Genomic DNA, 57671 nt, shown 5'->3' on the forward strand with positions numbered 1-57671 from the left:
GGCACGGCTACGGCAGCGGCGCTGATCGGATCCGTCGATCGGGCCGGCTATTCAGCAGAAGTCATCGAAGATGAGCAGACCCGCCGTGAGCGTCAGCAGGTTAGCGCGCAGCGGGCGATGCGGCGCTTTAGCTGGCAGTCGGCGCTGGCGCTGCTGCTGGGTGTGCCCATGATGATCTGGGGCATGCTCGGTAACAACATGATGCTGAGCGAAGCGAACCAGACACTCTGGCGCTCGCTTGGCCTGATTACGCTTCTGGTAATGGTGATCGCCGGCGGGCACTTCTATCGCAGCGCATGGCGCAGCCTGCGCCATGCCACGGCCACCATGGACACATTAGTGGCGCTGGGTACCGGCGCCGCCTGGCTCTACTCCATGAGCGTCGCGCTTTGGCCGGACTTTTTCCCGATGCAGGCGCGCCACCTCTACTTCGAAGCCAGCGTGATGATCATTGGTCTGATTAACCTTGGCCATGCGCTGGAGCAGCGCGCACGCCAGCGTGCTTCTAAAGCGCTGGAGCGGCTGCTGGATTTAACCCCGGCGCAGGCGCGCGTCATAACGCCGCAGGGCGAGACGCTGCTGCCGCTTAGCGAGGTACAGTCCGGCATGACGCTGAAGCTGGTCACCGGCGATCGCGTGCCGGTCGATGGCGAAGTCGTCAGCGGCGAGGCGTGGCTGGATGAAGCGATGCTGACCGGCGAGGCGGTGGCGCAGACCAAACAACCCGGCGACAACGTATTTGCCGGCACGCTGGTGCAGGACGGCACGCTGCACTTCGTCGCCCGCGCTACCGGTAGCCACACCACGCTGGCGCGGATTATCAACCTGGTGCGTCAGGCACAGAGCAGTAAACCGGATATCGGCCGGCTGGCCGATCGCATCTCCGCGGTATTTGTGCCGGTGGTGGTCGCGATCGCTGCCCTCAGTGGACTGGTGTGGTATCTGATCGGCCCGCAGCCGCAGCTGGCATATACGCTGGTAATTGTGACGACGGTGCTGATTATCGCCTGCCCGTGCGCGCTGGGGTTAGCAACGCCCATGTCGGTGATTGCTGGCGTCGGCCGCGCCGCCGAACTGGGCGTACTGGTGCGTGATGCCGATGCGCTGCAGCGCGCCAGCGAAGTCGACACCATTGTGTTCGATAAGACCGGCACTCTTACACAGGGCACGCCGCAGGTGAGCGATGTCTTGCTGTATAGCACATGGCACCGTGAGCAGGTATTGCGCGCGGCGGCCGAACTGGAGCAGGGCTCCAGCCACCCGCTGGCGCAGGCGATCCTTGCGGCAGCACCGGCGGTGAGCGGCACTACGGTTGAGCAATTTCGTACAATACGCGGCAAAGGCGTTAGCGCTAAAGTTGCCGGCAGCACGCTGCTGCTGGGCAACCAGGCGTTGCTGGATGAGCACGACATCGATTATGCCGTAGCGCGGGCAGATATCGATCGTCTGGCTGCACAGGGTGTTACGCCGGTCCTGCTGGCGGATGCGCATCAGCTGCTGGCGGTGCTCGCCCTGCGCGATACGCTGCGTCCGGAGAGCAAAGCCGCGCTACAGCGCCTGCATCAGCAGGGTTACCGACTGATTATGCTGACAGGCGACCATCAGGCCACCGCGCAGGCGATCGCTGCTGAAGCGGGCATTGATGAGGTGATTGCTGGCGTCCTGCCCGACGGCAAAGCGCAGGCCATTACGCAACTGCAGCAGCAGGGGCGCAACGTAGTCATGGTGGGCGACGGCATTAATGATGCACCCGCGCTGGCGCAGGCGGATGTCGGTATCGCCATGGGCGGCGGCAGCGACGTCGCGATCGAAACCGCAGGAATGACGCTGATGCGCAATGACCTGCACTGCGTCGTTGATGCGCTGGCGGTGGCGAAGGCCACGCTGCGCAACATGCGGCAGAATTTACTCGGTGCCTTTGTGTATAACAGCCTTGGCATTCCGATTGCGGCCGGCGTGCTGTACCCCTTTACCGGGCTGTTGCTGAGCCCGATTGTGGCGGGTGCCGCGATGGCGCTCTCATCCATTACCGTTGTGAGTAATGCTAACCGCCTGCTGCGCTTTAAACCGGCGCAGCGGCAATAGCAACCTCTGCCCTGTTTTTCAGCGGGTGAAATCGCTAGCATGGCTTTTTCACTTCAAAAGGAGCGGGCATGAGACGCAGTTTCTGGCACCGCCTGCAGCAGCGGGTAGCAACCCTTTTCCCGGCCAGCTACAGCTGGCCCGCCATGGATATCCGGCTTGGCGATCGCCGGCTGCATCTGGCCGGCAGCATTCATATGGGTACGCGTGATATGCAGCCGCTGCCTGCCGGTTTGCTGCGCCAGCTGCACAAAGCCGATGCGCTGGTGGTTGAAGCTGATATCACACAGGGCGGCTCTCCGTTTACCGGCGTTGAGGAGCATCCTCCGCTGGCAACGCGGCTGGCACCAGAGGTGCTGCAGCAGCTGACCGCGCTGTGCGATGAGCTGTCGCTGAGTCTGAGCCTGTTTGATCGTCTGCCGTTCTGGCAAATTGCGCTGATGTTACAGGCGCAGCAGGCACAACGTTTAGGGCTGCGTCCGCAATACGGCATTGATTATCAGCTGTTACAGGCGGCAAAAGCGGCAAATAAGCAAATTATTGAACTGGAGGGGCCGGATACGCAGATCGCGCTCCTCAAGTCGCTACCGCAGGATGGGCTGGCGCTACTGCTGGATACGCTGGCGCACTGGCATACCAATGCGCGCCTGCTGCAAACGATGATCAGCTGGTGGCTGGATGCCCCGCCCGCGCGGCAGCCCGTCGCCCTGCCCACCACATTCAGTAGCGAGCTGAATGACACGCTGATGCGTAATCGCAACCAGCACTGGCGTGAGCTGCTGCATGCGTTGCCGCACGGACGCTATGTGGTTGCAGTGGGGGCGCTGCATCTGTATGGCGAGGATAATTTACCGGGATTACTGAAGTCGTCGTGAAAGCATGGCGACGTTACCGCAGGAGATGGATTGCTCAGTGCTCGCAGCCAGGTGCGCATAAAGACGCCACTCTTCTGCCTGTGCTGTAGGGCCGCCATTCATGGCGACCGCCCGAAACATCATGACCCGCAAAAAAAGAGGGCCAGTATCGCTACTGGCCCGTCAAAGAGGAATTTGTTTATGATTTTGGTTATCGCCAGGGTTGCTGGCGCCGGCCAATTCTCGCGCAAAGTACAGAATTTCGCCAGTACTATTCACCTTATCTGGCATAAGAATTTTCTTAGCAAGGACAGAAAATGACACCCGCCGTAAAACTGCTGGAAAAACAAAAGGTCGCTTTTACCCTGCATCCGTACGATCACGACAGCCAGGAGACCCACTTTGGTGATGAAGCGGTACGCAAGCTTAATCTTGACGCCCGTCAGGTGTTTAAAACCCTGCTGGTATCGCTTAATGGCGATGCAAAAGCGCTGGCCGTGGCAGTAACGCCGGTCTCTACCCAGCTGGATTTGAAAAAAGTGGCGAAGGCGCTGGGCGCGAAAAAAGCCGATATGGCCGATCCACAGCTGGCACAGCGCGTTACCGGCTATCTGATTGGCGGCATCAGCCCGCTGGGGCAGAAAAAACGGCTACCGACGGTGATCGATCAGCAGGCGGCTGAGTTTGCGACCATCTTTATCTCCGGCGGCAAGCGCGGGCTGGATATTGAACTGGCAGCGCAGGATCTGTCACGGCTGCTGGATGCACCACTGGCCGATGTCGCACGACGCGACTAATCCGGCTGCTGTGCGCATAGCTGATCGATCATCCAGCGTCCGGCCGGGCCCGGCGGATTGCGCCGTGACCAGATAACATCCACCGCAATGTGTTGCGGCCAGCCCGGCACCGGCAACTCCTTCAGCACCTGATGTCCAAACTGCTCCACCAGCCAGCGCGGTAACACACTCCAGCCAAAGCCCTGCTCCGCCATCTCTAACAGCAGCAGATAAGTGGGTGCCGACCAGACGCGCCCGGCGGGCAGCGGCTCGCGGGTTTGTACCCAGGTATTGAGGCGCAGCTGACGCAGCTCACCCAGCTGCGCCTCCGTCACCTGATGTTCCTGCGCCAGCGCATGATCCTGATGCAAAAAGATCGCCATCTGCGCCTCCACCTGCAACCGCGCCACGGCCAGATCCGGCGGCAGTGCCGGCTGGGCCCGCACGACCCCAAGATGAACCCGGCCGGCCTGCAGCAGATCCAGCACGTCTTCATCCTCGGCGATCATGCATTCAAATTCGATATCAGGGTAGCGCGCATCAAAGCGCGTCAGCAGATGTTCATGGTGATCGGCCTGCCAGAAGTCCGATATGGCCAGGCTCAGGCGGGGCTCCACACCTTGTGACAGGCGCACTGCCAGCTCATCCAGCCGCTGGCTGGCAGCCAGAATCTGCTGCACCTGCGCCAGCGCACGCTGCCCCTGCGCAGTCAGCACCGGCTGGCGCCCGCGCCGGTCAAAGAGCAAAAAACCGAGATCATCCTCCAGATTCGCGACTGCACTGCTGATTGTGGACTGGCTCTTTGCCAGCGCGCGTGCCGCCGCAGAGAAGGAGCCGCTCGCTACGGTTTGCACAAACGCCTCAAGGGATTCCGGGGAGTACTTCATGCTAATCCATCGCTTTTATCGATAGGTAATCATTTTATCTTAGCATTGTACAGTGAGAAAATGCGCAGCATGAGTGTCGAGGAGGTTGATATGCGTACCCGTTCGCTTAAAGAACGTTTTTGTCATGCTGCAGGATTTGAGTTCCTTGCGATTATCACGGTTGCGCCACTGGCTGCCTGGGTGATGGAGAAGCCGCTGTTTCACATGGGCGCACTGGCCATTATGCTTTCGACCGTCGCCATGCTGTGGAACATGATCTACAACAGCGGTTTTGATCGTATCTGGCCGCCGCAGGTGAAACGGACTTTTGCACTGCGCGCGCTGCATGCGCTGGGCTTTGAGGGCGGATTTATTTTAATCGGTCTGCCGATTGCGGCCTGGATGCTGAATATCTCGCTGCTGGATGCGTTCCTGCTGGAGGTGGCTTTCTTCCTGTTCTTCCTGCCTTATACCATGGCGTATAACTGGGCGTGGGATAAGCTGCGCCAGCGCTGGGTAAAACCGCGCGCCTGCGAAGCCTGAGGAATCAGGCGGCCCGGCCGGGCCGCCTGTCGTTCATTGGTGCGCCGCACGCGGCCAGATCCACGCCAGGATCATCTGCGGATAGCTGCGCTTCTTCTGTTTCTCCTGCGCTTTATCACGCTCCTGCACCTGCGCCTCCGTCAGGTGCACAATCCCCTGCGGCACGTAATCGGCGGTTTTCAGCGGTGAGTGCTGGCGGACATAGTCCCGCAGCACATCGGCATCGCGTAAACCGCTGTTGCTGAAACCCGCATGGGTATCGATGCGCGGATAGCCGTCACCGCCGCTGGCGTTAAAGCTGTTCGTCGCCATGCGGTAGGTTTTCTCTTTCTGCAGCGGCTCACCGTTAATCTTTACGTCACTGACATGCTTGCCATCGGCGACCAGGCTAATGTGGCTAAACTGCGCAAATCCACCGGCGTCCGGTTTGATGTTGGCGACCGTGGCCAGATAGTCCAGCACCTCACTGCCGCGCAGCGTCACCGACACAACCTGATTGCCAAACGGCTGCACCTGTAGCAGATCGCGCCAGCGGATACTTCCCTGCGCCAGCGAGGTACGAATCCCGCCGCCGCTGATCACCGCGAAATCGGCGTGGGTTGCCGCCATCTGCGCGCGCAAAATCAGCTGCGCCAGGTTGGTCTGCTTAAAGCGCACCTGATTGCGCTCGCCCGCAAACACGCCATCGCTGCTGCCAACGTTAACGTCGAGCTGTTTACCGGCGCGCAGCTGGTAGGGCGTCAGCAATTTCATCATCGCAGTATTAGGGGGAATCAGCGCCTGATACGGCAACCAGGTTTCGCTGCCGTCGAGGTTCTTGATTTTGTGCTTGAGATTAACCGGGATCAACTGGTACTTCTCCAGCGTCAGTTCACCGTTGCGGAAGATGAAATCGCCGCGTCCGACAAATTTACCCCACTCTTTGGCCTGCATAATCCACACGCCGTTTTGGCGATCGGGCTGGCACGGCTGGCCGGGCTGATAGTTCTGTTCGCTGACATTCTCTTTTGCCATGCACACCGCATCATGCGAATGGCCGCCGATAATTACGTTTAGGGTGCCCGGCGGCAAGCTGCGCGCCAGCTCCACATCGCCCGGCGCATTGCTACCGTGCTGGCCATCGTCATAGTGGCCCATATGCGTTAACGCGATAATCACATCCGGCTTTTCGCTGGCACGCAGTTCCGCCACCGCTTTCTCTGTCTCTTTAACCGGATCGCGAATCTCAATCTGCTCAACGTTCTGTGGATTGGCGATACGCAGCGTATCTGTGGTGGTCAGGCCGATCACGGCAATCTTCAGCCCCATGCGATTAAACACCGCCCAGGGTTTGAACAGGCGCTGATCGCTGCCCTTCTGATAAATATTGGCCGAGAGAAAGGGAAACTTCGCCCACTTCTGCTGCTTCTGTAGCACGCTGAGCGGCTTATCGAATTCGTGATTGCCTAGCGCCATGGCGTCGTAGCCCACCAGATTCATGCCGCGGATATCGGGTTCGGCATCCAGCAGATCCGACTCGGGCACGCCGGTATTCACGTCGCCGGCAGAGAGGATCAGCGCACCGCCGCCTTTGGCCTGCGCATCATAACGCTGCTGGTCCATCAGGGTTTTCTGCGCCGCCAGACCATATTCGCCCTGCTCATTCGTCCAGAAGTGACCGTGATGATCGTTGGTGTGCAGAAGCGTGAAGCGGTAGCTGCGATCGGTTTGCCATGCGTGAGCCAGTATGGGCAGCAACAGCGTAATCAGCGCCAGCCAGCGCCCTTTGCGCGGTGTTAACAACAAAACACTCTCCTTATTTGATGTTTTTTCCACGGTCTGTGAACGTAACCTGCTTTAACGCCCTTCTGTGTCGCACAGTTCGCGCTTTAACTCAAGACCAAAGACTTATAGAGTCCGTTATGAAGTAACAATCTGATAACGAAACAGCCCCCTCTCTTTCAGGACGCTTATGGCAAGTGAACAGACATTAACCCCGGCACGCCCTGCCGGGCGCACCGCTTTTGGGATCCTTGGCGCCATCAGTCTGGCGCATCTGCTGAACGATATGCTGCAGTCGCTGCTGCTGGCAATCTATCCTCTGCTGCAGAAGGATTTCACGCTTAGCTTTGTGCAGATTGGGCTGATTACGCTGACGTTCCAGGTCACGGCCTCACTGCTACAGCCGCTGGTGGGTTACTACACCGATAAATACCCTAAACCCTGGTCGTTACCGGTGGGGATGGGGTTTACCCTGTGCGGATTGGTTTTGCTCACCTTCGCCAGCAGCTATCCGCAAATCCTGCTGGCAGCCGCGCTGGTTGGCAGCGGCTCATCAGTATTCCATCCTGAATCCTCCCGCGTGGCACGCATGGCGTCCGGCGGACGGCACGGCCTGGCGCAGTCACTGTTTCAGGTAGGCGGTAATTTTGGCAGTGCGCTGGGGCCGTTACTGGCGGCAGTGATCGTTGCCCCTTACGGTAAAGGTCACCTCGGTTGGTTTGTGCTGGCTGCGCTGCTGGGGATTATCGTGCTGCTACAGGTGAGCCGCTGGTACAGCCATCAGCAGCGTGCGGCGAAAGCCAAAGCCACCTGCGCGCCCGTCAATCCGTTGCCACGCAAAAAAGTGGTGCTGGCAATCAGCATCCTGCTACTGCTGATCTTCTCGAAATATTTTTATCTCACCAGCCTGAGCAGCTACTACACCTTCTATTTAATGCAAAAATTTGGGCTTTCGGTACAGGCATCGCAATTTCATCTGTTTGCCTTTCTCGGTGCCGTCGCTGCGGGCACCATCATCGGCGGACCCATAGGCGATAAAATCGGCCGCAAGTATGTTATCTGGGCCTCCATTCTCGGTGTGGCGCCCTTCACCCTTATGCTGCCACACGCCACATTAATGTGGACCAGCGTGCTGAGTATCATTATTGGCCTGATTCTGGCCTCAGCGTTTTCGGCCATTCTGGTGTATGCGCAGGAGCTGCTGCCGGGACGTATCGGCATGGTTTCCGGACTGTTTTTCGGTTTCGCATTTGGTATGGGCGGTTTGGGCGCAGCGATATTGGGGGTAGTTGCCGATCACACCAGCATCGCATGGGTGTACCAAATCTGCGCCTGGCTGCCGCTGATTGGTCTGTTGACCGCTTTCCTGCCTGATCAGCATCACCGGTAACCCGCTTTCGGGGGGCAACAATTTCTCTTCGCCCCCCTCCGCTCTGCATAAATCCTGCCGATACCGTGAGATAACTGCCGAAAATGACGCTTCGGCTGCGTTTTGGTCTCATTTTTTCAATTTTTTCGCTTTTCACCGCTCAAATGTTTAAACGTGGTGAGCAAATGTGCATTACACTTGGTTGTTACAAGCGGATACATTTGCACACAAGGAGACAGGCATGCATCACACAACACCGTTGATCACCACCATTGTCGGGGGTCTGGTCCTCGCATTTCTCCTTGGTATGCTGGCGAATCGCCTGCGCATTTCACCGCTGGTCGGTTATTTACTGGCTGGCGTGCTGGCTGGACCTTTTACCCCAGGCTTCGTCGCGGATACCAATCTGGCCCCGGAACTGGCTGAACTCGGCGTAATTCTGCTGATGTTCGGTGTAGGATTACACTTCTCGCTCAAGGATTTGATGGCGGTAAAGTCGATCGCCATTCCCGGTGCCGTGGCACAAATTGCTGTGGCAACGCTGCTGGGAATGGGCCTGTCGTGGGCCATGGGCTGGTCGTGGATGACCGGTCTGGTCTTTGGGCTGTGCCTCTCCACGGCCAGTACCGTGGTACTGCTGCGGGCGCTGGAAGAGCGGCAGCTGATTGATAGCCAGCGCGGACAGATCGCTATCGGCTGGCTGATTGTCGAAGACCTGGTGATGGTGCTGACGCTGGTGCTGCTGCCTGCGATTGCCGGCATGCTGGAACAGGGTAACGCCAGCCCCACCCTGCTGGTGTGGGATCTGCTCCTGACCATCGGTAAAGTCGCCGCCTTTATGGTGCTGATGATGGTGGTCGGCCGTCGCGTGGTGCCGTGGATTCTGGCAAAAAGCGCGGCGACCGGCTCACGTGAGCTGTTTACCCTTTCGGTACTGGCGCTGGCGCTGGGCATTGCGTTTGGTGCCGTAGAGTTCTTTGACGTCTCATTTGCCCTTGGGGCTTTCTTTGCCGGCATGGTGCTGAACGAATCGGAACTCAGCCACCGTGCGGCGCACGATACGCTGCCGCTGCGCGATGCGTTTGCCGTACTGTTTTTCGTCTCGGTCGGCATGCTGTTTGATCCGATGATTCTGGTAGAGCAACCGCTGGCCGTGCTGGGCGCGCTGGCCATCATTGTGCTGGGCAAATCGATCGCCGCCTGGCTGCTGGTGAGCCTGCTCGGCCATTCACGCCGTACCGCGCTGACCATTTCGGTCAGTCTGGCGCAGATTGGTGAGTTTGCCTTCATCCTTGCCGGTCTCGGCATCTCGCTCGGCATGCTGAGTGACGAGGGACGTAATCTGGTGCTGGCCGCAGCGATCCTGTCGATTATGCTTAACCCGATTCTGTTTACCCTGCTGGAGCGCTATCTCGACAAAACCGAGACGATGGAGGAGCAGACGCTGGAAGAGGCTATCGAAGAGGAGAAGCAGATTCCGGTGGATATCTGCAATCATGCGGTCATTGTCGGTTATGGTCGCGTCGGAAGTCTGCTGGGCCAGCAGCTGCTGGAGGCGGATGTGCCGCTGGTGGTGGTGGAGAATTCGCGTCCGCGCGTTGAGGCTCTGCGTGAGCAGGGTATTAAAGCGGTGCTGGGTAATGCGGCGCGTATTGATACCATGGATCTGGCCCGGCTTGACTGCGCGCGCTGGCTGCTGCTGACCATTCCGAATGGCTATGAGGCCGGTGAAATCGTAACGGCCGCGCGTGCGAAACGCCCGGATATTGAGATTATCGCCCGCGCGCACTATGACGATGAAGTGACCTATATCATGGAGCGCGGTGCCAATCGCGTGGTGATGGGGGAGCGTGAGATCGCGAACAGCATGCTGAATGTTTTGCAGGAGGAGATCGCGCAGAACCCGATTGTACGCGAGTGTCCGATTTAGTTGCCGATATCCGGGAAACCAGGTCGCAATGAATGGCGACCCTATAGGGTGCAGGTTAATCTGCACCTTGCCACGTTACCGATCCCAGTACGACTCTTCCAGCTGTCTTCCCTCTCCGGCAGGCCGCGCGTCAGACGCGGTGAGTGCTGGTTCAGCACCTGATAACTCACGCGGTTAGCGTATTTACACACCTGCGCCAGAGACGAATAGGTGAGATATTCCCGCGCGTGCTTGCTGGAGTTCGGTACCTTCTGCCGGTGGAAATTGTTGGCCGTGATATCGTGCAGCAGCGCCGCCAGCGCACCATCGCCTGCGCCGTTAGTGTTCATGATCTTCTCCGGGCCGCCCATGTATGGCGCGATGTGCGAGAAGATGCGCAGCGGCTGCTGGCAATCCTGATGGCGCATCGCCCGGCTGAACTCGTACTGGTTGAACTCTGCAATGGCACCCGGCAGCAGCGGATGGTTGGTTTTACGCTTATTCTCATCTTCGGTAAAACCGGCCATATAGAGGCCGGTCGGGCCCGCCGTGCACAACACCAGGTCGACCCAGTCCAGCGCCATATTCGAGGCCAGCAGCGGGTCCGGCTCACCGGTCAGCGCAAAGGCCTCCTCTTCATTCATCGCCACGATCGAGACGTGATCGCGCAGGAAGTCGCGCCAGAATTGCGGGTTATCCTGAATCACATATTTGGTACCCAGCGTCAGTACCACCGGCACATTGTGTTTTTTCGCGTAATTGATGGCGCGCAGTGTGGCATCCGGCATCGGCTCACCCGGCTGACAGCGCACCAGATAGGAGGTGAGCACCAGCGCCGAAGCCCCGGCGATCACCGCTTCCGGAATATTGTCCGCGTGCAGCTGGTTCATCAGCCCGGGCTGATGGCAAACGTGCGCTCGCCCTGCTCGCCAATCAGAGTAAAGCAGCGGCCAATCGCCCCGTCCACGCCCTGCAGATAGTTCAGATCCATCCGGCTGGAGGTATTACACAGGTAGCGATAAGCGTAACCGCCGATCTGGATGTTGTTGCACATCACGCCAAGCAGCACCGAGCGGTCATCCGCCAGTACCGAGTAGTTGTGCAAGGTGTTTCCGATGGTGCCGCCGGCAAACTGATGACTGATCAGCTGTTCCTGCATCAGCTCACTGTAGAGCGCTTCAGCGGTGGCATCGTCAATGACCAGGGAGTGGCCGGCGCTCAGGCCGTAACGTTGCAGGAAATCATCATCAACTTTGGCTTCGATATCCACCAGCGTCTGGTCGATACCCACCACCCAGCTGCCCTCCTCCTGCTCTTGCTGAGTGGCCTGGAGCAGCGGGTCGCGCGCGTTAACGGGGAAATAGTGTTTAGATTTGCGTTTGCCGGGAAATTTCATGAAAGTGCCGTCAGGGAAAAACAGGCAGAGAATGATATCACACTCTCTGCCATCCCCTTAGCGGCGCGCGTTAACCAGCTGAACCATCATGTCGATGTGCTCATCGTCCGCGTTAAGCGCCGGAATGTATTCAAATTTTTCGCCGCCGGCGTGTAAGAAGATCTCGCAGTTCTCTCCGCTGATCTCCTCCAGCGTTTCAAGACAATCCGCGGCGAAGCCCGGGCTCATCACCTGCACATGTTTGATGCCTTTTGCCGGCAGGCTCTTCATCGTTTCATCGGTGTAAGGCATGAGCCACGGCTCGCGACCAAAACGTGACTGGAAGGTCATCATGATCTTGTGCGGGGCAATGCCCAGCGCGGCAGCCAATGCATCGGTGGTGTCTTTACAGCGCAGCGGATAGTCATCGCCCTCATTGGCGAAGCGCTGTGGGATGCCGTGGAAAGAGAGCACCAGCAGGTCCGGTTCACCGTGCTGCGCAAATGAGCGCTCTACAGAGGCTTTCAGCGCGGCGATATAGGCCGGATGTTCCGCGTAATCGCGAATAAAGGCCACTTCCGGCAGCGAACGCAGCGGTTTAAAGCTGGCGGCCAGGCCATCCCACACGGCAGCGACGGTAGAGCAGGAGAACTGCGGATAGAGCGGCAGCACAATCAGTTTGGTCACGCCCTGTGCCAGCAAACGCTGTACGGCGCCGTCAAGGCTCGGCTGGCCGTAGCTCATGCCGAGTTCCACCGGCATATCCAGCCGCTGTGCCAGCGCTGCACGCTGGCGTTTGCTGAAGACCATCAGCGGCGAGCCCTCTTCCATCCACACAGATGCATAGAGCTTCGAGACGCGCGGCGAACGGAATGGCACGATAATGAAATTGAGAATCGGCCACCATAGCCAGCGTGGCGTATCAACAACGCGTGGATCGCCAAGGAACTGTTTAAGATAGCGCTTTACGGCGGCGGTGGTTGGTGCTTCTGGTGTACCTAAATTAACCAGTAAAACCCCAGGCTTTTCTTGCCTCATTGTATTTCCTTGCTGTCGAAACGAATGGGTCAAAATCTGCAGGAATTGTAGCGGAAAACGTCGGAGGGGAAAGCAATTGCTGCAAAAGGGCCGGACAACCGGCCCTTCACCACTTAACCGAGGATAGTGGCCAGTTCTGCACTCACTTCAGCAACCTGGCGGGTGCCGTCGATCTTGTGATACTGCGTGTTACCGGCTTCAGCCTCTTTGCTGTAGTAAGCAATCAGCGGCGCGGTCAGCTGATGGTACTCCACCAGGCGCTTACGCACGGTCTCTTCCTGATCGTCTTTACGCGTGGTCAGCGCTTCGCCGGTCACGTCATCCTGACCTTCCACTTTCGGTGGATTGTATTTGATGTGGTAAACACGGCCAGACGGCGCGTGTACGCGACGACCTACAATGCGATCGACGATCAGCTCGTCTGGTACAGCGAACTCCAGAACGTAGTCCACCTTGATGCCCGCGTCTTTCATGGCGTCAGCCTGCGGGATAGTGCGTGGGAAGCCATCGAGCAGGAAACCGTTTTTGCAGTCTTCCTGCGCGATACGCTCTTTAACCAGCGCAATCACCAGCTCGTCAGTCACCAGTTTACCGGCATCCATGATGGCTTTCGCCTGCTGGCCCAACTCGCTACCTGCTTTTACTGCTGCACGCAACATGTCGCCCGTGGAGATCTGCGGAATACCGTACTTCTCCATGATGAATTGAGCCTGAGTGCCCTTACCTGCGCCCGGTGCCCCGAGCAGAATAATACGCATTGCGTAATTCCCCTTGCGAATCGCATTGATCAATCTGAGAAGGCCAAGAACATACCATTATGACCCGCGCACCACAAGGCAACGGGCGCGCTTCCACGAAAGGCCTACTTTGACCTGCTTTGGCCGTTCGCGCCAGCAACCGGCGCGTTTTTAAGAATCATGGCGGGTAAAAAGGCACGCCATCAGGCGTTTTTTTAGCGTGGCGGTCATATTCTGCGTTTTGCTGCCGTTACCGCGTACGCTGGCGGTGAGCAACAGCGCGCGTCCGTCGGACAGCAGCCGAATATCCGCTGGCAGCGTGGGCAGCACAACCCCGGACGGCAGCGGGATCAGGGCAAAGGGCAAGCCCGGCTGCTGAATCGATTGCAGCGCTACCGGTGTCTCCAGCGTAAGGGTATCAACGCTGGCGATGTTAAAGGGCTTCCAGTCGCCGTTTGCCATGCTATCCAGCGCGCGTTGCGGTGCATCGCCCAGGGTTAAACCCTGCTCAAACAGACGCAGTTCGCTGCGCACCAGCGTGCTGAAATCATAGGTCCGCAAGGCGATAAGTACGATACCGTCGCTCAATGCCGCATGACGATCAAGGTGCGCCACGAACAAACGCGCCTCGCTGATTAATCGTTTATGCAAGCCGGTGGCAAAGGAGGCAGACGCATCGGTCACGCCCTGGCTCTGGCACTCGCTCAACGGTCGCACCCGCCCCTGCGACTCCTCAACGTGCGTAATCAGCGCGATATTACCGGCCATCATCGGCACTGCGGGCAGAACGCTGAGTTCACTGACCGGATAGTGCGAAGCGTAGCGCGTCTGATTGCGTGCCTGCTCCTGGCGCAGGAACAGCTGTGAGAGCAGTACCCGGGCAATATGCAGCGACGGAGCAAAGAAGAGATCGTAATTTTCCAGCCGGTAGTGACGGGAGAGCAAGACGCGCAGTCGATCGCGCGCCGCGGCTCCGGCAGTAGCGTGTTGTGCAGCCATCGCGTGACATTTCTCTGTGTTATTGTGCGGCGTGTCGTCATGGCTGGGCGGTAGTCGCTGGCAGATAAGCGCGGCTAAAACACAGTGAGGCCTGTCAGTCAACCCGCCAGAATCAGGGGGAAAGGTTAGGCCAATGCGTCTGGACATTAAAATGATATAAATTGACAATCCCTGTTAGGTTTTTACACAGGGGATGAGTATGACCACGCTTCCGTCGTTACGTGCCTTGCACTATTTTCATCAGGCGGCACTGCACAGCAGTTTTAGCGTGGCGGCTGAGCGCCTGCATGTGACCCATAGCGCCATCAGCCATCAGGTACGTCAGCTGGAGAGCTGGATGGGGAAACCGCTGTTTGTCCGCACCAACGGACGTGTCAGATTGACCTCACACGGCGAGCGTTTGCTGGTGAGCTGTCAGAAGGCGTTCAGTGAACTCTCTACAACCTGTGAGAGCATCCGCACCGGTATGCGCCACCACCTTAGCGTCTCCTGCGCGCCAAGCTTTCTCTCTCAATGGCTGATCCCGCGTATCAGCAGTTTTTATCAGCGCTATCCCGACATTGAAGTGCAGTTTCAGCCCCAGGGTGAGATCAATCAGCTGCGCAGCGAACACACGGATGTGCTGATCCTGAGCTATGAACAGCCACCGGATGACGATATTGATGCCACGCTGATCAGCGATGATTATATCGGTCCGCTGTGCGCGCCGCAGTACGCCGCCCGTTTTCACAGTGAGCAGGATCTGGCCGCGCTGCCACTGCTGCATGCCGATACGCGCCTGCATGCCTGGGCCGAATGGGCCAAAACCAGCGGCGCACGCGGCAATTACTTTACAGGCAAGCATTTTGATAATCTGACGCTGGGCATTCAGGCGGCAAGAAACGGGCTAGGCGTGATTATGGCGCCGCGTTTGCTGGTGCGGCAGGAGTTGCACGACGGCACGCTGATTGCGCCGCTGGGATTTGTGCGTGTCAATCGCGCCACGTGGATGATGACCAAGGGCTCACGGCAGCATGATGCGGAGATTACCCTGTTCCGTGATTGGGTGCGGGATGAGGCGCAGTGCTGAGCGCGAGGCATAAAAAAGGCCGGCATAAATGCCGCCCCTGCGAATAAATCTTAATCACTGCACCCGTTCCCTGTGAGGCCGGCATTTATGCCGACCTCACAGCCAGATACTGACCTCTGCATCAGAAGAGGTTACGCCGTCAGCAGCTGATTCATGCGACGGATAAACTGGTTAGGATCGTCCAGCGTGCCGCGCTCGGCCAGCAGCGCCTGATCCAGCAGCAGCTCTACCCACTCCGCAAAACGTGCTTCATCCTGAGTATCGGCCACGCGCTTAACCAGCGTATGCTCCGGGTTAATTTCAAAGATGTACTTCACGTCCGGCACATCCTGACCCGCCGCGGCAAACAGTTTCGCCATCTGCGTGGTCATTTCATTGGCATCGGTGGTGACAATAGCAGGCGTATCGGTCAGGCGATGCGTCAGACGCACCTCTTTTACGCGCTCGCCCAGCAGCGTTTTCACGCGCTCAACAAACGGCTCCAGCGCTTTTTCCGCCTCTTTCTGCTCTTCGGTCTCTTCATCCGCCAGTTTGCTCAGCGACTCATCGGCTTTGCTCACGGACTGGAAGGTTTTACCGTCGAACTCGGTCAGGTAGCTCATCATCCACTCGTCGATACGATCGGACAGCAGCAGCACCTCAATGCCTTTTTTGCGGAACAGTTCCAGATGCGGGCTGCTCTTCGCCGCGGCGTAGCTGTCGGCAGTGATGTAGTAGATCTTCTCCTGCCCTTCCACCATGCGGCTCAGGTAATCGTCAAGCGAGATGGTCTGCTCCGCCCCTTCACTCTGCGTGGTGGCGAAGCGCAGCAGTTTAGCAATCGCCTGCTGGTTGGCGTGATCCTCCGCCGGCCCCTCTTTCAGCACCAGCCCGAACTCTTTCCAGAACTGCTGATACTTCTCTGCATCATCTTTAGCCAGTTTCTCCAGCATCTGCAGGCTGCGCTTAGTCAGCGCCGCGCGCAGGCTCTGGGTGACGCGGCTATCCTGCAGGATCTCACGCGAGACGTTCAGCGGCAGATCGTTGGAATCTATCAGGCCGCGCACAAAGCGCAGGTAGTTCGGCATGAACTGCTCGGCGTCATCCATAATGAACACGCGCTGTACGTAGAGTTTCAGGCCGTGCTTGCTGTCGCGGTTCCACATATCGAACGGCGCGCGCTGCGGGATATAGAGCAGGCTGGTGTACTCCTGCTTGCCTTCCACGCGGTTGTGGCTCCAGATGGCCGGATCGCTGAAGTCGTGTGCGATATGTTTGTAGAACTCGTTGTACTCGTCGTCGCTGATCTCTGACTTATTGCGCGTCCACAGCGCCTGGGCTTTGTTGATCTTCTCCCAGGTTGTGGTGTCACTCTCTTCGTCTTTGGTTTCAATCTCAACAGGCAGCGCGATGTGGTCGGAGTATTTGCTGATCACATTACGCACGCGCCATGCATCAAGGAAATCGTCCTCGCCTTCACGGAAGTGCAGCGTGATCTCGGTGCCACGATCGGCTTTTTCGATATCGGCCAGGGTATATTCGCCCTCACCGGCGGACTCCCAAAATACGCCCTCTTCCGCTTTCGCCCCGGCGGCACGCGTGCGGACGGTAACTTTATCGGCAACGATAAACGCCGAGTAGAAACCGACACCGAACTGGCCGATCAGCTGGCTATCTTTTGCCTGGTCAGAGCCCATTGATTCGAGGAAAGCTTTGGTACCGGATTTCGCGATGGTGCCCAGGTTCTCAATCACCTCATCACGACGCATACCAATGCCGTTGTCGCTCAGCGTTAGCGTGCGATTCTCCTTGTTGACCGAGATACGCACGCGCAGATCGCCGTCGCCTTCGTACAGATCCGGCGTTGACAGCGCGCGGAAGCGCAATTTGTCCGCCGCATCAGAAGCGTTCGAGATCAGTTCACGCAGGAAAATCTCTTTGTTTGAGTAGAGGGAATGGATCATCAGGTGCAGAAGTTGTTTTACCTCTGACTGGAAGCCACGCGTCTCTTGTCCTTTCATGGTCATTGCTACCTCAACAGAATGGGGTTGATCAAACGTTGAGACAGAGATGGGGATGGGGAAGAGAATTTCAAGCCGGTATCGCTTAACGATACCGGCAAGTGATTAAAATTTAATCTTATGACGCCCGGCCAGCGAGTGCGACAGCGTAGTGCCATCGACCATCTCCAGCTCGCCGCCCACCGGCACGCCATGGGCGATGCGGCTGGCGTCAACGCCATATTGCCCGCACAGCTCGGCGATGTAATTAGCGGTGGCTTCACCCTCTACCGTGGGATTAGTCGCCAGAATCACCTCCTGCAGCGTCTCCTTCTCCAGGCGCTGCTCCAGGCGATCCAGACCAATATCCTGCGGGCCGATGCCATCCAGCGGCGACAAATGGCCCATCAGCACAAAGTAACGTCCGCCAAACTGGCCGGTCTGCTCAATGGCGTGGATATCCGCCGGGCTCTCCACCACGCAGATCTGGCCGTTTTGCTGACGGCGCGGATTGGCGCAAATGGTGCAGATCTCCTGCTCGGTAAAGGTGCGGCAATCGGCACAGTGGCCGATCTCTGACATGGCGCGGGTTAACGCCTGCGCCAGACGCATGCCACCGCTGCGATCGCGCTGCAATAGCTGAAACGCCATGCGCTGCGCCGACTTCGGGCCAACGCCCGGCAGACAGCGCAGTGATTCCATTAAAGATTCAAGCAGTGGACTGGTTTGCATCAGAACGGCATCTTAAAGCCAGGTGGCAGCTGCATACCGGAAGAGACAGAGGCCATCTTCTCTTTCTGCGTCTCATCAATACGGCGTGCCGCATCGTTGAACGCTGCCGCGATCAGATCTTCCAGCATATCTTTATCATCTTCCAGCAGGCTGGGATCGACTTCAACACGACGGCAATTGTGCGCGCCGTTGATGGTGACTTTGACCAGACCAGCACCTGATTCACCGGTGACTTCCAGTGCGGCGATCTCTTCCTGAACCTTGGCCATTTTGTCCTGCATCTGCTGGGCCTGCTTCATCAGGTTGCCCAATCCGCCTTTACCAAACATAGTTTTCTCTCTCTGCTGGGGCTGCGCGCAACCTCTGCGCGACAGCGTGATCATACGGGTCGAATACTCTCTTCATCCAGGTCCGCATCGAAGAAACGACGCAGCATCTGGATATGCGTATCGCTTGCGATTGACTGGCGCGCCTGCGCCAGCTTCTCTTCATAAATGGCCTGACGCCACTCCAGCGGCGTTAACACCGCGGGATTATCATCTTCTACTATAGCCAATTCAATCGACTGGCCGGCTGCCTGGCTCAGCGCCTCCTGAATCGCCTGACGCGCGGAAGCAGAGTTAAGATGGCGCTGGCTGCTGCGCAGATGCAGCGTAACCCCCTGCTCATTCACCTCTTTCCACGCGTTCAGCGCCACCTGCTGCACCAGTTTGGGCAGCGTCAGGCTGGCAATCTCTGCCGCCCAGGCGTCGCGCTGCAGCGCCTCTTCTGCCAGCCTGAGGGATAGCTCAGGGGTTTTCTCATGCTCCAGCGCAGAACGCAAGGCTTTTGGCGTTGCGACCGGCTCCGGCGTTATCGCCTCCTGCTGCTGCGCTTTCCAGCGATAAGCTTCCGGTTTAGCCGGGGTTTTTACTGCCGGTTCAGAGGCGCGCTGCTGCACCCGCTCCGTGACGCTTGCCAGACGCTCCAGCGCCGGATTTGCCGGCCGCGCGGAACGCGCTGCCGGCTCACTCTTTTTTGCCTTGCCGGCTCCCTGACGCAGCAACTGCGTTCGCGCCTGTAATAGCTGACTGGTGGCATCCGGCAGCGTCTCCGGCGCCGATTGCATATCCGGATAATCATCGGATGGCGGCGGCTCATCGCTGACGGGCGGCGCCATCTGCGGCTGCGCGGCTGGTGCCGGCGGCGCTTTTGCGGCTGGGTGCGGCTTTTGCTGCCGGCGCGGCAGGCGCAACCTGCGGTGCTGCCTGCGGCATCAGCGACGGGCGTGCAACCGGTTCAGCAATCGTTGCCTGTGGGTGAAACGCCAGCGCACGCAGCAGCGTCATCTCAATACCAAGACGGCGATCCGGCGCCAGCGGTAGATCTTTGCGTCCCATCAGCAGCGTTTGATAGTAGAGCTGGACATCGGCTGGCGGCAGCACGCGGGCTAAATCGCGCAGGCGCTGCGCCTGGCTGGCATCATCTTCCCCCAGTGAGCCGGGCAGCAGCTGCACCATGGCTATGCGGTGCAGTAAACGCAGCATCTCTACCAGCAGCGCTTCCCACTCCACACCGCGTGAGGCAGCCTGATTCAGCAGCGCCATCACCTGTTCGCCGTTACCCTCTGCCAGCGCTTCAATCAGCGCCAGCGGCTGTTCGTCATCCAGCGTGCCGAGCATCTGCGCCACGGTTTCACGCGTGACGCTGCCCTGGCCCATGGCAATCGCCTGATCGGTCAGGCTAAGCGCATCGCGCATACTGCCATCGGCGGCGCGCGCCAGCAGATGCAGCGCCCGCGGTTCAGCGGCGATCGCCTCCTGCTGCAGCACGTGCGCCAGCTGCTGCTGAATCTGTTCAACATCGAGTGCTTTAAGGTGGAACTGCAGGCAGCGCGACAAAATAGTGACCGGCAGCTTCTGCGGATCGGTGGTCGCCAGCAGGAACTTCACGTGTGAAGGCGGCTCTTCGAGCGTTTTCAGCAGCGCATTAAAACTGTGGCGCGACAGCATATGCACTTCATCGATCAGATAGACCTTGAAGCGCCCGCGCGCCGGTGCGTACTGCACGTTATCCAGCAGATCGCGCGTATCTTCCACTTTCGTGCGTGAAGCCGCATCGATCTCAATCAGATCAACGAAACGACCCTGCTCGATTTCACGACAGTTATCACACTGACCGCATGGCGTTGCCGTAATCCCGGTTTCACAGTTGAGGCCCTTTGCCAGCAAACGCGCAATCGAGGTCTTACCCACGCCGCGTGTGCCGGAGAAGAGATAAGCATGATGGATGCGTCCCAGTGATAACCCGTTAGCCAGCGCGGTCAGCACATGTTCCTGACCGACTACGTCAGCGAAGGCCTGGGGACGCCATTTTCGCGCAAGTACCTGATAGCTCATGTGGATTCGATCACTGGAGTTTATTGAGTTGGCACAGCGGCACGGCTAATGAACCGGGTTCCGCCATAAGGCAAAAGGGGAAAAATGCAGCTTCGCAAACCCTGTGTATTTGGGCAGTAGTTTAACAGCCACAACCCGATATGCCTATACCCGTCATCATTCCGCCGTAGGGCTTACGCTGGTGGGAGAGGGAGAACGTGATGAGGGTTGCGCCCCACATAAGCGCGGAGCGCACAAGCCTTAATGGCCGGGGAAGTTCACCAGGCTGTAGCAGTCGATGCCCAGCGCGCTAAGGCGCTTTTCGCCGCTCAGATCGAACAGATTGATCACGAACGCCGCATCTTTTACCTCGCCGCCAGCGCGGCGGATCAGCTTAACGGTGGCTTCGATGGTGCCGCCGGTTGCCAGCAGATCGTCCACCACCAGCACCACGTCGCCCGGAGCGATCGCATCTTTGTGCAGCTCCAGCGCATCCGAACCGTACTCCAGCTCATAGCTTTCGCTGAAGGTTTCACGCGGCAGCTTACCAGGCTTGCGCACAGGCACAAACCCCACGCCGAGGCCCAGCGCAACCGGCGCACCAAACAGGAAACCACGCGCTTCCGTTCCCACGACTTTCGTGATGCCTTTGTTACGATAACGCTCCACCAGGATGGCGATTGACGCGGCATAGGCCTGCGGATCTTCCATCAGGCTGGTAACGTCCCGGAACAGGATGCCCGGCTTTGGATAGTCAGGGATGCTTTTGATGCTGTTTTTGATCAGTTCAAGCTGCTGCGCAGTTGCGGTCATAAAGGTTACGCCTGGAAAAATATCTAATACGCGCGGCTTCAGACAGCGCCAATTCCCGGAGACCGGGTTAAGCAAAGTCGTTTCTCAATGGGAAGCCACGCACGAAGATGCCCAAATCTAAGCAAACAGCCGGCTAAATGCAACCCTGACGCTACGGTTCGCGCACGTTGGTACTCTCTGCCACCACCGGAATGCGCCACATAAACAGCAGCAGCAGACATAACATCACGCCCAGCAGGATGCGCACCCACAGCAGGTGCACCAGCCAGGCCGAAAGGGCAAAGGTGATGACAATCAGCAACATGGCACGCCCTTTCGCCCCTGGCGGCATAGCGCGATGCTGCTGCCAGTGGCGAAGGTAACGGCCAAAAGGTGAGCGCCACAGCAGCCAGTGATGAAAACGCGGTGACGAGCGGGCAAAACACCAGGCAGCCAGTAACATGAATGGCGTGGTCGGTAATAATGGTAATACAATGCCCAGCGTGCCCAGCACAATCGCCAGCCAGCCCAGGCTTAACAGTAAAATGCGCTGCATGCCGGATGCCTGAAAAGAGTTATAACAGCGCTACGTTAACACAGACGGAACTTTTGTCATGCCCCAACCGCCCGCCCAACAGCGTCTAAGCACAATGATTGACCAGCTGCGCCAGCAGATTGCGCAGCAGCCAGACGGTGCCTGCCGGCAGCCACGCTTTGATAGCCAGCTGTTTCGCTGTAAAGGCACGCGACTGGCCGACTATCTGCTTGAGCTGGAGCACAATGCGGCGCAGCTTGCCGCGACAGCGGATGTGATGCGCCGTCAGTGGCTGGGGGAGAAGATTCTCGATCAGATCGCCGCGCTCCAGCGCGAGTGCCAGAGCCAGCAGCTGCGTGTGGCGCGCGAACGCCCCCGCAGCGATCCGCGCCAGCGTAAGCGTGACGAATATCAGGCTATGAAACACGCCTGCTGGCGATGCTGCAACAGCGCGAGCAGCATCTGGCGCGCGTTGAAACGCTGAGCGTTCAGCAGCAGCTGATTCGTGAGGTGGAGATCTTACAGGAGCGTCTGGCGCGTTGTCGCGCCGCGATGCAAAAACTGGAGCTGCAATCCACCCGCGCCTGAATCGCGCGCATGCTCCTCTATACTGATTGCAGCATGAAACAGGAGGTCATCATGACACTCGTCATCTGGATAGTGATTGGCCTGGCCGCCGGCTGGCTGAAGCGCGTGCTGTTTCCCGGCCGGCGGCGGATTTATCCCTACGCTGGTGCTGGCAGTGATTGGCGCGCTGATCGGCGGCTATATTACCGCCTATTTTACCTCTGGCGATCTCAGTACGCTGCATCCGGCCGGATTTATCATGGCATTGGCTGGTGCGCTGGTTATGTTACTGGTTGCCGCCAAATTACGCATTTAGGAGAGAAGATGTCGCTGGAAACCGCACCCGATGAGATCAAACTGGCGGTCGATTTGATTCAGCTGCTGGAAGAGAACCATGTACCTGCCGCTACCGTGCTGGCGGCGCTGGCAATAGTCCAGCGCGATTATCAGCAGAAGCAGGCTGTCGAGCAGCAGGCTTAGCGTCCGGCAGCCAGCGTGGGGCTCAGCCGCAGCATATCGATAAAGGCGTCCACCAGCTGCGGCGCCTCCTCGGCCAGATCAAAACTGTCGGGATTGAACAGCCAGCTCTCCATCATGCCGTTAATATAGCCGCGCATTAGCAGGGCCGCCTGCCGGGTGTTCAGGCCGGCGGGCAGCTGGCCAGCCTCAATACAGAGACGCAGCACCTCTTCGATACGATCATAACAGGTCTGCAAGAGTCCCTGCTGTATGGCCATTAAGGTAGTCATTTCGCCAACGAACTCACATTTATGGAAGATAATCTCCATTAATGCGCGTCTTTGCGGGTCCTTTGCTGTGGCGTCAAGGATATAGATCAGCATCGAACGCATTACAGAAAGTGGATCGCCAGGGTATTTTGTCTGATACTCAAGTTCCACATCGTCAAGCCCAGCGTCACAACGTAGCCAGATCTCCTGTAACAGATCGGCTTTATTTTTAAAGTGCCAGTAGATAGCACCGCGTGTGACGCCGGCGGCTGTGGCGATATCCGCCAGTGTGGTTGCGGCCACACCGTGTACAGAAAAGTGAGCTAATGCGGCATCAAGAATTTGATGCCGTGTTTCAAGTGCTTGCGCTTTGGTTTTTCGTGCCATAGAGGGCTTATTTTACAAACTGGCAAGTTTACATACATTTGTGAATGTATGTACCATAGCACGACCCGTGTTTTAACGCAGCAATGGGTTTATCGGTTTGTGATCCATTGATCATTTGATATCGGACACTAGAGGTTTATTTATGAATAAAAACAGAGGATTAGCGCCTCTGGCGGCCGCCGTGATGCTTTCAGGCAGCTTTTTGTTAACAGGATGTGATGATAATAAATCCCAGCAATCCGCCCAGCAGCAACCCCCGGAAGTGGGCGTAGTCACGTTAAAAAATGAGCCGCTGAAAATCACAACTGAACTGCCAGGCCGCACATCGGCTTTCCGCGTGGCAGAAGTGCGTCCGCAGGTGTCGGGTATCATTCTGAAGCGTAATTTTGTTGAAGGCACGGATGTTAAGGCTGGCGTCTCGCTGTATCAGATCGATCCGGCCACCTACCAGGCCGCTTACGATAGCGCAAAAGGCGATTTAGCCCAGGCGCAGGCTAACGCACGCGTAGCCCAGCTGACCCTGAAACGCTATAAGCCGCTGCTGGGTACCAAGTACATCAGCCAGCAGGATTATGATAACGCAGCAGCGACAGCGGCCCAGACTGCCGCAGCGGTGCAGGCTTCACAGGCCAACGTAGAGACGGCCCGTATCAACCTGGCGTATACCAAAGTGACCTCGCCTATCAGCGGCCGGATCGGTAAATCATCCGTGACCGAAGGGGCCCTGGTCTCAAGCGGTCAGACCACCGCTCTGGCAACCGTGCAGCAGCTCGACCCGATGTACGTTGACGTGACCCAATCCAGCGATGATTTCCTGCGTTTACGTGGGGAGCTGGAGTCCGGTCAGCTGAAGCAGAACGACGGCAAAGCGAACGTTACCCTGCTGATGCAAGACGGCAGCGCCTATAAGCAGCCCGGCACGCTGGAGTTCTCTGATGTGACCGTGGATGAAACCACCGGCTCCATCACCCTGCGCGCCATCTTCCCGAACCCGGACCATCGTCTGTTACCTGGCATGTTTGTGCGCGCGCGTCTGGATGAAGGCACCAACCCGAACGCCCTGCTGGTTCCTCAGCAAGGTGTGACCCGTACGCCAACCGGTGAAGCCAGCGCCATGGTTGTCGGCGCAGACAACAAAGTTGAAGTGCGTAAGATCACCGCAAATCAGGCATTTGGCGACAAATGGCTGGTGACCGAAGGTCTTAAAGAGGGCGATCGCGTGATTACCGTAGGTACTCAGCGTGCGAAACCGGGTGCGCAGGTGACGCCACAAGAAGTCAAAGACGATGCCAATGCACTACCAGATTCACAGTCTGCTAAATCATCGTCATAAACAGGAGCCGTTGATACATGGCTAAGTTCTTTATCGATCGCCCCATTTTCGCCTGGGTGCTCGCCATCATTATTATGCTGGCGGGTGCGCTATCGATTATCAACCTGCCGATTGAGCAATATCCCAACGTTGCGCCACCGGCGGTTGAAATTCAGGCCTCTTATCCGGGCGCAGATGCGAAAACGCTGCAGGATTCGGTAACCCAGGTTATCGAGCAAAACATGAACGGCATCGACGGGCTGATGTATATGTCCTCGAGCAGTGACTCGTCCGGTACGCTGACGCTGACGCTGACTTTCCAGTCCGGTACGGATGCGGATATCGCGCAGGTTCAGGTGCAGAACAAACTGCAGCTGGCCATGCCGCTGCTGCCGCAGGAAGTACAGCAACAGGGGATTCAGGTTAAGAAATCCTCCAGCAGCTTCCTGATGGTAGCCGGTTTCGTTAGCGAAGATGGCAGCATGACGCAGAATGACATCTCTGACTATGTTGCCTCTAACATCAAAGACCCTATCAGCCGTACGCCGGGTGTTGGTGATACGCAGGTATTTGGTGCGCAGTATGCGATGCGCATCTGGCTTGATCCGCACAAACTCAACAACTACCAGCTGACGCCGGTGGATGTGATCAGTGCGCTGCAAACCCAGAACACCCAGGTGGCTGCCGGTCAGCTGGGCGGTACGCCACCGGCGCCGGGTCAGCAGCTCAACGCCTCCATCATTGCGCAAACCCGTCTGACCTCCACCGACGAGTTCGGCAATATCATGCTGAAGGTGAATCAGGATGGTTCGCAGGTGCGCCTGCGTGACGTTGCGAAGATCGAGCTCGGGGGTGAAAACTACGAGATCATCGCGCGTTACAACGGGAAACCCGCCTCCGGTATCGGTGTTAAACTGGCGACCGGCGCTAACGCCCTGGACACGGCTGACGCGGTGAAAGCGGAGCTGGCGAAGCTGGAACCGTTCTTCCCGTCAGGCATGAAAACCGTCTACCCGTACGACACCACGCCGTTCGTTAAGATCTCAATCTTCGAAGTGGTTAAAACGCTGTTTGAAGCCATTGTGCTGGTGTTCCTGGTGATGTATCTGTTCCTGCAGAACTTCCGCGCCACGCTGATTCCAACCATTGCGGTGCCGGTCGTCCTGCTGGGGACCTTTGCCATTATCAGCGCCTTTGGCTACTCGATAAACACGCTGACGATGTTCGGTATGGTGCTTGCCATCGGCCTGCTGGTGGATGACGCCATCGTGGTGGTCGAGAACGTTGAGCGCGTGATGGCGGAAGAGGGTCTGCCGCCAAAAGAGGCGACCCGCCGTTCAATGGAGCAGATTCAGGGTGCGCTGGTGGGGATCGCGCTGGTTCTGTCAGCGGTATTTATCCCGATGGCCTTCTTCGGCGGTTCAACCGGTGTTATCTATCGCCAGTTCTCCATCACCATCGTTTCAGCGATGGCGCTGTCGGTGCTGGTGGCGTTGATTCTGACGCCGGCGCTGTGCGCCACAATGCTGAAGCCGATCAAGAAGGGCGACCACGGCAAAACCACTGGTTTCTTTGGCTGGTTTAACCGCTTGTTTGATAAGAGCACCAACCACTACGTCGATAGCGTAGGCCATATCATCCGTAGTACCGGTCGCTATCTGGTTATCTATCTGGTGATCGTTGTCGGTATGGCTTACCTGTTCCTGAAACTGCCCTCCTCCTTCCTGCCGGAAGAGGATCAGGGTCTGTTACTGGCACAGGCGCAGCTGCCTGCCGGCGCGACTCAGGAACGTACCCAGAAAGTGCTGGATCAGGTGACCGATTACTTCCTGACCAAAGAGAAAGACAGCGTTAACTCGGTGTTTACCGTTAACGGCTTCGGCTTCGCCGGTCGTGGTCAGAACACCGGTATCGCCTTCGTCAGCCTCAAGCCATGGGATGAGCGTAGCGATGCCAGCCTGAAAGTGCCGGCCATTGCCGGACGTGCGATGCAGGCGCTGGGTCAGATTAAAGATGCGATGGTGTTCCCGTTCAACCTGCCAGCGATTATCGAACTGGGTAACGCAACCGGCTTTGACTTCCAGCTGATTGACCAGGGTAACCTCGGCCATGAGAAGCTGACTGCCGCGCGTAACCAGCTGTTTGGCATGATCGCCCAGCATCCGGATACGCTGGTTGGCGTGCGTCCAAATGGTCTGGAAGATACGCCGCAGTACAAGCTGATCATCGATCAGGAGAAAGCGCAGGCGCTGGGTGTGTCGCTGTCTGACATTAACACCACGCTGGGTGCTGCCTGGGGCGGCTCTTACGTCAATGACTTCATTGACCGTGGCCGCGTCAAGAAAGTGTACGTGATGGGTAAAGCCGATTCGCGCATGCTGCCGGATGACATCAGCAAGTGGTACGTGCGCAACAGCGCAGGCACCATGGTGCCGTTCTCCAGCTTCTCCTCGGCGAAGTGGCAGTACGGTTCACCGCGCCTGGAGCGCTATAACGGTCTCCCATCAATGGAGATCCTGGGTCAGGCTGCACCGGGCAAGAGCTCGGGTGATGCCATGAACCTGATGGAAGAGCTGGCGGGCAAACTGCCGGCAGGTATTGGTTACGACTGGACCGGCATGTCCTATCAGGAACGTCTCTCCGGTAACCAGGCACCTGCGCTCTATGCGATCTCACTGATTGTGGTGTTCCTGTGTCTGGCGGCACTGTATGAGAGCTGGTCAATTCCGTTCTCGGTCATGCTGGTGGTACCGCTGGGCGTAATTGGTGCGCTGATCTTTACCACGCTGCGTGGCCTGAGTAACGACGTCTACTTCGTGGTAGGGCTGTTGACCACCATCGGCCTCTCGGCGAAGAACGCCATCCTGATTGTTGAATTCGCCAAGGATTTGATGGAGAAGGAGGGCAAAGGCCTGGTGGAGTCAACGCTGGAAGCCTCACGTATGCGTCTGCGTCCGATTCTGATGACGTCACTGGCGTTTATCCTCGGCGTACTGCCGCTGGCAATCAGCAGCGGTGCCGGTTCCGGCGCACAGAACGCCGTTGGTACAGGCGTGATGGGCGGCATGGTGACCGCGACAGCGCTGGCGATCTTCTTCGTGCCGGTGTTCTTCGTGGTGGTGCGCCGCCGTTTCAGCAAAAATAAATCGGAGCTGGAACAAGGGCATCCGACAGAGCAGAACCACTAAGTTTTACGCTCTCTTATCAAGGCCGCTAATGCGGCCTTTTTTTTGCCTTCCGCCCGGTGATACCCACGTAACGATCGCGGTTGCAATCAAATCCTGCCAGGTTCATACTATTGTTATATTATAACATTACATGAGAGAGCAGTTATGAAAGCAAATATCCATCCGCACTATCGTCCAGTGGTATTCCATGACACCACCGCCGACGAATACTTCAAAGTCGGTTCCACCATTAAGACCGATCGCACCATCCAGTTTGAAGGGGAAGAGCTGCCGTACGTGACGCTTGATGTCTCATCAAAATCGCACGTTTACTACACCGGTAAGCAGAAAGAGTTTGCCAAAGAGGGCAGCGCCGCACGCTTCAACAAGCGTTTCGGCAGCTTCCTGACGCGCAGCAAGTAAGCGGGGAGCAGCAGCATGCAGGTGGTCAGTTCATTGCGGTCTGCCAAGACCCGTCACAAAGATTGCAAAGTCGTGCGTCGTAAAGGCCGGATTTATGTGATTTGCAAAACGAATCCGCGCTTTAAGGCGGTGCAGGGAAGAAAGAAAAAACGTTAGGAAAGTGTCGTGATAATTGGCCGGGATGCTCCCCGGCTTTTTTATTACTTCATGGTCGCCAGCATGGCATCCACATTGTGCTTAAATGCCGCAACGTAGGTCGCTGCCGGCCCGTTCGCCGCAGATAAAGCTTCCGGATAGAGTTCACCACCCGGCTGAGCGCCGGTTTCACTGGCTATCTGTTTCACCAGGCGCGGGTCGGTCTGGTTCTCAACAAAATAGGTTTTGATATGCTCAGCTTTCAGCTGCTTAATGATTGCTGCCACATCGCTGGCGCTGGCTTCCGCTTCCGTTGAGAAGCAACCGGAGCAAGGAAGGTGACGCCATAGCGCTGACCAAAGTAGCCAAACGCATCGTGACTGGTAAGCACTTTACGCTTGCTAAGCGGCACTGCTTCGAACGATCTCTTTGCCCAGCCGTCCAGCTGTTGCAGTTGCTGAATATAGCGCTCGCCGCTTTTACGAATCTCCGCTTCATCCTGAGGATCGGCTTTGATCAATGCGTTCATCACGTTGGTGGCGTAGATCACGCCATTTTGCATGCTGTTCCACGCATGCGGATCGGTCACGGTTTTCCCCTCCTCCTCCATCTTACGGGTGTTCACGCCGTTTGAGGCCACCACCACGTTGCCTGTGTAGCCAGATGCGCTAATCAGGCGATCCATCCAGCCCTCCATGCCCAGTCCACTGACAAACACCACGTCCGCTTTTGCCAGCGCCTGACTATCCTGCGGCGTGGGTTCAAAGGTGTGCGGATCGCCATCCGGCCCAACCAGTGATTTCACCTTAACGTGATCGCCGCCCACCTGCTTAACGATATCCGCCAGTACGGTGAAGCTCGCCACGGCATCCACGGTTTTCGCCAGCGTCAGCGGGCTGATGAACATGGCTGCGATGGCCAGGCTCAACGGTAACTTCTTCATACGTATCCCCTTATTATTGCATTATCGACGGCGCAGCAGGCCGCCACATGGTCCTGTCAACACGGACAGTAAAAACAGCACGGCTGCACTCAGTACCACAGCCGGTCCGGCGGGCAGCGAGTAGTGCCATGAAAGAATCAGACCGATGAGCGCCGCAACAATAGCCAGCAGCATGGCGATGCCGAGCATGCTGGCAAGGTGGCGGCTCCAGAAACGTGCACTGGTAGCCGGCAGCATCATCAGGCCGACGGACATTAACGTGCCCAGCACCTGGAAGCCCGCCACCAGATTGAGCACCACTAAGGTAAGAAAGATGCCGTGCACCAGCGGCGCGCTCCACTTGCCCTGGGCCCGCAGGAAGTCGGGATCAAATGCATCAATCACCAGCGGCCGGAAGATCACGGCCAGCGTCAGCAGCGTAAACGCGGCGATGCTTCCCACCAGCAGAATGGCGCTGTTATCCACCGCCAGCAGTGAGCCAAACAGCACATGCAGTAGATCAACGCTGGATCCGCGCAGCGACACCAGCGTAACGCCCAGCGCCAGCGAACCCAGATAGAAGCCAGAGAAGCTGGCGTCCTCCTTTAATGGCGTATATCGGCTAACCGCCCCTGAGAGCAGCGCCACCGCCAGCCCGGCGATCAGTCCGCCGATACCCATCGCAACCAGCGATAATCCTGAGACCAGATAGCCGATGGCGGCACCCGGCAGTACCGCATGCGATAACGCATCGCCGACCAGGCTCATGCGGCGCAGCGAGAGAAACACCCCGAGCGGCGTGGCGCTGACGGCTAACGCGACGCAGGCCACTAAGGCGCGGCGCATAAAACCGAATTCGATGAAGGGTTGAATAAGGGTCATGAGGCCACCCTGCGCAGCAGCGGCGTCTGCACCGTACTGCTCTCATCCAGCGACAGCACATCCGTAAAGTAACGCGCGACCAGCGGGCGATCGTGCAGCACCACCAGCAGCGTGGTGCCCTTCTGCTGCTGCTGCTGCAGAATCGACATCAGTAACGTAACGGTGGGCGTATCAATGCCATTGAACGGCTCATCCAGCAGCCAGACTCTGCTCTGCTGCAGCAGCAGTCGCGCAAAGAGCACGCGCTGCAGCTGGCCGCCGGAGAGCATGGCGGGCTGCGCGTCGGCAAACTCACGCATCTGCACGGCATCCAGCGCAGCATCAATCTCCTGACGCAAGGCGCGGGTGATACCGCCAAACCAGCCACAGCGTGGCCAGCAGCCCATGGCCACCAGCTCATAAGCGGTCAATGGAAAACGTGTTTCCAGCTCGCTGCGCTGCGGCAACCAGCCAAGTGCATTGCGTGAAATGTGGAGTTCGCAGCTGCCGCTAACGGGAGGAATCAATCCGGCGATGGTTTTTAATAAGGTCGATTTTCCGGTGCCGTTGGCGCCGACCAGCGCTGTCATACTGCCGGCGGCCAGCGCACCGGTGACCTGCGGCGTCACCGCCCTGCCCTGATAACCGCCCTGCAGTTGGTTAAAACGCATCATTTCTGTATCCCCCACCAGAGCGCCAGCGCCAGCAGTGCGCACAGCAGCAGCGCAACCGTCAGGCGTCCGCCAAGGGACAAAAGTAATCCACTGTGATTCATTACCCGCAAACCAAAATGTTATAACATAACATTTATCCTAACCGATCGCGGTCCCATGCCGCGCGGGCAAAGTGTTTCAAAAAAAATCAGGCAGCCAGAAAGATTGGGTTAACGTATTGTCTTTATGTGCCTGAAAGTTGTGCCCCATCGCAGTAATCGCCCGTTCTGTTTACGGGCACCTTGCTTTGTGGTGCTGAAAACACAATGATAGATACACTCTTCCTTATACGAGGATGCCAGATGCAGTCTATTATTCATTGTGATATCGCTGTGGATGAGGATGATTGCGGCAAGCTACAGAGAATAATACAGGGGAATATTCTCAAAATAGCTGAAGCTCTCGCCGGTGATTTACAGTGGTATTCGCAAAACGCGAAATTAGTTCCGGACAGTTTTAAGATTATTTCCATTCAACGGTTCAATCACGATCGATTTAAAATGCTTTACGATTTCACGTGGGATTTATTTAATCCCTGCCTGGATTTAAATGAAACCTTTACGCGACGTGAAGCCGTTACATTCCACATTACGCCCGGTGCGCTGGTGTTTGACGTGATCGACAATACGCAGCCATCACCCGCTGATGAATTGTAATATTTGGTAATTGGGTGAGCAAAGCTAATGAATGTGGATTATATTTGAAAGGTCGCTGAATTACTTTTATTCGTGATCGCTCCCTGGTAGCTTTTCCAAATCTCGCCGCGTTGCGGTACCTGTGCTCGCTATGGAGGGGAAAAAGATGGACGAATACTCACCGAAACGGCATGATATTGCCCAGCTTAAATTTCTGTGTGAGAGCCTGTTTGACGAAAGTATGGCGACGTTAACGGATAGCCACCACGGCTGGGTTAATGATCCCACTTCGCCAGGCAATTTACAGCTCAACGATTTGATTGAGCATATCGCCTCTTTCACGATGAATTACAAAATTAAGCACGTTGAAGATGAAGCGCTGATTACGCAAATCGATGAATATCTTGACGATACCTTTATGTTGTTCAGCAGTTATGGAATCAATTCTCAGGATCTTCAGCGGTGGCAACGTTCAGCAAAACGCTTATTTAATCTGTTTGCCGAAGAGTGCGCTTATCTCCAGCAACCCAGCCATTCCTTTTAGCATCAGAGTGAGACCGGTTTATTTATGAGCAACCAAGCCCTAACCAAAACAGACTATTTGATGCGACTGCGTCGTTGTCGCTCAATTGATACCCTTGAACGGGTTATCGAAAAAAATAAGTACGAATTACCTGAAGATGAGTTAGCGGTTTTCTATTCCGCAGCCGATCACCGCCTGGCAGAGCTGACGATGAACAAGCTGTACGACAAAGTGCCTGGCTCCGTCTGGAAATACGTCCGCTAAGATCTGCCCTTCACGCTTTTCCGTTACGCCATCGTTTATCTGCAGGGATGATTCACCGGCAAGGGAGTGCCAGCGTAGTGCTGTCTGCTGTTTCTGAAGATTTTCTGGGGAGCAGAAATGGTGGAGGCCCTGCCAGCTACATCCCGGCACACGCGTCGCCTGCTGCGGCTGCTTCCTTCCGGACCTGACCGAGTTCACAAGTTAGCGTTGCGGGAGAACCAACAGGGCCCCCATTGACGAGCCCTCATTTCGAGAGCGTTGGCATTATCAGGTAAGCCCCTGGCAATTGCAAGCGCAGGCCGGACAACCGTTGGTTTCTTGAACAGAGCGGCGGTAAATACCTGCTGAACCGCCTTTCCCCATGCTAAAGTTGATGTTTTTGCAGGAGACGAAACGCTGCATGGGCGAGCAAAGCAACTTTTCTGAGCGCGTATGGCAAATCATTGCGGCTATCCCTAAAGGCAAAGTGACCACCTATGGCGATGTCGCCCTGCTGGCGGGATCGCCGCGTGCAGCGCGCCAGGTAGGCGGCGTGCTTCGGCGTCTGCCGCCGGGCAGCAAATTGCCCTGGTTCCGCGTAATCAATCGACACGGTCGTATCTCGCTACAGGGTGAGGACTTATTTCGCCAGCGCGATGCGCTTGAAGCGGAAGGCATTGAAGTGAATGATGCCGGTGAAATCGATTTAGAGAAGTACCGCTGGGCGTATTAAATTAGCGGTGCAGGATAAGGGCCGCCAGGTCCGCTGCCGTAGAGTAAAGCGGCAGCGGACCTGTGTGCCCCTGATTCGGTGCTGTGATTACATACTGGTTGGCGCAGGCACCGACGCTGAAGGCGTGACCTGAGTCGGGGACGTAGATGGCACCGTGGTTGCCGCACCCGGCTGGGTTGGCATCGCCATATTCGTCACCGGCACCAGCAGCAGCTCTGCTTTGGTTCCGCCCTGATTGATCACCGGCTTCACGGTATCGGTGACAAAGGCCAGCTTGCCATCGACCGTAATGGCTGCGCTCAGCAGAATACGTGCGTTCGGCTGGATGTCAGCCGGGTTGAACGGCAGCACAAACTGGAACGGCGCCTGTTTCCCTTCGGTACGCACCACGCGCTGCGAAAGCACTTTTGACGGCGCATCGGCCAGCGAGGCGTCTGCCAGCGTCACGGTCAGAACCGCATCCGGCGGCAGCGCAATGCGCTGGCGAATATACACCGAACCACTAACGTTAGGCTGCGCGATGGCGGCTTGCTGACCGGCGACCGTTGAGCCCAGCGTCGGTGTTGGCACCGGCTTGCTGTGATCGGCACACCCTGTGATCGCCGCAGCGAGCGTCATACCGCTAATAACTTGCCAGAGTTTCATCGATGTCGTCTCCTTGTGAACACTATGATTGTCGGCGGTAAAGTTGTTGGCTGGGTTTTCGACCGCCGATTGCTGTTAATTCTGGCACAAAAATCCCCATTGCGCCTGAAGGGGGGAAATCGCGGTAAAAGCGTTGCGGAAACTGGTCGGATCTTTCACACTTGCGCCATTGGCATCTCTGAGGAGTCCGTTATGAGCCAGGCACTGCACAACCTGCTTAATTTATTGAATCTGGAAAAGCTGGAAGAGGGTCTATTCCGCGGGCAAAGTGAAGATCTGGCCTGCGCCAGGTGTTTGGCGGCCAGGTCGTTGGTCAGGCGCTCTATGCAGCTAAGCAAACCGTGCCGGAAGCGCGCATTATCCACTCATTCCACAGCTACTTCCTGCGGCCCGGCGACAGCCAGAAAGCCATCATCTATGACGTTGAAACCTGCGGGATGGTAAAAGCTTCAGCGCCCGTCGCGTCAGCGCAGTGCAAAACGGGCAGCCCATTTTCTACATGACGGCGTCGTTCCAGGCACCTGAGAGCGGCTTCGAACATCAGAACAGCATGCCGGTGGTGCCGGGCCCGGATAACCTACCCTCTGAGCAGGATCTGGCGCAAAAACTGGCCGCTCACCTGCCGCTCAAACTCAAAGAGAAGTTCCTCGCCGAGCGCCCGCTGGATATCCGCCCGGTCCAGATTCACAACCCGCTAAAAGGCCGCGTTGATGAGCCGGTGCGCCAGGTCTGGATTCGCGCTAATGGCCAGCTGCCGGACGATCGGCGTATTCATCAGTATCTGCTGGGTTACGCTTCGGATCTTAACTTCCTGCCGGTTGCGCTACAGCCGCACGGCAAAGGCTTTCTGGAGCCCGATATGCAGGTGGCTACCATTGACCACTCTATGTGGTTCCACCGTCCGTTTGATCTCTCTGACTGGCTGCTCTACAGCGTGGTCAGTACATCGGCTTCCGGTGCGCGCGGCTTTGTGCGCGGTGAGTTCTATACCCGGGACGGCACGCTGGTGGCAACTACGGTGCAGGAGGGCGTGATGCGCCAGCGCGAGTCATAAAAAAAGGGGCGACCTGGTCGCCCCTTCTGCTGTTTATTATTTTATCGCACTGCTTCTCTTCATCCAGCGCATTACTGGTTGTAAGCGTTCTCGCCGTGGCTGTTCACGTCCAGACCTTCGCGCTCCTGCTCTTCCGGCACGCGCAGCCCGACAATCAGATCGGCCAGCTTAAAGCCGATGAAAGCCACTACGCCGGACCAGACGATAGTCACCAGACAGCTAAATACCTGAACCCAAACCTGATGGCCCATCGTCACGCCTTCCGCATAACCCACACCGCCCAGCGTAGAGGAGGCAAAGACGCCGGTCAGGATGCAGCCAAGGATACCGCACACGCCGTGCACGCCAAACACATCACACGGGTCATCAACGCGCAGCCATCTCTTCAGCGTGGTGACGCCCCAGATACCCGCCAGGCCGCCGGCCAGACCGATAATCAGCGCGCCGCCCACCCCCACATAACCGCAGGCCGGGGTAATCGCAACCAGACCAGCGATAAAGCCCGAGCAGGCGCCCAGCAGAGAGGGCTTGCCGCGCATTGCCCATTCGCCAAACACCCACGAGAGCACGGCACCGGCGGTGGCCACTACGGTATTCACGAACGCCAGCGCAGCGATCTCGTTGGCCGCAGACGCGGAGCCGGCGTTAAAGCCAAACCAGCCCACATACAGAATGGCGGTACCGATAAACACCATTGGCAGGTTATGCGGTTTGAATGCCTCTTTCCCGAAGCCCGCACGTTTACCCACCAGGTAGGCGCCCACCAGACCCGCAACCGCCGCGTTAATGTGCACTACCGTACCGCCTGCGAAATCCAGCGCGCCATCCTGCGCCAGATAACCGCCGCCCCACACCATATGGGCGATAGGCAGATAGGAGAGCGTCAGCCATACGCCGACAAAGATCAGCACCGCCGAGAAGCGAATACGCTCGGCAATCGCGCCCACAATCAGCCCTACGGTGATACAGGCGAATGAGGCCTGGAACGCCACGTGGATATATTGATAGAAGCTGCCCATCACCGCTTTCAGCTCAATATTCTTTAACATCACCCACTGGAAGTTACCGAAAAACGCATTGCCTTCGCTGAAGGCGAGTGAGTAGCCGTAGACCACCCACAGCACGCATACCAGCGCAAAGGTCACGGCCACCTGGGTGAGCATCGACAGCACGTTTTTGCCACGAATCAAGCCGCCGTAAAACAGGGCAATTCCCGGGATGGTCATAAACAGTACCAGCGCGGTACAGATCATCATAAAGGCGTTGTCAGCTTTATCCGCAACGGCAGGCGCAGCGGCCATTGCCAGAGACGGTAACAGCGCCAGGCTGGTGAGGCCCAACATGGTCATTACTTTTTTCATTTTATTCCATCCCATCACAATTCAGAGCCCCAGTTACAGTGCTGCTTCGTCGGTTTCGCCGGTACGAATACGGATAACGCGCTGCAATTCCGCGACGAAGATTTTGCCGTCGCCAATTTTGCCGGTATAAGCGGCTTTGCTGATGACATCGACCACTTCATCAAGTTGATCGTCCGCAATGGCAATATCAATTTTCACTTTTGGCAGGAAGTTAACGCTGTACTCAGCCCCGCGGTACAGTTCTGCATGGCCCTTCTGACGCCCAAAGCCTTTCACTTCGCTCACGGTCAGGCCCTGAATGCCAATGGAGGATAACGCTTCACGCACGTCCTCCAGCTTAAATGGTTTGATTACCACGGTAACCAGCTTCATACGTTCCCCTCCGGATATAAAAATGAGTGAGTCTTCGCGGACACGCAGAGAGTTAAGCAAAGGCTGTGCCATAAATGGCAAAAGAGGCGCGTGCGTCATGCAGGCGCATGCCATCACGCTTCGTTACGACCGGAAGTGAGAGGAGAAGTGAAGAGAAGCGCGCGGAGTGTTGTATTTTTGCACTCCTTTGGTGCTCATGGCCTCAAAGGAGTGCATTCTTACAGAACATTCCGATAAATACGGTCAAAAAAGGTGCAAATCACCCTTCAGCAGAGGCGGGTATGCTCGTCGCGAGTTCATCACCCGCCTGCTGCAGCTGATACATCTGCCAGTAGCGCCCTTGCTGCGCCAGCAGATGAGCGTGCGTGCCGCGTTCCACAACCTGACCGCGGTGCAGCACCAGAATCTGGTCGGCTTCAGTAATGGTAGAGAGGCGGTGCGCAATCACTACCAGCGTGCTGTGCTGGCGCAGCGCGCGCAGCGCATGCTGGATCGCCTGTTCGGTACCGGAATCGATGTTCGCGGTGGCTTCATCAAGAATTAAAATTTGCGGCAGAGAGACCAGCACGCGCGCCAGCGCCAGCAGCTGCTTCTGTCCAACCGAAAGATTGTTGCCCTGCTCACCCAGCCGCGTATGTATGCCCTCCGGCATTGACCGCGCCAGCGCAGCCAGCTGCACCGTCTCCAGCGCCTGCCACACCTGCGCTTCCGCAATATCACGGCCAAGACGCACGTTTTCCAGCAGGGTATCCGCCAGCACTACCGGGTCCTGCTGCACCATTGCCACGCTGGTGCGCAGCGCATCATGCGAGAGCTGCAGTAGCGGACGACCATCCAGCTCGATGCTGCCGCGCGTCACCGGATAGTAGCCCATGAGCAGATTGGCCAGCGTACTTTTACCGCTCCCGGTATGGCCCACCAGCGCCACAAAGCCGCGCGCCGGCACCTCAAGGTTGATATGACTCAACACATCGCGATCGTCACGGTAGGCGAAGCTCACGTCACGCAGGCTAATACGACCAGAGGCCAGCGGCTGAATATCATTGCCGTACCCCTGCTGCTGCGCATCCATCAGCTCAAAAATACGTTCGCCGGAGACAATAGCCTGCTGCAGCATCGATTGCTGCGTGGTGAGTTCAATCAGCGGTTCGTTGAGACGACCGAGATAAGTAATGAAGGCATACAGTACGCCCACTTCAAAGACACCCGGCGTGGCGAAGCTAAACAGCATTAATAGCCCGCACAAAATCAGTGCAGAAAACAGACTCAGCAGCGGTCGCAGCAGAAAACCATCCAGCCGTAACGTCTCCATGCGCGCCAGATAGTGTGAACGGCTCGCTTCACCTATCCGCTCGCCGAATCGTGCCTGCTGTCGGAATTGCTGGATAACGCTCATGCCGTTGATGATTTCGTTGAAACCATTGTTGATGTCAGCCAGATAGCTGCGCACGCGGCGTGCAATGGGCGTGCTGTAACGCTGATAAATCAGCATCACCGTGATGACCAGCGGGAAAATCACCAGTGCCACCAGTGCCATGCGCCAGTCCAGTGAGAACATGGCCACCAGCATTGCACCAATCAGCGCGGCGCTGCGCAGAACCGTTGCCACCACCGTGACATACAGATCTTTGATTACTTCGGTATCGTTGGTGACGCGTGAAATGATCTGCCCGACCGGCTGGGTATCAAAGGCGCTGAGCGGTTGGCGCAATGCGGCATTCATCACATCCACACGCAGCTGCTGCACCACACCAATCGCCGCCCGGTTAAAGAGCAGCGCCTGCAGATAGTGCAGGCCGGCCGCCAGTAACTGCAGCAGGATAAAACTCACCAGCAGGCCCGCCACGATGCCCCACGGCATGCGGTGTTTGGCGATCAGATTATCAATGAAATAACTCACCAGAATCGGCCCGGTAACCTCCGCCGCTGCGGCCACCCACAGCATGCCGACCGCCATCCACAGCGATTTACGCCACGGCTTGCCATAGGCGAGCAGACGTTTCAGCGTCGGCCATAAACGTTGTGATTTAGCCACGGTTTGCTCCTTCAGCCCCATCATCCTCATCCAGCGCCGCTTCCAGCTGCTGATAGCGATACATATCGCGATACCAGCCAGGCTGCGCGGCCAGCGTATCGTGATCGCCCCGCTGCACCACCGCACCCTGCTGCAGCACCAGGATTTCACTGGCCTCTGTCAGCGCCGACAGACGGTGCGCACTGATGATCAGCGTGCGGCCTTTGCCCCAGAGGCGCAGGTTGTGCAGGATGTCATGTTCGGTGCGGCCATCCACCGCCGAAAGGGCATCGTCCAGAATCAGGATCTCCGCATCGAGCAGTAGCGCGCGCGCAATGGCGATGCGCTGTTTTTGTCCGCCGGAGAGCATCACGCCGCGTTCGCCCACTTCGGTGTCATAGCCCTGCGGCAGACGCAGGATATCCTCATGAACGCAGGCCATCTGTGCCGCGCGCTCAATCTCTTGCTGGCTGGCGTCGGGCCGTCCCAGCGCCAGGTTGCTGGCAACGCTATCGGAGAACAGGAACGGCGTCTGGCTCACGACCGCCAGGCGGCTGCGCCAGCTATCCAGCCGCAGCTGCGGCAGCGGCATATTGTGATAGCGGATGTCGCCCTCGTTGATGTCGAAGTGGCGCTGAATCAGGCTCAGCAGCGTACTCTTACCACAGCCGGTCGGGCCACACAGCCCCAGCATCTGCCCCGGTTTCAGCTGGAAATGGAGATCGCTCAAAACCGGTGCCGGATTTGCCGGGTAGCGAAACGCACGAATCGCCACCTGCAGTACGCCGGGCTCATCCGGCAACGCCTGCTCTCCATCCTCCACCGCTGGCGCTTCCGCCAGCAGCGCGCGGATACGGCTCCACGCTGCGCTGCCACGCTCAACGATGTTAATCATCCACGCCAGCGCCAGCATCGGCCAGATCATCAGGCCGAGGTACATAACAAAACTGGTCAGCTGACCAAGCGTCAGCGTACCGTGCCAGACCATCCAGCCGCCGCCGGCAATCGCCAGCAGATTGGAAAAGCCCACAGCGATATAGATGGTGGGATCAAAACGCGCATCCACCCGCGCCACGTGCAGGTTCTTTTTTCCGGTGTCGCGGGCGATACCGGCGAACTGTTGCGACTGATGATCCTCCAGACCAAAAGCCTTGATCATACGAATGCTGGTCAGGCTCTCCTGGGTTTGATCGTTAAGGCTGGAGAACGCCGCCTGCGCCACTTTGAACCGATTGTGCAGGCGCGCGCCATCTTTCTGGATCACAAGCGCCATGATCGGCATGGGGATTAGCGCCAGTAACGTTAGCTCCCAGCTGATTTGCGTGCTCATCACCGCCAGCACCACCAGCCCCATCACCAGGGAGTCCACCAGCGTCAGCACCCCTTCCCCGGCAGCAAATACCACGCGATCCACATCGTTCGTGGCGCGGGCGATCAGATCGCCGGTGCGGTGGCGCAGATAAAAGGCCGGATGCTGGCGGCTCAGCTGGCGGTAGAAATCCTCACGCAGCTCGACTGCCAGCTGATAAGAGGCACCAAACAGCAGTACGCGCCAGACGTAGCGCAGCAGATAGACGATGACGGCGGTCACCAGCATGACGCCAATCCACATCATGATCTGGCCCGTAGAGAGCGAGTGCTGCGTTACGCCATCCACAATTACCCCGACAATATGCGGGGGCAGCAGCTGCAGCAGCGCAATGAGGATAAGCAAACTGATGGCACCGAGATAGCGCCGCCACTCGCGCAGGAAATACCAACTTAACTGGCTGAATAATCGCACAAGAGAGTCTCTGTTCTTGCCCGTCAGGGCGCTACCGGCAATGCGGTGGTGTATTTAATCTCTTCCATGGCGAAGCTGGAAGTCACATCTATCAGCCCCGGTACGCCATTGACCAGGCGCTTGTAAAAGCTATCGTAACTCTTCATATCGGCCACCTGAATACGCAGCAGATAGTCGTATTCGCCGGCCATGCGGTAGAAGGCCATCACTTCAGGCATCTGTTGCACCACGGCGACAAACTGCCGGAACCAGTCGCTATTGTGCTGTTGGGTTTTGATCAGCATAAACGCCGTCAGAGAAAGCCCGAGCTTTTCCCCATCAAGCAGGGCGACGCGTGCCCGAATAATGCCATCATCTTCCAGCTTTTTCAGGCGTTTCCAGCACGGCGTCGTAGTGAGATTGACCGCCTCCGCCAGCGCCTGCAGGGATAGCGTACAATCCTGTTGCAGCATCGCCAGCAGTGTACGGTCAGTTTTATCTAACATCTGCCACCTCAGGAGAAAATTTTTCTCTTATTCGGGCATTATAGCGCGATATTAGCAACCTCTTTTTCCTGCCAGTGCCTTACACTGGGCGCAGTTATTTTCACGGAATTGCCACATGCAAACGCTCTGGGTTCGCCACGCTATTAACGAAATCAACGCCGATTTTCAACGTTCTGCGGATACGCATCTGATTCGCTTTACGCTGGATGATTTTCCCGGTATTGGCTTTTATCTCAAGGACGAAAGCACACATCCGAGCGGCAGCCTGAAGCACCGCCTGGCGCGCTCGCTGTTTCTTTATGGCCTGGCGAATGGCTGGATCCGTGAAAATACGCCGATTATTGAAGCCTCCTCCGGCAGTACTGCCGTGTCGGAAGCCTACTTTGCCCGCCTGCTTGGCCTGCCCTTTATCGCCGTGATGCCCGCCAGTACGGCGAAGCGCAAAATTGAACTGATCCGCTTTTACGGCGGCGAGTGCCATTTCGTGGCCGATCCCTGCCAGCTGTACAGCGAGTCGGAACGCCTGGCGCAGGAACTGAATGGCCATTTTATGGATCAGTTTACCTATGCAGAGCGCGCCACCGACTGGCGCGGCAATAACAATATCGCTGAGAGCATTTTTCGCCAGATGGCGCGCGAGCCGTATCCGGTACCACATACGCTGATCATGAGTGCCGGAACGGGCGGCACGTCAGCAACGCTGGGCCGCTACATACGCTATCAGGGGCATGACACGCGCCTGCTGGTGGTCGATCCGCAGCACTCGGTGTTCTTTGATTACTGGCACAGCCGCGACAAAACGCTGCGCAGCGCACGCGGCAGCCTGATTGAGGGCATTGGACGTCCACGTGTTGAACCCTCTTTTTTGCCGGATGTGATCGATGAGATGGTGAAGGTCGCGGATGGCGCGACGGTTGCCGCCATGCTGCAGCTGGAAAAGATTCTTGGTCGCCGTCCGGGTGCCTCAACCGGTACAAACTTCTGGGGCATGATGCAGGTGGCAAAACAGATGCGAGCGAATGGTTTACAGGGTTCGCTGGTGACACTGCTGTGTGACAGCGGGGAGCGCTATCCCGATACTTACTACAATCCGCAGTGGGTGGCAGAGCATATTGGCGATATCCAGCCGTGGCAGCGCGAGCTGCAATAAAAAACCGGACATCCTGTCCGGTTCACTGTAAGCCTCAGCATTCGGGGGAATAATCGAGGTGTGGTGTGGTCATCCAGTGATTTAAGTAGTGAGACACAGCCTGTGTCTCGCAATGACCGATAACCGGCAAATGCGGCAAAGAAGCTTTGAGCTGGTGCATGGCGTTGCCCATAATGAAGCCGCGCCCGACGCGCTCCAGCATTTCGCGATCGTTCATGGCATCGCCAAACGCCATGCAATCCGCCAGTGTCAGCGAGAGATGCTGACACAATCGCGCCAGTGCCGATCCCTTATGACAGCCGACCGGCAGTACTTCCAGGCAATCCCAGGCCGAAAAACAGATATTGGCGCGATCGCCCAGCGCCTGCAGCAGCTCCGTTCTGAGCGCCTGCAGCATCTCGTGCGGGGCAATAAAGCACACTTTCGTCACGTCATGCGCAGACATCTTTCGTAAGTCGCGCAGCTGATACTGAAAACCGCTCATGGCGTGCGCTTCCAGCAGGCCGGGCAGCGGTTTGTCGGTAAACCAGCCTTCGTCATTGAAGATGTGGATGGATGCCGGGGTCTGCCAGTGGCTATGGAGCACCTCTTCCGCCACCGCCGACGGTAAATCACACCCGTACAGCCGGGTGCCATCAGGCGCATGAATACGTGTGCCGTTGCCGGTAATGAGCCAGGCGGGTAAGGTAATTTGATCGCGCACCGCCTGCATGTCCATCAGGTGGCGGCCAGTGGCAAAAGTCAGTGTGACATCACGCTGATGCAGCGCGTGCAGGCTGCTGAGCGTCTCCTGACCTAACCGGTGCGTGGGCAGCAGCAGCGTGCCGTCCATATCAAATGCCGCAAGGCGAGCCATAGCCATCTCCTGTCTGAATAAGGCCTCTACTATCGCCTGGTAATTACGGAACTAATAGTGAATACTTTTGGCAAACTGTTCCGGGTTTATATATGCGTCAGCTTCATCGGGTTAATCAATATCAGCGCCTGTGGCAACTGAGCCAGGGCAAACCACAACGCATGAGCGTGACGGCCATCGCGCAGCGCTGCTTTTGCAGCGACCGTCATGCGCGCACGCTGCTGCGTCAGTGGCAGGATGCCGGCTGGCTGCGCTGGCAGGCGGAAGCCGGGCGCGGCAAGCAGGGTGAACTGACTTTTTTACAATCGCCTGAGCAGCTGCGTCAGCAGCTCTTAACGCAGCAGCTGGATGCCGGTGAAGCGCTACAGGCGCTGCAGGTGCTGGACGTGCATCCCGAAAGGCTGGTGAGAATGCTGCGTCCGCTGATGGGTGGCCAGTGGCAAAACCAGGCACCGGTACTGCGTATCCCCTACTACCGCGCCATGGAGACACTCTCTCCGCTGCACCTGACCGGGCGCGCCGAGCAGCATCTGGTGCGGCAGATTTTTTCCGGCCTGACGCGCTTTTGCGGCGAGGACGTTGAAGGCGATCTTGCTCATCACTGGCAGCATGATGAGAGCGGCCGCGAATGGTATTTCTGGCTGCGACCACAGCTCAGCTGGCATAACGATGAACCGGTACAGGCCGCGCAGCTGGCGGCACAGCTGCAACGAATTAAGCAGACCTCACAAGGTGGCCGACTGCTGGCCGCCATTGAGCAGATCGACGCGCCGCACCCGCTGGCGCTGCGTATCCGGCTGCGTTTCAGTGATTACTGGCTGCCGCAGCGCCTGGCGCATCAATACTGCCTGCTGACGCATCCGGAATGCGCGGAGATCGGCAGCGGACCGTGGAAAAGTGTGCACTTTACCCCGGAGCTGGTGCGGCTGGAGAGCCATGCACGCTGGCATTTGCAGCGCCCGCTGATTCAGGTGGTGGAATACTGGATCACGCCGCAGCTGTTTGCCCGCGGTCTGGGCACCAGCTGCCGTCATCCGGTACAGATCGCGATTGGCGATCCTGATGAGCTGGACGCCCTGCGCCCGGTCGATCGCAGCGTTAGCCTCGGTTTTTGCTATCTGGCACCGCGCATCTCGGACCATTTCAGCGCTGCGCAGGCGCGCACCCTTATTGCCTTAATCCAGCAAAGCGGCGTGATTCAGCAGCTTCCGCTGGATGAAGGGTTAATTACGCCAAGCCATGAGCTGCTGCCCGGCTGGCCGGTGCCGCGGATGCCGAAGCAGATAGCCTCTGTGCGTCTGCCGGATACACTGACGCTGCACTATCATCTCCCCGTGGAGCTGCACGTAATGGCGGAAGCGCTGGTCACCTTACTGGCGCAGCACGGCTGTACCCTGACCTGCGTCTTCCACGATGTAAAAAGCTGGCGCGACGACATCGATCTTAGCGGGGCTGACGTGGTGATGGGCGACCGGTTGATTGGCGACGCACCACTGTTTACGCTCGCTAACTGGCTGGAGAACGATGCGGTATGGTGCCCGCTGCGCCCTACGGTGCTACACCCAGAGCTGCACGCGATCGCCTGTCAGCAGGATGCCACTCTGCGCGCAGCAGCGCTCCATCAGCTATTTCAGCAGCTGATGCATGAGGGCCATCTGCTACCGCTGTTTAATTATCGCTATCAGGTGTTCGCGCCCCCCGGCGTGGAGGGAATTCAGCTCAACAGTCTGGGCTGGTTCGATTTTACCCGCGCCTGGATTCCACCGCCTGCCGCAGCGGATGCTGTTCAGGGCGCGCCGGAGCCAGTACCATAAGCACACTGCTTTATGGGGAAGAATAAAATGAAACGAGCTGTTGTCGTATTCAGTGGCGGACAAGACTCCACCACCTGCCTGATTCAGGCGCTGCAACAATATGATGAAGTGCACTGCGTTACCTTTGACTATGGCCAGCGTCACCGTGAAGAGATCGCGGTGGCGGCTGCCCTGTCCCACCAGCTGGGTGCCCGCGCGCACAAAGTGCTGGATGTCACCCTGCTTAATGAGCTCGCCGTCAGCAGCCTGACGCGTGACAACATTCCGGTGCCGGCTTACGATCCCGATGCAAGCGGACTGCCAAGCACCTTTGTCCCGGGCCGTAATATTCTGTTCCTGACGCTGGCCGCTATCTATGCCTGGCAGGTTGAGGCAGAAGCGGTGATTACCGGCGTATGCGAAACGGATTTCTCCGGCTATCCGGATTGCGTGATGAGTTTGTCAGGGCGCTGAATAATGCGGTCAACCTGGGTATGGCGCGTGACATCCGTTTTGAAACACCGCTGATGTGGCTTAACAAAGCAGAGACCTGGGCACTGGCCGATTACTGGCAACAGCTGCCGCTGGTACGCGCTGAAACGTTGACCTGCTATAACGGCATAAAAGGCGACGGCTGCGGCGAGTGCGCAGCCTGTCATCTGCGCGCGCGCGGACTGGCTGATTACCAGGCCAACGCTGCCGCCGTTATGGCCGCGATGAAACAGAAAAGTGGCCTGAACTGACGCTCGCCATCACTGAAGCTGGCGTCGCTGGCGCCAGTTATGAGCTCTCCGCCATTAGTGCGGAGAGACGCTCACGCAGCTCTCCTTCCATCGGCACCGCTTTCTGCGTGCGCAAATCAATACAGACAAACGTCAGCATCGCATCGGCCACCACCGTCTCATCGTCCGCCAGCAGCACGCGCTGTGCGATGATGCCGCTCTTGCCGCTCAGCTGCGCCACTTCGCTCTCAATGTGCAGCACATCGCCCAGCACGGCCGGACGGCGATAGTTGATATTGATGTTGACCACAACAAACGCCAGCTTCTGCTCCATTAGCCAGTGAAAGGCATCGACCTCCTCCAGCCATTGCCAGCGCGCCTCTTCGAGAAACTCCAGATAGCGCGCGTTATTAACATGCTGATAGACATCGAGATGGTAACCGCGCACTTTGATCGTGGTCTGCATGCTTACTCCTGTTCAGGCTGAGAATGACAACTGGTTGGACCTGTTGAGCATAGCACAGCCTGAATTCCTGCTTTACCAATCCTTCAGAGTCGCGAGCCGCTTCACAATTTCAGGCGACTGCCATTGCGCTCAATCAGCGCACTGCCGATGCCTGGCACCTCTTTGAGTTGTTCGATGGCGGTAAAGGGGCCGTACTCCTCTCGGTAGCTGACAATCGCCTGCGCTTTTTTCAACCCGATACCATTCATGGCGCTGGCCAGTTGCTCGGCGGTAGCCTGATTGATGCTGACCTGCCCCTCCTGCGGCGTGGACACCTGCACTGCCTGCGTTTCGCCGGGACGCTCTGCCGCCGCCACTCCGGTAGTATAAACCGCGCCGCCCAGCGCCAGCGTGATGCAAAAGGCATGAAATGTTGATTTGAACATGCTGTATTTCTCCTTGTGTTTGACAGCCACTGCAGGGTGTCACAAGTAAAATCGGCACTCAAAAGGGGATTTGCAGATATGGAAAAGGCCGCAGAAGCGGCCTTTGAGTGTTGCAGCGGATTAACTTTTTTTGTGAGGCTTACTGGTTTTGTGCGGCTGCGCCGTACTTGATCTTCGCCTCTTTACGCAGGTTCTCCAGCAGCGCTTCGAAGGCGATCTGAGCATTGTTCTGCGTAACACCTTTCACCATCTCATCAGTCTGCGCCTGCGGCATGTTGCCTGCATTGACTTTATCCAGCGCGATCAATACCACGTTGCCCTGCATATCTTCGCTCACGCCCCACGACGGCTTGTTATTCGCCGGCTGTGGCAGATTGAAGGCGGACTGTGCAACCGGGTCCTGAGCATTGCGATCAAACGACTTGCTGGCGCTCAGCGTCAGGCCAGCAGCTTTCAGGGCATCCTCTTTACCGGCTTTCAGATCGGCCAGCAGTTTGTCCGCCTGCGCTTTCGCCTGCTGTGTCGCTTTATCATGCTTCAGGGTATCGGTAATCTGCGCTTTCACCTGATCCAGCGGTTTGACCGCTTCAGGTTTATGCTCGCTGATGCGCAGTACAAAAGCCCGATCGCCATCCACGCTGATGATATCCGAGTTATTACCCGGTGCGCCGTTCTGCCCGGTTAAACCGCCATTGAAAATCGCCTGTTTCACCGCATCGAAATCCAGTTCAGCCGGCACATTGTCATGGCTGAACCAGCCGGTTTCATTGACCTTCATGCCCGAAGCCTGTGCGGCACCGGCCAGCGACTCATTGTCGTTGCTGGCAGCTTCGCTCACTTTCTGCTGCATTTTATAGAAAGCATCAACCGCTTTTTCCTGCTTCACCTTATCGGCAATCACAGCATGCACTTCAGCCAGCGGCTTAACCTGCTCCGGCTGGATATCTTCCAGACGCACGACCAGGAAACCCACCGAGGATTTGATTACGCCTGAGAGCTGGCCTTTCTGCGTCAGATTCGCGCTCTTCAGCTCGTCTGGCGTCGTGGCAGGCTCCAGCCAGCCCATATCACCGCCTTTGCGGGCCGAGATGGGATCGATAGATTTACTTTTCGCCAGCGTGGCAAAATCGTCGCCTTTTTTCAGCGCATCCAGTACCGCGTTAGCATCTGCTTCGGTTTTGGTCTGAATGATGCTGTAGCGATTACGCTGCGGCTGCGAATAGTCCGCTTTGTGCTGATCGTACCAGCTCTGAATATCCGCTTCGCTCACCGCTTCCTGCAGGCTGGCGGCATCCATTTTGATGTAGCTAACGCGGAACTGCTCCGGCGCCATGAAGCTGCTCTGGTGCTGCTGATAATATTGCGAGATTTCGTCGTCGCTGACGCTCTGTTTGGCAGCCAGCGCATTCACATCAATCACCGCCTGACGGACTTCACGCTGCTGCGAGACGAGATCCACCAGCTTGCTGGTTTCGCCCTTGAGCATGAAATCGGTATTCGCAATGGCGTTGATCAACTGCTGCGTGGAGAGTTGCTTACGCAGCGCTTCCGCATACTGATCTGCGCTGAAGCCCATGCTGGTGATCGTGCCGTTGTATTTGGCGTTGTCGAACTTACCGTTGGTCTGGAAAGCCTGCTGATTGAAGATCGCCTGCTTGACCTGATCATCGCTAATGCCGATGTGCAGATCTTTGATGTATTGATCGAGCAGTGCCTGATCGATCAGCTGCGACAGCGCCTGCTGGCGCATCTGCTGCATATAGCCATCATTACCCGCCAGCTGTGAGAACTGATCGCCCAGCATCTGCTGCTGGCGATTGCGTTCGCTGTTGAACGCCTGTTCCAGCTCTCCGCGGCTGATTTCGTGGCCGTTCACTTTGGCAGCGTAATCGCTGTTACCGCCGATCAGGTAGTTGCCCACCCCGGTCAGTACGAATGACAGGATGATCAGTCCCAGAATAATCTTGAGCACGACATGATTCGACGCCGCGCGTAAATTGTCCATCATGGTATGACAACACTCCGCTGTAGTGTGAATGTAAAGCTCAGACACGATGTCATCATCGTGCAGCTGCGGTTCAGGCTGGCAGCCGGCAACCATGCGGAGACTGTAGCCAATGGCTAAAGTCGCGCATCAAGATAAAAAAAGGCACATCAAAAATGATGTGCCCGTATGTTACATGAGAACGGCTTTTTCGTCCTCAATCCATAGAAGAAAATGCTTCGATGGCGGTATCAGCGGTCATTAATTGACGGAATCTTTCAGTGCTTTACCCGCACGGAAGCCCGGTACTTTACCAGCCGGGATGGTGATCTCTTTACCCGTTTGCGGGTTACGGCCAGTGCGAGCTGCACGCTCACGTACTGAGAAAGTACCGAAACCTACCAGAGCCACTTCGTCACCGCTTTTCAGCGCGTCAGAAACGGAGCCCATGAATGCATCTAATACACGTCCAGCTGCAGCTTTAGAAATGTCCGCGTCGGCAGCAATTTTGTCGATCAATTGTGACTTATTCACTCTCTTCATCCCCTCTTTTATTATTCACATCGCACCCGCGCTTCCCGCCCGGTGCGAACGCGCAGCCAGTTATATCAAGCCAGTGGTGCTGAAACAACGGTATTCATCTTATTCGTTGATCCGGCAGCCCCCTAAATTAGCGGCACAAAAAAAAGCTGGCAAGCCCGATTTAGCCTGCCAGCTTCGCTTTTTAACGGTTTTTGCCGTTAATCACTATTTCGCGGTTGCTACCTGCATACCGTAAGGCGCATTTTCCAGTGCCAGAGTCAGCACTTCTTCAATGCGCTTCACCGGATGAATGGTGAGATCGGCAATGACGTTGGCCGGAATCTCTTCCAGATCGCGCTTGTTTTCGTCCGGGATCAGCACGGTTTTGATGCCGCCGCGATGCGCAGCCAGCAGCTTCTCTTTCAGGCCACCAATCGGCAGTACCTGACCGCGCAGCGTGATTTCACCGGTCATCGCCACATCCGAACGCACCGGGTTACCGGTCAAACAGGAGACCAGCGCGGTGCACATAGCGATACCGGCACTTGGACCATCCTTCGGCGTCGCACCTTCCGGCACGTGCACGTGGATGTCACGCTTCTCATAGAAATCACCGTTGATGCCCAGCTTCTCAGCACGCGCACGCACCACGGTCAGGGCCGCCTGGATTGACTCCTGCATAACTTCACCCAGCGAGCCGGTATAGGTCAGTTTACCTTTGCCCGGTACGCAGGCGGTTTCAATCGTCAGCAGATCGCCACCCACTTCGGTCCACGCCAGGCCAGTCACCTGCCCGACGCGATTTTCACTGTCGGCACGGCCGTAGTCAAAGCGCTGAACGCCAAGGAAGTCCTTGAGGTTATCGCCGTTGATGCTGATGCTTTTCTTCGCTTTATCCATCAGCAGGGTTTTCACCGCTTTACGGCACAGCTTGGAGAGTTCGCGCTCCAGGCTACGCACGCCCGCTTCACGGGTGTAATAACGGATAATGCCGATGATCGCGCTGTCATCAACTTCGATCTCTTTCTCTTTCAGCGCGTTACGCTCAATCTGCTTCGGCAGCAGGTGCTGTTTGGCGATGTTAAGTTTTTCATCTTCGGTATAACCGGAAAGACGAATCACTTCCATACGGTCCAGCAGCGGCGCCGGGATGTTCATGGAGTTGGACGTCGCCACAAACATCACATCAGAGAGATCGTAATCCACTTCCAGATAGTGATCGTTGAACGCGATGTTCTGTTCCGGGTCCAGCACTTCCAGCAGAGCCGAAGCCGGGTCACCACGCATGTCCGAGGACATCTTATCGATCTCATCCAGCAGGAACAGCGGGTTCTTAACGCCAACTTTCGCCATTTTCTGGATCAGTTTGCCCGGCATTGAACCGATGTAAGTGCGGCGATGTCCGCGGATTTCCGCTTCATCACGCACGCCGCCGAGTGCCATACGCACATATTTGCGGCCGGTCGCTTTCGCAATTGACTGACCCAGCGAGGTTTTACCTACGCCTGGCGGTCCGACGAGGCACAGAATCGGCCCTTTGATTTTGCTGACGCGGCTCTGCACGGCAAGATACTCAAGGATACGATCCTTGACGCGCTCCAGACCGTAGTGGTCGGTATCCAGCGTCTCCTGTGCTTTACGCAGATCTTTTTTCACTTTACTGCGCGCGTTCCACGGAACCTGCACCATCCAGTCGATATAGCCGCGCACGACCGTCGCTTCCGCAGACATCGGCGACATCATCTTCAGCTTCTGCAGTTCCGCTTCCGCTTTCTCACGCGCTTCAGCAGGCATTTTGGCCGCGTCGATTTTACGTTTCAGCGCTTCATATTCGTCCGGCGCATCATCCATCTCGCCCAACTCTTTCTGAATCGCCTTCATCTGTTCATTCAGATAGTATTCGCGCTGGCTCTTCTCCATCTGCTTTTTCACGCGGTTGCGAATGCGCTTCTCAACCTGCAGCAGATCGATCTCCGACTCCATCATCGCCATCAGGTATTCCAGACGCTCGTTGATGTCGGACATCTCCAGCACAGACTGCTTATCCGCCAGCTTAAGCGGCATGTGCGCTGCCACGGTATCCGCAAGGCGCGCAGCATCATCAATGCTGTTCAGTGAGGTTAATACCTCAGGTGGAATCTTTTTATTCAGTTTGATGTAGCCTTCAAACTGATTGATGGCGGTACGTACCAGCACTTCCTGTTCGCGCTCTTCAATTTCCGGCGAAACCAGGTATTCGGCCTGGGCCACAAAGTGGTCGCCATTGTCGGCTAAAGTGGTGATACGTGCGCGCTGTAGCCCTTCCACCAGCACTTTTACCGTGCCATCTGGCAGTTTGAGCATTTGCAGTACGGAGGCAACGGTCCCTACTGCGAAGAGATCGTTAATACCAGGTTCATCCGTTGAAGCCTCTTTCTGGGCAACCAGCATGATCTTCTTGTCATGATCCATCGCCGCTTCAAGGCAACGAATCGATTTTTCCCGACCAACAAACAACGGAATTACCATGTGCGGATAAACCACCACGTCGCGCAGAGGCAACACGGGGATTTCAATGCGTTCAGAACGCTCAGGATTCATAGAGCTCTCTCTTAGTTTAATGTCCGCCAGGTGATGGGTACCGCGTAATACAGGCTGTATGCGGTTAAACCCACAGGATATTGAGTATATGGGGTTGCTTGTACGACATTCAATGTCAGAGAGGTGAGAAAAATCAAAGGGGAAAGATTTTCCCCTTTTTTAAGATAACAATGTGGTGCGATTGTTTATTTATTCGCCAGAAGCCTGGGCTTCATGCTTGCCGTAAATCAGCATCGGGTCTGACTGACCGTCAATAACGGACTCATCAATCACCACTTTCTCGACGTCGTCCATTGATGGCAGATCGTACATGGTTTCCAGCAGCGCCGCTTCAACGATAGAGCGCAAACCACGTGCACCCGTCTTACGCGACATGGCTTTCTTCGCAATCGCGGTCAGCGCTTCGTCACGGAACTCCAGCTCTACGCCTTCCAGATTAAACAGCGCCTGATACTGCTTGGTCAGGGCGTTTTTCGGCTCACGCAGAATCTGAATCAGTGCCTCTTCACTCAGCTCATTCAGCGTTGCCACAACAGGCAGACGACCGATGAACTCCGGAATCAGACCAAATTTAATCAGATCTTCCGGCTCAACCTGCGACAGCAGTTCGCCTTCGCTGGCTTTTTGTGATTTGCCCTTCACGGTGGCACCAAAACCGATACCGGAGCCGGTCTCCACACGCTGAGAGATCACTTTATCCAGACCGGCAAATGCACCGCCACAGATGAACAGGATTTTCGAGGTATCAACCTGTAAAAACTCCTGCTGCGGATGCTTGCGTCCACCCTGCGGTGGAACCGCTGCTACGGTACCTTCAATCAGCTTCAGCAACGCCTGCTGCACGCCCTCGCCCGATACGTCACGGGTAATAGACGGGTTGTCCGATTTGCGTGAGATCTTATCGATCTCATCAATGTAGACGATGCCGCGCTGCGCTTTCTGCACATCGTAATCACACTTCTGCAGCAGCTTCTGGATGATGTTTTCAACGTCTTCACCCACATAACCTGCTTCGGTCAGGGTCGTCGCATCTGCCATCGTGAATGGCACATCCAGCAAGCGCGCCAGCGTCTCTGCCAGCAGCGTTTTACCGCTACCGGTTGGACCGATCAGCAGAATGTTACTTTTACCCAGCTCAATACCGTTACTGGTATCGCCATTGCGCAGACGTTTGTAGTGGTTGTAGACCGCAACCGCCAGCACTTTCTTCGCCTTCTCCTGACCGATGACGTAATCATCAAGGTGGTGACGAATTTCATGTGGCGTCGGCAGCGCACTGCGCTCGCGATGCGGGGCAACCTCTTTAATCTCTTCACGAATGATGTCATTGCATAAATCAACACATTCGTCGCAAATATACACTGACGGTCCGGCAATCAGCTTACGGACTTCATGCTGGCTCTTGCCGCAGAAAGAGCAGTACAGCAACTTACCTGAACCGTCTTTGCGCTTATCTGTCATCAGCTAACCTCTTTTCGTTCTCAGACCCAATTGGTGTACGGCGTGGCCGCACATCAACGGCCGATATTCATGCAACCCATCTGCCTGCTCCCCGTTAACTATAGCGTAAGGGCCAGGCAGATGTGTCTTATTGGCGATGCGTCAGGATAGAGTCGACTAAACCGTACTCTACCGCTTCGCTGGCAGAGAGGAAGCGATCGCGCTCTGTATCGCGTTCGATCTGCTCCAGCGATTTGCCGGTGTGCTCTGCCATCAGCTCGTTCATACGCTGCTTCACTTTCAGGATTTCGCGCGCGTGGATCTCAATATCCGTCGCCTGGCCCTGATAACCGCCCAGCGGCTGGTGAATCATGACGCGGGAGTTCGGCAGGCAGAAGCGCTTGCCTTTGGTTCCGGCCGTCAGCAGGAACGCCCCCATTGAACAAGCCTGACCCATGCAGATGGTGCTGACATCCGGCTTAATAAATTTCATGGTGTCATAGATCGACATCCCGGCGGTGATGACGCCGCCTGGCGAGTTAATGTAGAGATAAATGTCTTTTTCAGGATTCTCAGCTTCCAGAAACAGCATCTGTGCCACAATCAGGTTCGCCATATGATCTTCAACCTGACCGGTCAGGAAGATCACACGTTCTTTGAGCAGGCGGGAGTAGATGTCGTAAGAACGCTCGCCGCGCGAGGTTTGTTCGACCACCATTGGCACCAGCGCATTGGTTGGTGCAGTAAATTCACGATCGCCACTGTATGACATTACCGTCTCCTGATAAATTTCATTGGCAACATTCTGTACCGATTTTACGCGAGGCGCGCCGCGAAAACTATGCGCAGCGGTCTCGTTCCGACATCACAGGACGGTTAATCAGCCAGTCTCACTGTTTTCACGCATTCTCCCTGTATCTGGGGATGCTGCCCAGTTGTTTCAAGCATAACAACCTTTTCCCCATTCGCTAACACGGAAAAAGAGCTTAGCGGATAATTCGCCGGTTAATTAGTCAAATAGCGCTGAAATGTGTGCGCTATATACCCGAAAATAAAAAGCCCGCGACATAGCGGTCGCGGGCTTCAGCACATTCGGCTAACTAATGGATCAGGCCGCAGAGGTCTGGTTCATCAGGTCCTGGAAGTTAGTGGCTTTATCGGTGACTTTGGCTTTCGCCAGTACCGCTTCAACTGCCTGCTCTTCCAGCGCAACGTTGCGCATGTTGTTCATCAGCTCGTTGTTTTTGCTGTAGAACTCGATCACTTCCTGCGGATCTTCGTAAGCAGAAGCCATCTCTTCGATCAGCGCTTTAACGCGATCTTCGTCAGCTTTCAGCTCGTTGATGCGAATCACTTCGCCCAGCAGCAGACCCACAACAACGCGACGTTTTGCCTGCTCTTCGAACAGTTCACGTGGCAGCTCCAGCGCTTGCTGCTCGTTACCGCCGAAACGCTGTGCAGCCTGGCGACGCAGTACGTCGATTTCGCTGTCGATCAGCGCCACTGGCACGTCGATCTCGTTCGCTTCAACCAGACCGTCAATCGCCTGTGACTTCACGCGGTTACGGATAGCGCCTTTCAGTTCACGCTCCATGTTCTTACGCACTTCCGCACGCAGACCTTCAATGGAACCATCTTCCACGCCGAAGCGCTTAATGAACTCTTCAGTCAGCTCTGGCAGCTCACGGGTTTCTACTTTTTTCAGTACGATTTCGAACTTCGCGTCTTTACCTTTCAGGTTTTCCGCGTGGTAATCGTCCGGGAATTTCACGTCGATGGTGAAGGTTTCGCCCGCTTTGTGGCCAACAACACCCTCTTCGAAGCCTGGGATCATACGGCCCTGGCCCATCGCCAGTACGAAGTCAGACGCTTTGCCGCCTTCGAACTCTTCGCCGTCTACAGAGCCGGTGAAGTCGATAGTTGCGCGATCTTCAGCCGTGGCTGCCGCATCGCTCTCTTTCCAGGTTGCCTGCTGCTTCTGCAGGGTATCCAGCATGGCATCAACGTCAGCATCGGTGACTTCAACCACTGGCTTCTCAACTTCGATAGCATCCAGGCCTTTCAGCTCAACTTCCGGATAGACTTCGAACTCAACCGCGTAGGTGAAATCTTCACCCTCTTTGTATTCGCCCGGCACATAGTTAGGTGCGCCAGCCGGATTGATCTTCTCTTTGATGATGGCGTCAACGAAGTTGCGCGTCATCAGCTCACTCAGCACGTCCTGGCGAACCGAAGCACCGTAGCGCTGGTTAATGATGGTAGCCGGCACTTTGCCTTTACGGAAACCGTCGATACGGACTTTCTTAGCCACTTCCACCAGTTCTTTCTTCACTGCGCTCTCAATGCTGTCCTTAGGAACAGTAATAGAGATGCGACGGCCCAGACCCTGAGTGGTTTCTACTGAAACTGTCATCTTGTTACCTCAAAAAATCACGTGCTCGGTCAACTTCAGACACCACACAATTAATGCGCCGTATCCAACAACCGGGACGGCCTCTGCAGGCAGAACCAATTCCCTGTTACCAGAAGCGTCCCGAAGACATTCCGGAAAAATAGACGCCGCATTATAGCGACATCACCGGAATGAGTCGAGGCTGCAAACTCACCACTTTTTAACGGTTTTGCTGCTTTTTTGCGCCGCAGATCGCGTTTAACGCTAATTAAGGAAAAGAAAACGGCCCGCAGGCCGTTTTACAGAGCAGAACAGTACGGGGTTTCAGGCGAGGGTGCCGGCTCCGCGGCAGTTGGGTGAGGCGAGCACGGTATCCTGTAATCCATGCCACTCTTTTTCCGTGTAAGTGTGCAGTGCCAGCGCATGAACACTTCCTGCAAGTTCAGTTGCCAGTTCGCCGTAAATTGCGCGATGACGCTGCAGAAAACGCTGACCAGTAAACTTGTCGCTGACAATCACCACCTTAAAGTGACTTTCAGAACCGGCAGGCACGTTATGACGATAGCTTTCATCATGCACTTCAAGATGTGCAGGTTCAAAAGCGTTACGCAGCTTTTCTTCTATTTGTTCGCGAATCATTGTTAACTCTCCTCAACGGCGAGCGCTGTGCCCCATCTGTTTAAATATTAGTAGGTTTTTAACCTTTCCCGCAGGGAAGCGGGAAAAAATTCCTGAAGTGCTGTGCATCTTACCCGGCCCCGGGTACAGGTCAACCCGCTACGATTTCAGCCTGTCTGAAAAAAGCCTTTACAATCAATTTCCCCTGGTACAGGGCTTTTTTAACCGTGCCGCAATGCTATGATGACCGCAGTTTTGCAAACCAACCCATATGCTAACGAGAATGAGTATGTTGAAAAAACTGTTATTCCCTCTGCTGGCTGCCTTTATTTTGGCCGGCTGCGCCAGCAACACGACGACGCTGAATATCCAACCGAAGATCCAATTGCCACAGCAGGACCCAAGCCTGATGGGCGTTACCGTGAGCGTGAACGGCGCCGATCAGCGCAGCGATCAGGCCCTGGCGAAAGTGAACCGCGACGGTCAGCTGGTTACCCTGACGCCATCACGCGATCTGCGCTTCTTACTGCAGGAAGTTCTGGAGAAGCAGATGACCTCACGCGGTTACATGATTGGCCCGAACGGCGCAGTTGACCTGCAGATCGTGGTGAATGGCCTGTATGCCGATGTTACACAGGGCAACGTGCGCTACAGCATCACGACCAAAGCTGATATCTCTATCATCGCGACCGCGAAAAACGGTAACAAGCAGGTGAAGAACTACCGTCAGACTTACAGCGTAGAGGGCGCCTTCAGCGCCACCAATGATAAGATCACTAATGCCATCAACGCGACGCTGAGCGACCTGATCGCAGATATGGCGCAGGACACCAGCGTTAATAACTTTATTAAGCAGAACGCACGTTAATTCCCGCAGTAATTTGCCCGGCCAGCACTGGCCGGGCTTCATCTCAGGTTGGCTATGACATCTCACTATCTGCGTATTTTTACCCAACGTAACGCTGCGGTACTGCTGCTGCTCGGTTTTGCATCCGGATTGCCGCTGGCGCTCACCGCCGGTACGTTGCAGGCGTGGATGACGGTGGAAAATGTTGACCTGAAAACCATCGGGTTCTTCTCCCTCGTCGGTCAGGCTTACGTGTTTAAGTTCCTGTGGTCACCGATGATGGATCGCTATACGCCGCCGTTTCTGGGTCGCCGCCGCGGCTGGCTGCTGGTGACGCAGCTGGCTCTGATAGCCGGCATCATTGCGATGGGCTTTATGCAGCCGTCACGCGATCTCACGCTGCTGGCCGCGCTGGCGGTCGTAGTGGCTTTCTGCTCCGCCTCGCAGGATATCGTGTTCGATGCGTGGAAAACGGACATCCTGCCGGCGGAAGAGCGCGGTAGCGGCGCGGCTATTACCGTGCTCGGCTACCGTCTGGCGATGCTGATCTCCGGTGGACTGGCGCTGTGGCTGGCGGATCGCTATCTGGGCTGGCAAGCCACCTACTGGCTGATGGCCCTGCTGATGCTGCCGGGTCTGATTGCTACGCTGCTGGCGAAAGAGCCCGACGCACCTGCGCGTGAGCCGCACTCACTGCGTCAGGCGGTCTCCTTCCCGCTTAAAGACTTTTTCCAGCGCGACAATGCCTGGCTGCTGATCACCTTAATCGTCCTCTATAAGCTCGGGGATGCTTTTGCCGCCTCGCTCTCCACCACGTTTTTAATCCGCGGTGTCGGTTTCAGCGCGGGCGATGTTGGCCTGGTAAACAAAACGCTCGGCTTGCTGGCTACGATTATCGGCGCGCTCTGGGGCGGCGTGTTAATGCAGCGCCTGAGCCTGTTCCGCGCACTGATGATTTTTGGCCTGCTGCAGGCGGTGTCGAACTTCGCCTGGTGGCTGCTGGCGATTACGCCGGCGCATCTGTGGAGCATGGCAAGTGC

At 56.8% G+C, this 57671-nt stretch carries 50 protein-coding genes, 1 other RNA gene, 7 pseudogenes and 1 other annotated feature (1 of these 59 running past the window's edge); of the genes and pseudogenes, 25 read left to right on the top strand and 33 right to left on the bottom strand.

Features of this window, described 5'->3' with window-relative positions; translation table 11 throughout:
- The 3 genes from HA48_RS04940 to ybaK form a co-directional block, all read left to right on the top strand.
- The coding region (locus HA48_RS04940; RefSeq protein ID WP_128600040.1) for a copper-translocating P-type ATPase at positions 1–2085 on the top strand (2085 nt) is incomplete at its 5' end.
- A 68-nt stretch (positions 2086–2153) separates the two neighbouring features.
- Entirely contained in the window at positions 2154–2957 is an 804-nt protein-coding gene (locus tag HA48_RS04945) for a TraB/GumN family protein (RefSeq protein ID WP_128600041.1), read from the top strand.
- A 296-nt stretch (positions 2958–3253) separates the two neighbouring features.
- The gene (ybaK, locus tag HA48_RS04950; protein WP_128600042.1) at positions 3254–3733 is read left to right on the top strand and encodes a Cys-tRNA(Pro)/Cys-tRNA(Cys) deacylase YbaK; all 480 of its coding nucleotides are present in this window, start codon (positions 3254–3256) and stop codon (positions 3731–3733) included.
- Here ybaK and HA48_RS04955 read toward each other — a convergent pair.
- Positions 3730–4599, bottom strand: coding sequence for a LysR family transcriptional regulator (locus tag HA48_RS04955; protein ID WP_128600043.1), 870 nt, complete (start codon positions 4597–4599; stop codon positions 3730–3732). The genes ybaK and HA48_RS04955 overlap by 4 nt on opposite strands.
- 90 nt (positions 4600–4689) lie before the next feature.
- On the opposite strand from HA48_RS04955, the gene HA48_RS04960 reads away from it, so the two are divergent.
- Positions 4690–5121 (top strand): multidrug/biocide efflux PACE transporter, encoded by a 432-nt coding sequence (locus HA48_RS04960; protein ID WP_128600044.1) that lies wholly within the window; start codon positions 4690–4692, stop codon positions 5119–5121.
- A 33-nt stretch (positions 5122–5154) separates the two neighbouring features.
- On the opposite strand, the gene ushA is transcribed toward HA48_RS04960, so the two are convergent.
- The gene (gene ushA, locus HA48_RS04965) at positions 5155–6906 is read right to left on the bottom strand and encodes a bifunctional UDP-sugar hydrolase/5'-nucleotidase UshA (RefSeq protein WP_128600045.1); all 1752 of its coding nucleotides are present in this window, start codon (positions 6904–6906) and stop codon (positions 5155–5157) included.
- Between the two features lie 166 nt (positions 6907–7072).
- On the opposite strand from ushA, the gene HA48_RS04970 reads away from it, so the two are divergent.
- Positions 7073–8272, top strand: a complete 1200-nt coding sequence (locus HA48_RS04970; protein ID WP_128600046.1) for an MFS transporter — start codon at positions 7073–7075, stop codon at positions 8270–8272.
- 220 nt (positions 8273–8492) lie between these two features.
- Positions 8493–10181, top strand: coding sequence for a YbaL family putative K(+) efflux transporter (ybaL, locus tag HA48_RS04975; protein ID WP_128600047.1), 1689 nt, complete (start codon positions 8493–8495; stop codon positions 10179–10181).
- A 75-nt stretch (positions 10182–10256) separates the two neighbouring features.
- Here the strand turns inward: ybaL and HA48_RS04980 are convergent.
- The 4 genes and pseudogenes from HA48_RS04980 to HA48_RS04995 form a co-directional block, all read right to left on the bottom strand.
- Positions 10257–11556 (bottom strand): annotated as a pseudogene (locus tag HA48_RS04980) (inosine/guanosine kinase).
- 57 nt (positions 11557–11613) lie between these two features.
- On the bottom strand, positions 11614–12573 hold the full coding sequence (gene hemH, locus HA48_RS04985) for a ferrochelatase (RefSeq protein WP_128600048.1): 960 nt from the start codon (positions 12571–12573) through the stop codon (positions 11614–11616).
- A gap of 113 nt (positions 12574–12686) precedes the next feature.
- Positions 12687–13331, bottom strand: coding sequence for an adenylate kinase (gene adk / locus HA48_RS04990; RefSeq protein ID WP_128600049.1), 645 nt, complete (start codon positions 13329–13331; stop codon positions 12687–12689).
- Positions 13332–13481: 150 nt separating this feature from the next.
- Positions 13482–14309 carry a DUF6024 family protein gene (locus HA48_RS04995; RefSeq protein WP_128600050.1) on the bottom strand — a complete coding sequence of 276 codons (828 nt, stop codon included), beginning with the start codon at positions 14307–14309 and terminating at the stop codon, positions 13482–13484.
- A gap of 199 nt (positions 14310–14508) precedes the next feature.
- On the opposite strand from HA48_RS04995, the gene HA48_RS05000 reads away from it, so the two are divergent.
- Complete coding sequence (locus HA48_RS05000; RefSeq protein ID WP_128600051.1) at positions 14509–15378, top strand: LysR substrate-binding domain-containing protein; 870 nt, start codon at positions 14509–14511, stop codon at positions 15376–15378.
- Between the two features lie 131 nt (positions 15379–15509).
- Here the strand turns inward: HA48_RS05000 and htpG are convergent, their stop codons facing one another.
- The 6 genes and pseudogenes from htpG to HA48_RS05030 form a co-directional block, all read right to left on the bottom strand.
- Entirely contained in the window at positions 15510–17384 is a 1875-nt protein-coding gene (htpG, locus tag HA48_RS05005) for a molecular chaperone HtpG (protein ID WP_128600052.1), read from the bottom strand.
- A 99-nt stretch (positions 17385–17483) separates the two neighbouring features.
- The gene (recR, locus tag HA48_RS05010; protein WP_128600053.1) at positions 17484–18089 is read right to left on the bottom strand and encodes a recombination mediator RecR; all 606 of its coding nucleotides are present in this window, start codon (positions 18087–18089) and stop codon (positions 17484–17486) included.
- Complete coding sequence (locus HA48_RS05015; RefSeq protein ID WP_031377860.1) at positions 18089–18418, bottom strand: YbaB/EbfC family nucleoid-associated protein; 330 nt, start codon at positions 18416–18418, stop codon at positions 18089–18091. The genes recR and HA48_RS05015 overlap by 1 nt, the downstream gene beginning before the upstream one ends.
- Before the next feature lie 50 nt (positions 18419–18468).
- Positions 18469–20467 (bottom strand): annotated as a pseudogene (gene dnaX / locus HA48_RS05020) (DNA polymerase III subunit gamma/tau).
- Positions 19066–19127: a sequence feature (DnaX frameshifting element), on the bottom strand. (Overlaps the previous pseudogene by 62 nt.)
- 240 nt (positions 20468–20707) lie before the next feature.
- Positions 20708–21259, bottom strand: a complete 552-nt coding sequence (apt, locus tag HA48_RS05025) for an adenine phosphoribosyltransferase (RefSeq protein WP_128600054.1) — start codon at positions 21257–21259, stop codon at positions 20708–20710.
- Positions 21260–21410: 151 nt separating this feature from the next.
- Entirely contained in the window at positions 21411–21794 is a 384-nt protein-coding gene (locus HA48_RS05030; protein ID WP_128600055.1) for a DUF454 family protein, read from the bottom strand.
- Between the two features lie 58 nt (positions 21795–21852).
- On the opposite strand from HA48_RS05030, the pseudogene priC reads away from it, so the two are divergent.
- From priC to rsmS, 3 genes and pseudogenes are all read left to right on the top strand, one after another.
- Positions 21853–22361 (top strand): annotated as a pseudogene (priC, locus tag HA48_RS05035) (primosomal replication protein PriC).
- A gap of 51 nt (positions 22362–22412) precedes the next feature.
- Positions 22413–22656, top strand: a pseudogene (locus HA48_RS05040) (GlsB/YeaQ/YmgE family stress response membrane protein).
- Between the two features lie 8 nt (positions 22657–22664).
- Complete coding sequence (rsmS, locus tag HA48_RS05045; RefSeq protein ID WP_128600056.1) at positions 22665–22820, top strand: pleiotropic regulatory protein RsmS; 156 nt, start codon at positions 22665–22667, stop codon at positions 22818–22820.
- On the opposite strand, the gene acrR is transcribed toward rsmS, so the two are convergent.
- The gene (gene acrR, locus HA48_RS05050) at positions 22817–23455 is read right to left on the bottom strand and encodes a multidrug efflux transporter transcriptional repressor AcrR (RefSeq protein ID WP_128600057.1); all 639 of its coding nucleotides are present in this window, start codon (positions 23453–23455) and stop codon (positions 22817–22819) included. The genes rsmS and acrR overlap by 4 nt on opposite strands.
- A 142-nt stretch (positions 23456–23597) precedes the next feature.
- Between acrR and HA48_RS05055 the strand changes: the two genes are divergently transcribed.
- The 4 genes from HA48_RS05055 to ykgO all read left to right on the top strand — a co-directional run bounded on the left by HA48_RS05055 (position 23598) and on the right by ykgO (position 28513).
- Positions 23598–24788, top strand: a complete 1191-nt coding sequence (locus HA48_RS05055; protein ID WP_128600058.1) for an efflux RND transporter periplasmic adaptor subunit — start codon at positions 23598–23600, stop codon at positions 24786–24788.
- 17 nt (positions 24789–24805) lie between these two features.
- Entirely contained in the window at positions 24806–27955 is a 3150-nt protein-coding gene (locus HA48_RS05060) for an efflux RND transporter permease subunit (RefSeq protein WP_128600059.1), read from the top strand.
- Positions 27956–28099: 144 nt separating this feature from the next.
- Positions 28100–28357, top strand: a complete 258-nt coding sequence (locus tag HA48_RS05065; protein WP_128600060.1) for a type B 50S ribosomal protein L31 — start codon at positions 28100–28102, stop codon at positions 28355–28357.
- Between the two features lie 15 nt (positions 28358–28372).
- Complete coding sequence (gene ykgO, locus HA48_RS05070; RefSeq protein ID WP_010616859.1) at positions 28373–28513, top strand: type B 50S ribosomal protein L36; 141 nt, start codon at positions 28373–28375, stop codon at positions 28511–28513.
- A gap of 44 nt (positions 28514–28557) precedes the next feature.
- Here the strand turns inward: ykgO and HA48_RS05075 are convergent.
- The 3 genes and pseudogenes from HA48_RS05075 to HA48_RS05085 all read right to left on the bottom strand — a co-directional run bounded on the left by HA48_RS05075 (position 28558) and on the right by HA48_RS05085 (position 30949).
- Positions 28558–29435: pseudogene (locus HA48_RS05075) on the bottom strand (metal ABC transporter substrate-binding protein).
- A 21-nt stretch (positions 29436–29456) separates the two neighbouring features.
- Positions 29457–30296 carry a metal ABC transporter permease gene (locus HA48_RS05080; protein WP_128600061.1) on the bottom strand — a complete coding sequence of 280 codons (840 nt, stop codon included), beginning with the start codon at positions 30294–30296 and terminating at the stop codon, positions 29457–29459.
- Positions 30293–30949: a metal ABC transporter ATP-binding protein gene (locus HA48_RS05085; protein WP_128600062.1), complete on the bottom strand. Its 657-nt coding sequence runs from the start codon at positions 30947–30949 to the stop codon at positions 30293–30295. Before HA48_RS05085 ends, HA48_RS05080 begins: the two co-directional genes overlap by 4 nt.
- Positions 30950–31290: 341 nt before the next feature.
- On the opposite strand from HA48_RS05085, the gene HA48_RS05090 reads away from it, so the two are divergent.
- The 3 genes from HA48_RS05090 (at position 31291) to HA48_RS05100 (ending at position 32410) form a co-directional block, all read left to right on the top strand.
- Positions 31291–31644: a hypothetical protein gene (locus HA48_RS05090; protein ID WP_128600063.1), complete on the top strand. Its 354-nt coding sequence runs from the start codon at positions 31291–31293 to the stop codon at positions 31642–31644.
- Positions 31645–31789: 145 nt separating this feature from the next.
- Complete coding sequence (tomB, locus tag HA48_RS05095; protein WP_128600064.1) at positions 31790–32167, top strand: Hha toxicity modulator TomB; 378 nt, start codon at positions 31790–31792, stop codon at positions 32165–32167.
- A gap of 24 nt (positions 32168–32191) precedes the next feature.
- Entirely contained in the window at positions 32192–32410 is a 219-nt protein-coding gene (locus HA48_RS05100) for an HHA domain-containing protein (RefSeq protein ID WP_128600065.1), read from the top strand.
- A 127-nt stretch (positions 32411–32537) separates the two neighbouring features.
- Here HA48_RS05100 and ffs read toward each other — a convergent pair.
- Positions 32538–32634: signal recognition particle sRNA small type (gene ffs / locus HA48_RS05105), an RNA gene on the bottom strand.
- Positions 32635–32810: 176 nt separating this feature from the next.
- On the opposite strand from ffs, the gene HA48_RS05110 reads away from it, so the two are divergent.
- Complete coding sequence (locus tag HA48_RS05110) at positions 32811–33122, top strand: MGMT family protein (protein ID WP_128600066.1); 312 nt, start codon at positions 32811–32813, stop codon at positions 33120–33122.
- 87 nt (positions 33123–33209) lie between these two features.
- On the opposite strand, the gene HA48_RS05115 is transcribed toward HA48_RS05110, so the two are convergent.
- Positions 33210–33767 carry a YbaY family lipoprotein gene (locus tag HA48_RS05115; RefSeq protein ID WP_128600067.1) on the bottom strand — a complete coding sequence of 186 codons (558 nt, stop codon included), beginning with the start codon at positions 33765–33767 and terminating at the stop codon, positions 33210–33212.
- A gap of 192 nt (positions 33768–33959) precedes the next feature.
- Between HA48_RS05115 and tesB the strand changes: the two are divergent.
- Positions 33960–34821, top strand: a pseudogene (tesB, locus tag HA48_RS05120) (acyl-CoA thioesterase II).
- A 71-nt stretch (positions 34822–34892) separates the two neighbouring features.
- Here tesB and amtB read toward each other — a convergent pair.
- From amtB to HA48_RS05145, 5 genes are all read right to left on the bottom strand, one after another.
- On the bottom strand, positions 34893–36182 hold the full coding sequence (gene amtB / locus HA48_RS05125; RefSeq protein WP_128600068.1) for an ammonium transporter AmtB: 1290 nt from the start codon (positions 36180–36182) through the stop codon (positions 34893–34895).
- 33 nt (positions 36183–36215) lie between these two features.
- Entirely contained in the window at positions 36216–36554 is a 339-nt protein-coding gene (gene glnK / locus HA48_RS05130; RefSeq protein WP_003850469.1) for a P-II family nitrogen regulator, read from the bottom strand.
- A gap of 259 nt (positions 36555–36813) precedes the next feature.
- Positions 36814–38589 carry a SmdB family multidrug efflux ABC transporter permease/ATP-binding protein gene (locus tag HA48_RS05135; protein WP_128600069.1) on the bottom strand — a complete coding sequence of 592 codons (1776 nt, stop codon included), beginning with the start codon at positions 38587–38589 and terminating at the stop codon, positions 36814–36816.
- Entirely contained in the window at positions 38582–40351 is a 1770-nt protein-coding gene (locus tag HA48_RS05140) for a SmdA family multidrug ABC transporter permease/ATP-binding protein (RefSeq protein WP_128600070.1), read from the bottom strand. The genes HA48_RS05135 and HA48_RS05140 overlap by 8 nt, the downstream gene beginning before the upstream one ends.
- A gap of 23 nt (positions 40352–40374) precedes the next feature.
- Positions 40375–40836 carry an Lrp/AsnC family transcriptional regulator gene (locus HA48_RS05145; RefSeq protein ID WP_128600071.1) on the bottom strand — a complete coding sequence of 154 codons (462 nt, stop codon included), beginning with the start codon at positions 40834–40836 and terminating at the stop codon, positions 40375–40377.
- A 115-nt stretch (positions 40837–40951) separates the two neighbouring features.
- Between HA48_RS05145 and HA48_RS05150 the strand changes: the two genes are divergently transcribed.
- The gene (locus HA48_RS05150; RefSeq protein ID WP_128600072.1) at positions 40952–41986 is read left to right on the top strand and encodes a PLP-dependent cysteine synthase family protein; all 1035 of its coding nucleotides are present in this window, start codon (positions 40952–40954) and stop codon (positions 41984–41986) included.
- Between the two features lie 34 nt (positions 41987–42020).
- Here HA48_RS05150 and cof read toward each other — a convergent pair whose 3' ends face one another.
- Complete coding sequence (gene cof / locus HA48_RS05155; protein WP_128600073.1) at positions 42021–42842, bottom strand: HMP-PP phosphatase; 822 nt, start codon at positions 42840–42842, stop codon at positions 42021–42023.
- A 92-nt stretch (positions 42843–42934) separates the two neighbouring features.
- Here cof and HA48_RS05160 point away from each other — a divergent pair, with 92 nt between their 5' ends.
- Together HA48_RS05160 and queC are read left to right on the top strand one after the other, a co-directional pair.
- Positions 42935–44656 carry an SgrR family transcriptional regulator gene (locus tag HA48_RS05160; RefSeq protein ID WP_128600074.1) on the top strand — a complete coding sequence of 574 codons (1722 nt, stop codon included), beginning with the start codon at positions 42935–42937 and terminating at the stop codon, positions 44654–44656.
- A 27-nt stretch (positions 44657–44683) separates the two neighbouring features.
- Positions 44684–45378, top strand: a pseudogene (gene queC / locus HA48_RS05165) (7-cyano-7-deazaguanine synthase QueC).
- A gap of 37 nt (positions 45379–45415) precedes the next feature.
- On the opposite strand, the gene HA48_RS05170 reads toward queC, so the two are convergent.
- From HA48_RS05170 to hupB, 4 genes are all read right to left on the bottom strand, one after another.
- A complete protein-coding gene (locus tag HA48_RS05170) occupies positions 45416–45823 on the bottom strand; it encodes an acyl-CoA thioesterase (RefSeq protein WP_128600075.1) in 408 nt (135 codons plus the stop codon).
- Between the two features lie 101 nt (positions 45824–45924).
- Positions 45925–46248, bottom strand: coding sequence for a ComEA family DNA-binding protein (locus tag HA48_RS05175; RefSeq protein ID WP_128600076.1), 324 nt, complete (start codon positions 46246–46248; stop codon positions 45925–45927).
- A gap of 139 nt (positions 46249–46387) precedes the next feature.
- Positions 46388–48256, bottom strand: coding sequence for a peptidylprolyl isomerase (gene ppiD, locus HA48_RS05180; RefSeq protein WP_128600077.1), 1869 nt, complete (start codon positions 48254–48256; stop codon positions 46388–46390).
- Between the two features lie 237 nt (positions 48257–48493).
- A complete protein-coding gene (hupB, locus tag HA48_RS05185) occupies positions 48494–48766 on the bottom strand; it encodes a nucleoid-associated protein HU-beta (RefSeq protein WP_128600078.1) in 273 nt (90 codons plus the stop codon).
- On the opposite strand from hupB, the gene HA48_RS22135 reads away from it, so the two are divergent.
- Complete coding sequence (locus tag HA48_RS22135) at positions 48681–49010, top strand: hypothetical protein (RefSeq protein ID WP_162288094.1); 330 nt, start codon at positions 48681–48683, stop codon at positions 49008–49010. The two genes, hupB and HA48_RS22135, sit on opposite strands and share 86 nt — an antisense overlap.
- On the opposite strand, the gene lon is transcribed toward HA48_RS22135, so the two are convergent.
- The 5 genes from lon to bolA all read right to left on the bottom strand — a co-directional run bounded on the left by lon (position 48980) and on the right by bolA (position 55805).
- Positions 48980–51334, bottom strand: coding sequence for an endopeptidase La (lon, locus tag HA48_RS05190; protein WP_128600079.1), 2355 nt, complete (start codon positions 51332–51334; stop codon positions 48980–48982). The genes HA48_RS22135 and lon overlap by 31 nt on opposite strands.
- 189 nt (positions 51335–51523) lie before the next feature.
- On the bottom strand, positions 51524–52795 hold the full coding sequence (gene clpX / locus HA48_RS05195; RefSeq protein ID WP_128600080.1) for an ATP-dependent protease ATP-binding subunit ClpX: 1272 nt from the start codon (positions 52793–52795) through the stop codon (positions 51524–51526).
- Positions 52796–52922: 127 nt separating this feature from the next.
- A complete protein-coding gene (clpP, locus tag HA48_RS05200; protein ID WP_010616837.1) occupies positions 52923–53546 on the bottom strand; it encodes an ATP-dependent Clp endopeptidase proteolytic subunit ClpP in 624 nt (207 codons plus the stop codon).
- Between the two features lie 336 nt (positions 53547–53882).
- Complete coding sequence (gene tig, locus HA48_RS05205; protein WP_128600081.1) at positions 53883–55187, bottom strand: trigger factor; 1305 nt, start codon at positions 55185–55187, stop codon at positions 53883–53885.
- A gap of 303 nt (positions 55188–55490) precedes the next feature.
- A complete protein-coding gene (bolA, locus tag HA48_RS05210) occupies positions 55491–55805 on the bottom strand; it encodes a transcriptional regulator BolA (protein WP_128600082.1) in 315 nt (104 codons plus the stop codon).
- 268 nt (positions 55806–56073) lie between these two features.
- Here bolA and HA48_RS05215 point away from each other — a divergent pair, with 268 nt between their 5' ends.
- Positions 56074–56652 carry a lipoprotein gene (locus HA48_RS05215; protein ID WP_128600083.1) on the top strand — a complete coding sequence of 193 codons (579 nt, stop codon included), beginning with the start codon at positions 56074–56076 and terminating at the stop codon, positions 56650–56652.
- A gap of 54 nt (positions 56653–56706) precedes the next feature.
- A protein-coding gene (gene ampG / locus HA48_RS05220; protein ID WP_128600084.1) for a muropeptide MFS transporter AmpG crosses the window boundary here: on the top strand, positions 56707–57671 show its 5' portion. 520 nt of this gene lie beyond the right edge of the window; only the first 965 of its 1485 coding nucleotides appear in the window; it begins with the start codon at positions 56707–56709; the stop codon falls past the right edge of the window.

Source organism: Pantoea wallisii (assembly GCF_002095485.1).
In the GTDB taxonomy this organism is placed as follows: Bacteria; Pseudomonadota; Gammaproteobacteria; order Enterobacterales; family Enterobacteriaceae; genus Pantoea; species Pantoea wallisii.

Bases quoted from the DNA above. Each gene is read 5' to 3' on its own strand.
- HA48_RS04955 (WP_128600043.1), bottom strand. From the start codon at position 4,599: ATGAAGTACTCCCCGGAATCCCTTGAGGCGTTTGTGCAAACCGTAGCG.
- HA48_RS05170 (WP_128600075.1), bottom strand. From the start codon at position 45,823: ATGCAGACCACGATCAAAGTGCGCGGTTACCATCTCGATGTCTATCAG.
- HA48_RS05030 (WP_128600055.1), bottom strand. From the start codon at position 21,794: ATGCAGCGCATTTTACTGTTAAGCCTGGGCTGGCTGGCGATTGTGCTG.
- HA48_RS05055 (WP_128600058.1), top strand. From the start codon at position 23,598: ATGAATAAAAACAGAGGATTAGCGCCTCTGGCGGCCGCCGTGATGCTT.
- cof (WP_128600073.1), bottom strand. From the start codon at position 42,842: ATGGCTCGCCTTGCGGCATTTGATATGGACGGCACGCTGCTGCTGCCC.
- HA48_RS05060 (WP_128600059.1), top strand. From the start codon at position 24,806: ATGGCTAAGTTCTTTATCGATCGCCCCATTTTCGCCTGGGTGCTCGCC.
- bolA (WP_128600082.1), bottom strand. From the start codon at position 55,805: ATGATTCGCGAACAAATAGAAGAAAAGCTGCGTAACGCTTTTGAACCT.
- acrR (WP_128600057.1), bottom strand. From the start codon at position 23,455: ATGGCACGAAAAACCAAAGCGCAAGCACTTGAAACACGGCATCAAATT.
- HA48_RS04995 (WP_128600050.1), bottom strand. From the start codon at position 14,309: ATGGCTGCACAACACGCTACTGCCGGAGCCGCGGCGCGCGATCGACTG.
- glnK (WP_003850469.1), bottom strand. From the start codon at position 36,554: ATGAAGCTGGTTACCGTGGTAATCAAACCATTTAAGCTGGAGGACGTG.
- ybaK (WP_128600042.1), top strand. From the start codon at position 3,254: ATGACACCCGCCGTAAAACTGCTGGAAAAACAAAAGGTCGCTTTTACC.
- recR (WP_128600053.1), bottom strand. From the start codon at position 18,089: ATGCAAACCAGTCCACTGCTTGAATCTTTAATGGAATCACTGCGCTGT.
- HA48_RS05150 (WP_128600072.1), top strand. From the start codon at position 40,952: ATGCAAACGCTCTGGGTTCGCCACGCTATTAACGAAATCAACGCCGAT.
- HA48_RS05175 (WP_128600076.1), bottom strand. From the start codon at position 46,248: ATGTTCAAATCAACATTTCATGCCTTTTGCATCACGCTGGCGCTGGGC.
- HA48_RS05160 (WP_128600074.1), top strand. From the start codon at position 42,935: ATGCGTCAGCTTCATCGGGTTAATCAATATCAGCGCCTGTGGCAACTG.
- tig (WP_128600081.1), bottom strand. From the start codon at position 55,187: ATGACAGTTTCAGTAGAAACCACTCAGGGTCTGGGCCGTCGCATCTCT.
- apt (WP_128600054.1), bottom strand. From the start codon at position 21,259: ATGACCGCAACTGCGCAGCAGCTTGAACTGATCAAAAACAGCATCAAA.
- HA48_RS04945 (WP_128600041.1), top strand. From the start codon at position 2,154: ATGAGACGCAGTTTCTGGCACCGCCTGCAGCAGCGGGTAGCAACCCTT.
- adk (WP_128600049.1), bottom strand. From the start codon at position 13,331: ATGCGTATTATTCTGCTCGGGGCACCGGGCGCAGGTAAGGGCACTCAG.
- HA48_RS05080 (WP_128600061.1), bottom strand. From the start codon at position 30,296: ATGACCCTTATTCAACCCTTCATCGAATTCGGTTTTATGCGCCGCGCC.
- lon (WP_128600079.1), bottom strand. From the start codon at position 51,334: ATGAATCCTGAGCGTTCTGAACGCATTGAAATCCCCGTGTTGCCTCTG.
- HA48_RS05215 (WP_128600083.1), top strand. From the start codon at position 56,074: ATGTTGAAAAAACTGTTATTCCCTCTGCTGGCTGCCTTTATTTTGGCC.
- ppiD (WP_128600077.1), bottom strand. From the start codon at position 48,256: ATGATGGACAATTTACGCGCGGCGTCGAATCATGTCGTGCTCAAGATT.
- HA48_RS04960 (WP_128600044.1), top strand. From the start codon at position 4,690: ATGCGTACCCGTTCGCTTAAAGAACGTTTTTGTCATGCTGCAGGATTT.
- HA48_RS05015 (WP_031377860.1), bottom strand. From the start codon at position 18,418: ATGTTTGGTAAAGGCGGATTGGGCAACCTGATGAAGCAGGCCCAGCAG.
- hemH (WP_128600048.1), bottom strand. From the start codon at position 12,573: ATGAGGCAAGAAAAGCCTGGGGTTTTACTGGTTAATTTAGGTACACCA.
- HA48_RS04970 (WP_128600046.1), top strand. From the start codon at position 7,073: ATGGCAAGTGAACAGACATTAACCCCGGCACGCCCTGCCGGGCGCACC.
- HA48_RS05115 (WP_128600067.1), bottom strand. From the start codon at position 33,767: ATGAAACTCTGGCAAGTTATTAGCGGTATGACGCTCGCTGCGGCGATC.
- HA48_RS05145 (WP_128600071.1), bottom strand. From the start codon at position 40,836: ATGTTAGATAAAACTGACCGTACACTGCTGGCGATGCTGCAACAGGAT.
- HA48_RS05090 (WP_128600063.1), top strand. From the start codon at position 31,291: ATGCAGTCTATTATTCATTGTGATATCGCTGTGGATGAGGATGATTGC.
- HA48_RS05110 (WP_128600066.1), top strand. From the start codon at position 32,811: ATGGGCGAGCAAAGCAACTTTTCTGAGCGCGTATGGCAAATCATTGCG.
- HA48_RS05100 (WP_128600065.1), top strand. From the start codon at position 32,192: ATGAGCAACCAAGCCCTAACCAAAACAGACTATTTGATGCGACTGCGT.
- clpP (WP_010616837.1), bottom strand. From the start codon at position 53,546: ATGTCATACAGTGGCGATCGTGAATTTACTGCACCAACCAATGCGCTG.
- amtB (WP_128600068.1), bottom strand. From the start codon at position 36,182: ATGAAAAAAGTAATGACCATGTTGGGCCTCACCAGCCTGGCGCTGTTA.
- HA48_RS05085 (WP_128600062.1), bottom strand. From the start codon at position 30,949: ATGATGCGTTTTAACCAACTGCAGGGCGGTTATCAGGGCAGGGCGGTG.
- rsmS (WP_128600056.1), top strand. From the start codon at position 22,665: ATGTCGCTGGAAACCGCACCCGATGAGATCAAACTGGCGGTCGATTTG.
- htpG (WP_128600052.1), bottom strand. From the start codon at position 17,384: ATGACCATGAAAGGACAAGAGACGCGTGGCTTCCAGTCAGAGGTAAAA.
- clpX (WP_128600080.1), bottom strand. From the start codon at position 52,795: ATGACAGATAAGCGCAAAGACGGTTCAGGTAAGTTGCTGTACTGCTCT.
- HA48_RS05065 (WP_128600060.1), top strand. From the start codon at position 28,100: ATGAAAGCAAATATCCATCCGCACTATCGTCCAGTGGTATTCCATGAC.
- HA48_RS05000 (WP_128600051.1), top strand. From the start codon at position 14,509: ATGACCACGCTTCCGTCGTTACGTGCCTTGCACTATTTTCATCAGGCG.
- tomB (WP_128600064.1), top strand. From the start codon at position 31,790: ATGGACGAATACTCACCGAAACGGCATGATATTGCCCAGCTTAAATTT.
- HA48_RS22135 (WP_162288094.1), top strand. From the start codon at position 48,681: ATGAATGCATCTAATACACGTCCAGCTGCAGCTTTAGAAATGTCCGCG.
- ykgO (WP_010616859.1), top strand. From the start codon at position 28,373: ATGCAGGTGGTCAGTTCATTGCGGTCTGCCAAGACCCGTCACAAAGAT.
- ybaL (WP_128600047.1), top strand. From the start codon at position 8,493: ATGCATCACACAACACCGTTGATCACCACCATTGTCGGGGGTCTGGTC.